This window comes from Caballeronia telluris, from assembly GCF_001544495.1.
Classification (GTDB): Bacteria; Pseudomonadota; Gammaproteobacteria; order Burkholderiales; family Burkholderiaceae; genus Caballeronia; species Caballeronia telluris.
The window spans coordinates 57,120-112,688 of the sequence record NZ_FCNZ02000010.1; the positions used below are offsets into that span (position 1 = coordinate 57,120).

Sequence of the window (55,569 nt, forward strand, 5' to 3'; positions counted from 1 at the left end):
CGTGAAGTGGAAGCGAGTCCGCAGAAGGGCCCCGGTAACTCGTACACTGCGAGTACCGTGCTCTAACCTTCACCGAGGACTTCCGACATGACCGAATCGAGACTGGCCGCGCAACTCCTGCACGCCCGCGAGCAGCACGCGCTGATCGACGAGATCGCCGCCCGCGACATCCCCGAGGATGCCGGCGCCGCCTACGCGATCCAGCATGAGGTCCTGCGGCTCAAGGGAGCGCGCATCGGCGCGTGGAAGATCGGCGCGCGCACGCCGTCGGCGCCGCCCGCGGGCGCGCCTATCGACGAATCGCTCGTCTACGCGTCGCCGGCGCGGCTCGAGATCGCGTCGTTCTTTCGGGTGCTGATCGAGCTGGAGATCGCGTTTCGCTTCGAGCGCGCGCTGCCGCCGCGCCCCGAACCGTACGCGCGGGAAGAGGTGCTCGGCGCGCTCGGCGGGATGACGGTGGCGCTGGAGATCGTCGACAGCCGCTTTGCGCAGTGGCCGAATCTCGCGCCGCTCGCGCAACTCGCCGATGCACAGAACAACGGTGCGCTCGTCGTCGGCGGGATCGAGCCCTACAACGTGATCGCGCCCGGTTTCGACTTCCTCGCGCCGCGCCTCGACCTGACGCTCGACGGCGTCTCGATCGTGCCGGCGGGCGTCGGCAACCCGGCGGGCGATCCGCGCGAACTGCTCGTCTGGTTCGCTAATCATTGCTCGCAGCGCGGGCTGACCGTCGAGCCGTTCTGGACCGTCACGACCGGGACTTATACCGGCGCTTACCGCGTCGAAGTGCCGGGCGTGGTGCGTGGCTCAATCGACCGCATCGGCGAGATCGAACTGACGCTCGTGTGAATGGGCAACGTGGATCGACTGTTGGACTTACGCAGCAGTCAAACGACGGCGGCGCGGTTAAATCCACAAGCCTGTAAAGGGTATCGAATTGCGCCGCACTGCGCGCATGTATTGCCGGACGCGAATGAATAACGGTAAGCGAAAGTTACAAGCCAATCGACACCCGCGATTCATGCAACAGAATGGAAATCCCCGCGCGAAACTGCATCGGAACGGGGCAGGCAAACGTATGGGAACGAACGATGCGAAGCACAACGCAGGGCACGCTCGGCGCGCAATAGCGCATCGAGTGAACCGATCGTGGCTGTGGATAACTGTGCTGTTACGAGGTGAAGCGAACAGGCGGACAAGGCTTGCAGTAACACGATAGGGACATCGGGACTGAGGATTGTAGGTGAACGAAAATAATCCACCAAGCTAGGAATTCTTCGAAGCAAATCACCCACGCAAGTGCGTGAAAAAAAATTCGAAAGGGTTTAGGATGAATTCAAGCGATGTCGTTTCGATTACGCGCGTGGCGCACGGCAACGTTTTCTGACTTCGGCGAGGAGGTAGCATGGATATCTACAGCAGTTTCGCGACCCGCTTCGAAAAAACACGAGAGGAGGAATTCTCGCTCGAAGAGTACCTCGCGCTCTGCAAAGAAGATCCTGCCACGTATGCAACAGCGGGCGAACGCATGTTGACGGCCATCGGTGACCCCGAGCAGGTCGACACACGACTCGATCCGCGTTTATCGCGTGTGTTTGCGAACAAGGTCATCAAGGTGTATCCGGCATTCCGCGAGTTCTACGGGATGGAGGAAGTGATCGAACACGTCGTGTCGTATTTCCGGCACGCTGCGCAAGGTCTTGAAGAGAAGAAGCAGATCCTGTATCTGCTCGGTCCCGTGGGCGGCGGCAAGTCGTCGATCGCCGAACGGCTGAAGCAACTGATGGAGCGCGTGCCGTTCTATTCGATCAAGGGTTCGCCCGTGAACGAATCGCCGCTCGGTCTCTTCGACTACGACGAAGACGGCCCCGTGCTCGAAGAACAGTACGGCATTCCCCGCCGGTATCTGAAGAGCATCCTGAGCCCGTGGGCGGTCAAGCGCCTTCACGAGTACAACGGCGACATCCGCAAGTTCCGCGTCGTGCGCCGCTACCCGTCCATCCTTCGTCAGATCGGCATCGCGAAGACGGAGCCGGGCGACGAGAACAACCAGGACATCTCCTCGCTCGTCGGCAAGGTCGATATTCGCAAGCTCGAAACCTACTCGCAGGACGACGCCGACGCGTACAGCTACTCCGGCGGCCTGTGTCTCGCGAACCAGGGCCTGCTCGAATTCGTCGAAATGTTCAAGGCGCCGATCAAGGTCTTGCACCCGCTCCTCACCGCCACCCAGGAAGGCAACTTCAAGGGCACGGAAGGTTTCGGCGCGATCCCCTTCGACGGCGTGATCCTCGCCCACTCGAACGAGTCGGAGTGGAAGGCGTTCCGCAACAACAAGAACAACGAGGCACTGCTCGACCGGATCTTCGTCGTGAAGGTGCCGTACTGCCTGCGTTACGGCGAAGAGGTGAAGATCTACGAGAAGCTCTTGCGCAACTCGTCGCTGGCCGAAGCGGTATGCGCGCCCGGCACGCTCAAGATGATGGCGCAGATGGCCGTCCTCACGCGCCTGCACGAACCGGAGAACTCCAGTCTCTTCTCGAAGATGCAGGTCTACGACGGCGAGAACCTGAAGGACACCGACCCGAAGGCGAAGTCGTATCAGGAGTATCGCGACTTCGCGGGTGTCGACGAAGGCATGACCGGCGTCTCGACGCGCTTCGCGTTCAAGATCCTTTCGCGCGTGTTCAACTTCGATTCGACCGAGGTCGCGGCCAATCCGGTGCACCTCATGTACGTGCTCGAACAACAGATCGAACGCGAGCAGTTCCCGCCGGAGACGGAGCAGAAGTACCTGTCGTTCATCAAGGACGTGCTGGCTTCGCGCTACGCCGAATTTATCGGCAAGGAAATCCAGACCGCTTATCTGGAGTCGTATTCGGAATATGGACAAAACATCTTCGATCGCTATGTGACCTACGCCGACTTCTGGATTCAGGATCAGGAGTTCCGCGATCACGATACCGGCGAGAGCTTCGACCGCGCGGCGCTCAATGCCGAGCTGGAGAAGATCGAGAAGCCAGCGGGCATCAGCAACCCGAAGGACTTCCGCAACGAGATCGTGAATTTCGTGTTGCGCGCGCGGGCGGCGAACGGCGGGAAGAATCCGGCGTGGATCAGCTACGAGAAATTGCGCGTGGTGATCGAGAAGAAAATGTTCTCGAATACGGAAGAACTTTTGCCTGTGATTTCGTTCAACGCCAAAGGGTCGGCCGAAGAACAGCGCAAGCACGAGGACTTCGTCAACCGGATGGTCGCGAAGGGTTACACGCCGAAGCAGGTTCGGCTGCTCTGCGACTGGTATCTGCGCGTGCGCAAGTCGTCGTGACCGAGGTGCGGGCATGAGCATGACACAATCGTGAAACCCTACGTATCAGGTCCGCGCCAAACCGCTTCGATTCGAAGCGGCCCGGCGCGGGCGCCTTGCGAGGCGTGACCGAGGGCAGCCGCCCCGGCCATTGCCCGGGCGGAAGTCCGCGCAGCGCCTCGCTTTCCTCGCTTGATAACGCGGGAGACTGGATGTGCTGCACCAAATCATCGACCGCAGGTTAGCCGGTAAGAACAAGAGCATCGCCAACCGCGAACGCTTTCTGCGCCGCGTGAAGAACTACATTCGCCGCGCGGTCTCCGACGCGGTGCGCGACCGCAGCATCAAGGACATTCAAAACACCCAGAGCATCACGATTCCGAAGAAGGACATCGCCGAACCGTCGTTCCGGCATGGCCCTGGCGGCAAGCGTGAACTCGTCCACCCGGGCAACGCCGACTACATTCGCGGCGACAAGATCCAGCGCCCGCAGGGCGGCGGCAGCGGCGGCGGCAAGACCGCCAGCAACGAAGGCGACGGCCAGGACGACTTCGTGTTCGAACTGTCGCGCGAAGAATTCATGCAGTATTTCTTCGACGATCTCGAACTGCCCCGGCTCGTCAAAACCCAGTTGCTCGCCGTGCCGACGTGGAAGAACGTGCGCGCGGGCTGGGCGGCCGAAGGCACGCCGAACAATATCGACGTCGTGCGCTCGCTGCGGAGCGCGCTCGGCCGGCGCATCGCGCTCGGTTCGCCGTTGTCGAGCCAGTTGCGCGAGATGGAACGCCAGCTGGAGACGCTCAAGGAAGAAAAGGGCGATCCCGAAGACATTGCGCGGCTCGAAGCCGACATCGTCATCATGAAGGGGCGCATCACGCGCATTCCTTTCATCGATCCGTTCGACCTGCGCTACGTGAACCGCGTGAAGCAGCCGACGCCTTCGAGCAAGGCCGTGATGTTCTGCCTGATGGACGTCTCCGGTTCGATGGACGAGCAAAGAAAGGACTTGTCGAAGCGCTTTTTCATCCTGCTGTATCTGTTCCTGAACCGGAACTACGAGAAGATCGAGGTGGTGTTCATCCGCCACCACACGCGCGCCGAGGAAGTCGACGAAGACACGTTCTTCCATTCGACGGAAAGCGGCGGCACGGTCGTATCGAGCGCGCTGGAACTCATGAAGAAGATCATGGACGAGCGCTATTCGCCGACTGAATGGAATATTTACGGCGCACAGGCCTCGGACGGCGACAACTGGACCGACGATTCGCCCAAGTGCCGCAAGCTTCTGTCGGAAGACATCCTGCCGAAAGTGCGGTATTTTGCCTATATTCAAGTAGCGCCCGAAGAACAGAACCTGTGGCTGGAATACGCGCAACTGGCGTTGAGCGCGCCCGAGCTTGCGATGAAAAAGGTCGAATCGGCAGCGGACATCTATCCGGTCTTCCGCGAACTGTTCGAGAAACAACAGGCGGCTGCATGACGACAAGGCATCTGCATAACGAAGCGCGCGGTTATCACCTGGACGGCAAGAGCGACCACGGACCCGACGAACGCACGGAAAACGGGTTGTCGAAGCTGGAAGCGGAGCAACGGAGCGCGCCCCACGCGGGGCGGAAGGAAGGCAGCATGAATGTTGCGGAAAAGAGGCCGTTGCCGTGCCCGTCCGACTGGACCTTCGAACTGATCGAGGAGTACGACACCGAAATCGCGCGCGTCGCCGAACGGTACAAGCTGGATGTCTATCCCATCCAGCTCGAACTGATCAGTGCCGAGCAGATGATGGATGCGTACGCGTCGGTCGGCATGCCGGTGAACTACCGGCACTGGTCGTTCGGGAAACACTTTCTATCGACCGAGAAAAGCTATCGGCGCGGGCAGATGGGCCTCGCGTACGAAATCGTCATCAATTCGAACCCCTGCATCGCGTATCTCATGGAAGAGAACACGATGACGATGCAGGCGCTCGTGATCGCGCACGCCGCCTACGGCCACAATTCGTTCTTCAAGGGCAACTACCTGTTCCGGCTGTGGACGGACGCGCACGCCATCATCGACTACCTCGTCTATGCGAAGAATTACATCGCGGAATGCGAGGAGCGTTTCGGGCTGGACCGCGTCGAGGAACTACTCGATTCGTGCCATGCGCTAATGAATTACGGCGTGGACCGCTACAAGCGGCCGCAAAAACTGTCGCTCGCGAAGGAAGCGGCGATGCGTCGCGAACGCGAAGCGTATCTGCAATCGCAGGTCAACGAACTCTGGCGCACGCTGCCGAACAAAAAGGAGCACACCGCCGAGGAAACCGAAAGCCGTTATCCGCCCGAGCCGCAGGAGAACCTGCTGTATTTCGCGGAAAAGAATGCGCCGCTTCTGGAGCCTTGGGAGCGCGAAGTGATCCGCATCGTGCGCAAGGTCGGACAGTATTTTTATCCGCAACGCCAGACGCAGGTCATGAACGAAGGCTGGGCGACGTTCTGGCACTACACGCTGCTCAACACGCTCTATAACGAAGGCCGTCTCGAAGACGGCTTCATGATGGAGTTCCTGCATTCGCACAGCAACGTCGTGTATCAGCCGCCCGTGACGAAGCCGTATTACAGCGGCATCAATCCGTACGCGCTCGGCTTTTCGATGATGAGCGACATTCGCCGTATCTGCGAAAATCCCACCGACGAAGACCGCGAGTGGTTCCCCGAACTGGCCGGCAGCGACTGGCTGGAGTCGCTGCATTACGCCATGCGCAACTTCAAGGACGAGAGCTTCATCGCGCAGTATTTGTCGCCGCATCTGATCCGCGAGATGCGGCTCTTCTCCATTCTCGACGACGACATGCGCGAGGCGCTCGAAGTCTCGGCGATCCACGATGAAAGCGGCTATCGCTACGTGCGGCAGGCGCTGTCGCGGCAATACGACATGCATCACCGCGAGCCGAATATCCAGGTGTATTCGGTGAATACGCGCGGCGACCGGAGTCTCACGCTGCGTCATTTCATGACGGACAACCGCCATCTCTCGAACGACAGCGACGAAGTGCTGAAGCACATGGCGCGGCTGTGGCAGTTCGACGTTTATCTGGAAAGCGTCGACGAGAACGGGACGGTCAGGAAGCGCTTCGAGTGCAAATACGTGCCGACGCACGACGGGCGGTAAGCGTCACGTCGTTCAGACACAAACCGGCTCTTTCGAGCCGGTTTTTTTGTGCCGTTCCGCCTCACTCGCCACGTCCGGTTTCCTCGCTCTGCGAAAAGAGATCCCAGCTCGCCATGAACAGCGCGGCGATCAGCGGCCCGATCACGAAGCCGTTGATGCCGAAGAGCGCCATCCCGCCGAGCGTCGAGATCAGCACGACCCAGTCGGGCATGCGCGTGTCCTTGCCGACGAGGATCGGCCGCAATACGTTGTCGACGAGACCGATCACCACCACGCAGAACGCCACCAGGATCACGCCGCGCCAGATATCGCCCGTCATGAAGAAATAGGCGGCGGCGGGCACCCACACCAGCGCCGCGCCGACCGCGGGCAAGAGCGACAGGAACGCCATCAGGACGCCCCAGACAAGCGCACCCTGAATGCCCAGAATCCAGAAAATGAGCCCGCCGAGCAGGCCCTGAACCGCCGCCACGGCGATGTTGCCCTTCACGGTCGCGCGCACGACCGTCGTGAACTTCGCGATCAGGTGCTGCTTGTGCGGCTCGTCGAGCGGCAGCGCGCGGCGGATGCGCCGGCCGATCTCGCCGCCGTCGCGCAGCAGGAAGAACACGAGATAGAGCATCACGCCGAAGCTGATGACGAACTGGAAGGTGTTCTGGCCGATACTCAGCGCCTGCGCCGCCACGAACTGGCTGATCTGCGCGGCGCCTTCGGTCAGGCGGCGCTGGATGCCGGGAATGTCGTCGAGACCGAAGCGCCCGAGCAGATGCTGCACCGACATCGGCAGCGCATGGAAAGCGTCCCGGAAATAGACCGTGAAATTCGGCTGATCCGTCTTGATGCGCGTGTACGCGAGGCTGATTTCCTGCACCAGCGTACCCGCGACCACCGTGAGCGGCAGGATCACGATCAGGATCGTCAGCACGAGCGTCGTCAGGGCCGCGAGATTGCGCCGTTTGCCGAAGCGGATGGTGAGCCAGCGCTGCATCGGCTGGAACAGGATCGCGAGTATCGTGCCCCAGAAGACCGCGCCGAAAAAAGGCAGCAGGATCCAGCCGAGGGCGACGGTCACAACCAGAAGCAGGATATGGAAGAAGTGCTGATGGACCGGATTCTGGTTCATGTGTAGTCGAAGAGTCGGGGCGAGGCGGCGTGGCGGTGTGTTGCGGCGCCGCAATAAGCGGGCCGGACTCATGCTAGCACGCGTTTTTCAACGGCTTGCCGCGCGGCTTCGTGTCTTGGTTCGAACGTGAAACGCCCGTGCGGTTCAAGCAGGCGACCCGGCGCGATCAGGGACACTCGAGGAAACCCGGCCCCAGTCGACTAAAATCCGACACTTCCGCGCGACGAGTTCGTGTTTCAAACGCTCCCGCTCGTCCAGAACCGCTATCCCACCGAACACACGACATGAATCCAGGAGTTGCCTACGCTTTCGCGGCTTTCGCCGTATGGGGCCTGTTTCCGATCTACTTCAAGACGCTGCATTCGATCGGCGCCGTGGAAATGCTCGCGCACCGGATGGCCTGGTCGATGATCTTCCTGCTCGTCGTGCTGACCGTGCGTCACCAGTGGCGCTGGCTCGGTCCCGTCATGCGCGACCGTCGCCAGCTCGCGCGCTTCGCGGCGAGCGCGGTGCTGCTGTCGACAAACTGGGGCATTTATATCTGGGCGGTCAACGAGGGCCGTATCGTCGAGGCGAGTCTCGGCTACTTCATCAATCCGCTCATCAACGTGCTGTTCGGGATGGCATTCCTGCACGAACGGCTGCGGCCGTTGCAGTGGGTCGCGGTCGCCATCGCCGGTGGGGGCGTCGCCTGGCTCACGTGGGTGAACGGCGCGCCGCCGTGGGTCAGCCTCGCGCTCGCGCTGACCTTCGGCGGCTACGGACTGTTGCGCAAGACCGCGCGTCTCGGGGCGCTCGAAGGCCTGACGGTCGAAACCATGCTGCTGTGTCCGGTCGCCGCGTTGTATCTCGCGTTCGTCGGCACGCACGGCACGAGCGGGTTCGGCCAGGCGTCGTGGGGCGTGAAGCTGCTGCTCGCCGCGGCGGGCCCGATCACCGCGATTCCGCTTCTGCTCTTCGCAGCCGGCGCACGGCGCATCCCGCTTTCCATGCTCGGACTGATTCAGTACGTGACGCCGACGCTGCAATTGCTGATCGGCGTGGTGATCTACGGCGAGCCGTTCGGCCACGACCGGCTGCTCGGCTACGGCGCGATCTGGGCGGCGCTCGCCGTCTATTCGCTGGAAGGAATCCTGAACGCGCGCATGACGGCGCCGCCGCGCGCGCCGGCCACGGCGAGGAAAGAGCGATGAAAGTGCTGCTGTTCGGTGCGACCGGGATGGTCGGGCAGGGCGTCCTGCGCGAATGCCTGCGCGATCCGGATGTCGAACGGGTCGTGACGCTCGGCCGCTCGGCGACGGGCGTCGAAGACGCGAAACTGCGCGAGATCGTGCATCGCGACATGTTCGATTACGCGTCCATCGAAAGCGAACTCGCCGGTTTCGATGCGTGTTTTTTCTGCCTCGGCGTCTCGTCGTTCAGGATGAGCGAAGCGGAGTACACGCGCCTGACCTACGACCTGACGATGGCCGCCGCGCGAACGCTCGCGCGTCTCGATCCGCAGATGACCTTCGTCTACGTGACGGGCGCCGGCACCGACAGCACCGAACAGGGCCGCAGCATGTGGGCGCGCGTGAAGGGCCGCACGGAAAACGCGCTGCTGAGGCTGCCGTTCAAGGCGGCGTATATGTTCCGCCCCGGCGCGATCGTGCCGATGCACGGCGTGCGTTCGAAGACCGCGCTGTACCAGTCGGCCTACTCGATCACTCGCCCGGTGCTGCCGCTGTTGCAGCGGCTGTTCCCGAACGCGATCGTCACGACCGAGCAGGTCGGCCGCGCGATGCTCGCGGTGGCGAAGCGCGGCGCGCCGTCGCCAATTCTCGAAAGCCGCGACATCGCGCGTTACTAAACAGAAACGCAGCCGAAACGCTTCAGCGCGTCGCGTCGCCGAAACGATATTCGACCGTCGCCTCGTCGAGTTTCGCTTTCAGCGCGGGATCGAGCGCGAGGTCGATCGCGGCGAGGGTGTCAGTGAGCTGCTCCGGCCGGCTCGCGCCGATGATCGCGGAGGTGACCGCCGGATTCGCCAGCACCCACGCCAGCGACGTCTTCGCAAGCGATTCGCCCGACTCCCCAGCGATGCCCTTCAGCTTTTCGATCGTCTGGAACTCGCGCTCGTGCCAGTAGCGCTGCGTGTACATTTCGCCTGCCTTGCCGACGGTCGCCGTGAAGCGGCCTTCGCTCGGCGCCGCGTCGTGGCGATGCTTGCCGGTCAGGAGTCCGCCCGCGAGCGGGTTGTACGGGATCACGGCGAGATTCTCGTCGGCGGCGAGCGGCAGCAGTTCGCGTTCGATCTGGCGAAACAGCAGGTTGTAGCGCGGCTGCACCGACACGAAACGCGCAAGCAGCAGCGTATCCGAGCGCCCCAGCGCGAGCGCGAGCCGGTACGCCAGAAAATTCGACACGCCGATATAGCGCGCCTTGCCGTGCCGCACGATGGTGTCGAGCGCTTCGAGGGTTTCGTCGAGCGGCGTTTCGCGGTCGTCGGAATGCAGCTGGTACAGGTCGACGTAGTCGGTATTCAGGCGCTTGAGCGACGCGTCGATGGCGTCGAGCAAGTGCTTGCGCGACGCGCCCTGGTCCCACGGCGCCGGTCCCATCTTGCCGACCGCCTTGGTCGCGAGAATGTAGTGCTCGCGCTTGCCCGCAAGCCACCGGCCGACGATTTCCTCCGTGCGTCCCACGACCGCCTCGGTGCCGCCGAGCGGGTATACATCGGCGGTATCGATGAAATTGACGCCGGCCTCGGCGGCACGGTCCATGATGCTGCGCGAAACGTCTTCTTCCGTCTGCAAGCCGAACGTCATCGTGCCGAGACACAGACGCGAAACAGTAAGGCCGGTGCTGCCGAATTTTCGATATTGCACGGTGGACTCCGAGTGTGGGTCAGTGAAGGTAAGCCGAGTCCGCTAGCTTAGCCTTGACGCCCCGAACCTGCTGAAGCGCCAGCGCTACCGGACGGCCGCCGCGCTCTGCGCCGGCCGCGGCGACGCATCGAGCCGGCGGAACACGAGCGCCGACGCGAGCGTGATGAGTCCCACGCAAACGAAACTCAACTTGAAGCCGAGCGCCGCCGAGCCGAACCGGCCGTCGAACACCTGCACGAGGCCGCCGCCGATCGACACGCCCAGCCCGATCGCCAGCATCTGCACCATCGAGAAGAGGCTGTTGCCGCTGCCCGCGTCGCGGATCGAAAGGCCCTTCAACGTGACGCTGTTCATCGCCGCGAACTGCATCGAGTTGCAGGCGCCGAACACGGCGAGAATCGCAATCTCCAGAACGAGCGGCGTGCCCGGCGAAAACGCGGCGAAGCCGACAATCGACGCGCCCACCAAAATCGTGTTCACGAGCAGGAAGGTGTCGTAGCCGTAGCGCTTGACGAGCGGCGCGATCCACCCCTTCGCGACCGTGCCGGCGAACGCGGCGGGCAGCATCATCAGGCCGGAATGCAGCGGGCTGTAGCCGAGTTCCAGCTGCATCAGGAGCGGCAGCAGGAACGGCACCGCGCTCGACCCGATCCGGCAGACGAGGTTGCCGATCAGTCCGACGCTGAAGTTCGGCTCGCGAAAGAGCGCAAGCTGGAAGAGCGGGTTGCGGCGCCGCCGCGCGTGCGGAATATAGGCGAGCGCGGCGAGCGCCGAGATGACGAAGAGACCGGCCGCGACCGCGGCGCGATGTTCCTCGACCGGGCTGTCGAGCGCGACCGAAAACGCGACCATGCAAAGCGAGAGCAGCCCGCCGCCGACGAAGTCGAACGGCGGCGAATCGGCGATGGCGTCGTCCGGCAGATAGCGATGCACCGCCGCGAGCCCGAGCGCGCCGATCGGCACGTTGATGAGAAAGATCCAGTGCCACGAAATCGATTCGACGAACCAGCCGCCGAGCGTCGGGCCGAGAATCGGGCCGACCTGGCCGGCAATCGAAATCACCGCGAGCGCCGACACGTACGCTTCGCCGGTCACGCTGCGCAGCACGGCGAGGCGTCCGATCGGCAGCAGCATCGAGCCGCCGATGCCTTGCAGCACGCGCGCGACGACCAGTTGATTCAGCGAATGCGCGCTCGCGCAGCAGAGCGAACCGACGACGAACACCAGGATCGCGACGAAATACACGCGCCGCGTGCCGAACCGGTCGGCGAGCCAGCCGGACGCGGGCGTGAGGAGCGCCATCGTCAGCGTGTAGGCGACGACGATCGACTGCATCGCGAGCGGCTGGGCGCCGAGACTGCGGGCGATGGAGGGCAGGGCGGTGTTGACGATCGTGGTGTCGAGCGCCTGCATGAAAAAACCAACGGCGACGATCCAGAGAAGGGCCGTGTGGGAAGACTGTCTGGTCATGGATGGATGCGGGAAAGGCGTGGGGCGGAGCCGTCATGACATAGTAGTGAACCCGCGCGCCATCGGGAACCCCGTTGGCCGCATTGACTGTCATCGACAATTCCGATCACAATCGACTCATGCTCAATCCTGTCTGGCTGAACACCTTCGCGACGGTGGCCGCGTCGCACAGCTTCACCGACGCCGGCCGTCAGCTCGGGCTCACGCAATCGAGCGTCAGCGAACACATCCGGCGTCTGGAGGAAAGCGTCGGGCGGCGGCTGATGACGCGCGACACCCATTCGCTCGCGCTAACCGCCGACGGCGAAGCGATGCTCGTGCACGCGCGCGTGATCCTCGAAGCGATGTCGCACGCCGAATCGCAGTTTCGTTCGCCGCGCCTGCGCGGGCGCGTGCGCCTCGGCTCGTCGGACGACCTGGCGCTCGGGCCGCTGCCGAGCGTGCTGGCGGCCTTTCGCAGCACGCATCCTGACGTCGAACTCGAAATCACGATCGGGATGACGGGCCAGCTCTATCAATTGCTCGACGCCGGCGCGATCGACCTGGCGGTCGGCAAGCGGCGTCTCGGCGACGCGCGCGGCACGCGGCTCTTCAGCGGACGGCTGGAATGGCTCGCGAAGCCCGGCACCGAGGTCGATCTGGATTCGCCGCTGCCGCTGATTCTCGTCGCGGAGCCGAGCGTGACGCGCGCCGTGGTCCTCGATGCGCTCGCGATGGCGGGCGCCCGCTGGCAAATGGTCTGCACGAGCAGCAGCCATGCGGGCTGCATCGCGGCGGCGCGCGGCGGCCTCGGGCTCACGGTGCGCTCGCATTTTCTGGCGGGGCGCGGGCTTGCGCCGCCGGTCAATCGCGCGGCCTTGCCCGAATTGCCCGAAGTCGAATTCATCGCGCTCGGGGCGAAACATCTGAGCCGGCCCGCCGAAACGCTGCTGCAACTCTTGCAGGACAGCGACCTGCGCGGCGAGTGGGACGGCGAATAAGCACGTCGGTGCGTCGTATATCGTTAGCAGAATTGCGTCGTTTGCGCGGCGCAGCGTCGAATTTATGCTTTCCCGCAACGAAACCCGATGTGGAGAAAGCCCATGACGACGATTCCAGCCGCGAGCGACGCGCAACTGCTCGAACGCTTCTCCGGCGTGTTCGAGCGCATCGCGGCGGGCGCGGTCGAGCGCGAGCAAAAGCGCGAACTGGCGCGCGACGCGGTGCAATGGCTGAAGGCGTCCGGTTTCACGGCGCTGCGAGTGCCGCGCGAATACGGCGGAGGCGGCGCGACGCTGCCGCAGTTTTTCCGCCTGCTGACGCGGCTCGGCGAAGCCGATTCGAACTTGCCGCAGATCCTGCGGCTGAACTTCGGCTTCATCGAAATGCGCCTGGAAAGCGACGACGAAGCCGCGCGCGAGCGCTGGCTGTCGCGGATCGCGGCGGGCGAAACGGTCGGCGCGGCGATCTCGGAGCGCACCGGCTCGACGCACAACACGGTCACGATTACGCCCGACGGCGCGAGCGGCCGGTGGCTGCTGAACGGCGAGAAGTACTACAGCACCGGCGCGCTCTACGCGGACTGGATCAACGTGACGGCGCACGACGGCCGCGACGACGTGCATCTGCTCGTGCGCGGCGATGCGCCGGGCGTCGCGCGTCTCGACGACTGGGACGGTTTCGGCCAGCGCCTGACGGCGAGCGGCACGACGCGCTTTGACAACGTGCGCGTCGAGGACGACCAGATTCTTCATCGTTTCAAGGCGTCCGAGCCGCGCCGCAACACGATCGTGACGGCGTTCTATCAGACCGTGCACCTCGCGACGCTCGCGGGTATCGCGAGGGCGGTGCTGCGCGACGGCGTCGCTTTCGTGCAGGGCCGCACGCGGACCTTCGGCGTGCCGGGACGCTCCAGTCCGCGCGACAATCCGCTCGTGCATCGCGTGGTCGGGCGGCTCGCGAGCCTCGCGTTCGCGGCGGAAAGCGTGGTCGACGCGGTGTCGGCGGCTTTGGAGAACGTGCAGCGTGCGCGCGCCGAAGGCCGCGCCACCGCCGACGATTACATCGCGCTCGACATCCAGGTCTACAAGGCGCAGCAGATCGTGATCGAACAGGTGCTGGAGGCGTCGACGCTGCTGTTCGAGGTCGGCGGGGCGAGCGCGACGAGCGAAGCGCGGCGTCTCGACCGGCATTGGCGCAACGCGCGCGTGATCGCTTCGCACAATCCGGCGATCCAGCGCGAGGCGGCGGTCGGCGATTTCCATCTCAACGGCACCGCGCCCAACGAGCGCTTCAGCCTCGCGCATGCGAAGGACGAACCGCCGAGCGTGCGCGATGACGCCGGCGAGCGCATCGCGCTGGCGGAAAGCGGGCGATAGAGAATACGCCTCGACAAAAAGACGCCGGGTTTCGACCCGGCGTTTGTCTTTTTCGGCGCAGGCTGCGCGCGTCTCAAGTCATCGTCCGAAACCCTCGCCATTCCAGATCGTTCCTGTTTGTTCCTGTTTCTTTCCCGATTGCACCGACTGAATCACTTCTTTATATTGAGCGGCATTCGAACCCGCGCAGCGGGCTTTCGGCTTACCCCGCCCTTACGCTTTGCCCCATGAACGCCGTCGATAAGAACAACGCCGAAGCTCCGCGTCGCACGCCCGAATTGCGCGCTCGCCAGTGAATTCGCGCGCCGGGTCCCTCGCGCGCCGGTGCAGGCGATTGCCACGGCGCGTCGCAAGCGCCGCCGCGCTCGCGCTCGCGGCAAGCACAGGCGCGCACGCCGCATCCTATCTCGCGAAGCATTGCGCCGATCTGGAAGGCAAGGAGATGCCGGCGTCGGTGATCGCCCTGCCGACGCGCGGTGCGACCATCTGGTCCGCGTCGGTCGTGAAGGCCGCCGCGCCGGGCAACCGTAACGGCGAATACTGCCGGATCGTCGGCAGCATCAAGGCGGTGCAGGACAACACGCCCGACATCCGCTTCGAAGTGAACCTGCCGAGCCGCTGGAACGGCCGCGCGTTGCAGATGGGCGGCGGCGGCTACAGCGGCGTGCTCGTGAGCGGCACTGAACCGATGCCGTTCGCGCCCGACTCGACGCCGCTCGCCAAAGGCTACGCGACCTTCGGCTCCGATTCGGGCCACGTCGGCAATTCGGGCCGCGCCGACTTCGCCGCCAACGACGAAGCGATCCTCAACTTCGGCTTCGGGCACCTGAAGAAAACCCACGACGTCGCGCTCGCGCTCATCCAGCTCGGCTACGGCCGCAGCCCGGAGAAGACCTACTTCGCGGGCGGCTCGACGGGCGGGCGCGAGGGCTTAACCGTCGCCGAGCGCTATCCGAACGACTACGACGGCGTGATCGCCAACGCGCCGGCCATCAACTTTTCGGGCGTGCGCCTGATGGGCGTGAAGGTCGGGCAGGCGTCGTATGGCAAGCCCGGCGGCTTCGTCGGGCTCGCGCAGCAGCGGCGCGTGATCGAAACCGTCCTGCAGGAATGCGACAAGCTCGACAACGCCGCGGACGGCATCGTGAGCAATGTGGAAGCGTGCCGCAAGCTGGAGCCGAAGATCATCGCGGAATTGCGGTGCGCGAACGGCCAGCGGCCGTCATTGCGCGACAGCTGCCTGTCCGATGCGCAACTCGCCACGCTCGCCACGTTGCGCGACGGGCTGAACCTGCCGTACCTGCTCGCGTTCGGCGTCGATACCTATCCGGGCTACAACGTCTATCAGGGCGTCGATTTCTCGGGTGTGCTCGGCCTCGGCGATTCGCCGGTGCTCGTGAGCCCGCCGAGCTTCGCCGTCAACGGCTATCTCTTCGCGCAGGGCGACGCGTACATCAAGCACTTCGTCACGCGCGACCTGAGCTATAACAGCATCGGCTTCGACATCGCGAATCCGGGGCGCTACCGGCAGCGGCTGATGGCGCTTTCGGCGACCGTCGGCGCGATGAACACAGATCTCACCGGGTTCATCGCGCGCGGCGGCAAGCTGATCGCGATGCACGGTCTCGCCGACGAAGTCATCAGCCCGAACCAGACGATCACGTTCTACCGGCTGCTCGTCGACCGCTTCACGCAGGACGGCGTCGATGCGTTCATGCGCCTCTATATGGTGCCGGGCTTTCAGCACGGCAACGGCGTGTTCATCCCGGCATGGGACGAACTCGGCGCGCTCGACCGCTGGGTCACGGACGGCATCGCCCCCGAAACGCTCGTCGGCACCGACATCGCGCCGGCGACCAACGGTCGCTCCCGGCCGATGTGTCGTTATCCTGCGTATCCGCGCTACATCGGCAAGGGCAGCGTCGACAACGCGGCGAACTTCCGCTGCGTTTATGCCGACGTGCGTCCGTGAAGTGAGTCCCTGATGTGTGCCCCTGAAGCGAGCCTCTGAGTCAGAACGCACTGGCGTTGCTGCTACGAGCGATGCGCGGCCAGATCCGCGCGAGCCAGCGGCCGGCTTGCGTCAGGCCGGTGCGCCGGTAAGTCGTGAGCGACGCCTCGATCGGCCGCTCCGGATCCGACGACACCCACACCCGCTCGCCGCGCGCGAGCAGCGCGACATCGCCCGGCAAGAGCCAATAGCCGTAGAGATCGCCTTCGCGCGTGAGCCAGAGCGCCGCTTCGTCGACGCGCAATTCGGCATCGCGCGGGAGCCGCCATGACAGCGTCTGGCGCGGCTGTACCTCGAAATACTCGACGACCCGCGCCTTCGAACCACGCCTTGCGTGGGTGACTTGGCTGAGAACTTCGTTCATTGCTCTTCTCCACTAGTGAGCCGAAGAAGACGGAGCCGCACGCGCAAAACAAAAGGCCCCGTCTTTCGGCGGGGCCTTCGGAAAACGAATCGGTTTGCTCGAGTCTTGCTAGCGCACGCGTTCCCCCGATGACCCGCCAGTGGCGATCATTGGGATATTAATCGGGACGATGGAGAGAAGGCGGCTTGCGTGCATGCGACAGAGTATGCGGGCGCACCGCTTTCGCTGTCAATAACGAGATGACGCAACGAAGCGGGTCGCTCGTCCGCATTCAATCGCAGCGCTAATTGAGGCAGCGGATAAAAAAATGCCCGGGCTGAAGAGCCCGGGCATTTCGTGAAGCCGTCGTGTTGCGTTCGGCCTGACGCGCGCTCAGCTTCCGACGTAGCCGGCTGGCTTGGTCGCGTTGTTCTTCGCGATGCTGGCGTTGCCGGACACCACGTACTGCGGCATCTCGGTGAGCGTCAGCGTGACGGTGCCGTTCGTGTAGGTCGCGTTCGAGACATTGCCCATCGCGTCGATCAACTGGACCGTGCCGCTCGTGCCCGGCGCATCGACGCTCAACTGGTACGCCTTGCTGTAGGTCGCGCTGAAGCCGACGCTCGCGTCCCACACGGCGTTGTTGTGCGTCCAGAGCGCGGTGATCACCTTGCCGCCGCCCAGTTGCTGGAACGAGTAAGCGTACACGCCCGACGGCGTGCCCTTGACGGGGCCGAGCGTCGTCGTGCCGTCGAGGACGCGGGTCATCGCGGCGACGGTCATCGCGGCGGGCTTCGGGCTGATGTTCTGCGTGCCGAACGCGGCCTCCGGATTATCGAGGTCGAAGAACGTGCCGTAGCCGACTTCACCCGGGAAGTCCGGACCGAAGAACACGTAGGTCTGGTCCGCGCCTTCGCCGAGCATGATGAGGTGCGTGCGCGCCACGACCGCGCTCTGCGCGAAGAGGATGTTCGAGCTCGGATAGTTCGGGCCGTAGCTCGAACCGAGGTCATAGCTGATGCCCGTCTCGGTCACGAAGAGCTTCATGCCCGGCTTGTACTGCGCGTTCATTTCCTCGCGCAGCGCACGGATTTCGTTCGGCAGCGAGTTCGCGGCATCGGCGGAATTCGCGTCGGTGTGGTGACGCTCCGGCGGATGCGAAGGCGACGTCCCCGCGTCGTAGTAGCCGTGCGTCGCCACACCGTCGATGTAGTTCGCGAAGCCGAGCGGCGCGAGGCGCTTCAGGCGCTCGGTCGTGAGCGACGGGAACGGCTCGGCCGGGCCCATCACGACGGCCTTCGGGTCCTTCGAATGCAGGCCCTGATACACGGCCTTGTAGAGCGCGACGAAGTTCGCGTCCGTGTCCTTCCACAGGATGTACGGCTCCCACGTCACCTGATAGTAGTTCGCCGACTGCTGCGGGAAATAGCGCGCGCGGATCGCTTCGGTCTCGGCGCCGACGCGGCCCATGTAGTTCGCGTAGTAGTTCAGGTCGGCGGGCGCGTAGCCGTAGTCCGGCGACAGGCCGTGGCCGCTCGCCCAGGCCGGAATGCCGTCGAGGCGCACGAGGCGCATCACCTTGCCCGACGTGAAGGTCGGATCGAGGTTGTTCATCGCCGAGGTGAACGAGTTGCGGCCGCTCGGCTCCATCACGGCCATCTGGCGGTCGTCGATGTTCCAGGTGATGCCGAGCGCGGCGAGCATCGCGGCGTTGCCGTTGAAGCCCTGCATGCCGAAGCGATGCTGGTCCTGGTTCGCGTAGGTCACGGCGGGCAGCGTGCTGGCGAGGTTCGGCAGCACGCCGAAGCTCGCGAAGCCGTTCGGGCGCGTGCCCGCGGTCTCGACCTGGCCGCCCGCCTTTTGCAGCGTGCCCGTCAGCGCGAAGAAGCCCGCGAGCGTGGACGTGCAGGTGAGGGTGGTCGTCGTCGCGGCGGCCGGCACGGCGAAGCTGCCGCTCGCGACCACCTTGCTGTACGTGTTGTAGATCGCCCATTTGAAGGTGTCGGCCGCGCCCGGACGCGTCGTGTACGTGACCTTGAACGGACTGCCGGCGGGATAGAGCCGCGTGGCATCGGCGCTCGGGCTGTCGGCGGTGATTTTCGCGCCACCGGACTGCGCAGGCGACGCCGACGGCGACACGCACGAGATCGTCGGGTTCACGGCGGCGTTGGCGGTCGCCTTCACGTCGGCGGCATTATTTGCGCCGGCACTGTTCTGCGCGTTCGCGGTTGCGGCGACATTCGCGCTGTCGGAATCGCCGCCACATCCGGCGAGTGCACCCGCCAAAGCGATGGCGAGCGAAGAAAGAACGAAAGGATTATTTTTCATCGGTGATCGAAACGAACGTGAACCGGCGCGCGACGAACGTAGCGCCCGGCGACGCACAGCGTCGGGATTCAGTGCAGGCGCGGAATCGCGTTCGTGAAGAACGTCGACGGCCGGCATGGCGAGGACCGTTGGCGCGGCGATCAGGCTGCAAGACAGCCTGGAAGCCAGTGCGCGAACGATGGCGGTGCCGCCCGTGGGACGGCTGGGGTCCGGTTCAGCGTCGCCTCGCGACTTCGCGAAGACGTATTTCTGACCGATGCAGTCGGACGATGCGGTAAAAAACATCCGGCTTGGGCGGAATAGTACTAATAAACGCCCGTAACAGTGCGTAAAAGGCCGTAACTAGTCGTAACGTATGATAAATAATTTAATCGTCTGAATAAACGCAGAGGCCCGGTAGTATTGCCTGCACGCGCGCGCCGGGGTACCTTGGGACCCGGCAAATTTTTTCTGGAGGTTGTTCGTGGCTTACACGCTTTTGATCGTCGAACCGCGCGAACAACGCGGTCAGCGCACGGAAGAAGAGGGCCGGGCCGTCTATGGACGCATGCTCGAATTCGCCGGGAAACTGCAGGCGCGCGGCGTCCTGCGTGCAGCTGAGTCGCTCGCGTCGGACAAGGACGGTGTGCGCCTGCAGAAGCGCGACGGCGAGTCGAGACTCGTCGACGGCCCGTTCGCGGAGGCAAAGGAGATGATCGGCGGATTTTTCCTGCTCGACGTCGACACGCGCGACGAAGCGGTAGCGATTGCCGCCGAATGCCCGGCTGCGGAGTGGTGCACCGTCGAAGTCCGCAAAGTCGGGCCGTGCTTCACCTGAGACGGGCGGAGGTTCGAGCCGGTAATTTTGATGCGGCGTGTCGATTCGAACTGGCCTCGAACGTTGTGAGGACATGAGGCCGCGAGAGTCGCCGCGGCATGAAGCCCGAAGGCGACGCAACGCGCGTCGAGTGGTCGATGCACGACCCGGCGCCGTTCGTCACGAAACTGATGCAGGCTCCCTCGATCATGGATCGCATGGTCGGAAAGATTTCGAAGACGGCCTGAACAACTTGAAAACGCTCGCCGAAGCGCACTGAAGCGCTTACCAACCGGAGACTGACCGCCATGCATAAGCAGATTTTCGTGAACCTGCCCGTCAAGGACCTCAAGCGTTCGATGACCTTCTTCAAGGCGCTCGGCCTGAGCTTCGATCCGCAGTTCACCAACGACAAGGGCGCGTGCCTCGTCATCGGCGAGAACATTTTCGCGATGCTGCTCGTCGAGGATTTCTTCCAGGGCTTCACGTCGAAGGCGATCGTCGATGCCGAGCAGAGCACCGAAGTGCTCGTGTGCCTGTCGTGCGAGAGCCGTGCCGAAGTGGACGACCTCGTCGCCAAGGCCGTCGCGGCGGGCGGGCGCGCGCCGCGGCCGCCGCTGGATCACGGCTTCATGTACGGACACGGCTTCGAGGATCTCGACGGCCACATCTGGGAACTGGTGCACATGGCGCCGGAAGCCGCCTGAACGTGGCGAAGCCAGCGGCGGGGAGCCAGACCGACAGCGCGAGCGCGACGCATCGCGCGATCGAAGCGGTCTGGCGGATCGAATCGGCGAAGGTGATCGCGGGCGTTGCGCGCATCGTGCGCGACGTCGCGCTTGCCGAGGAATTCGCGCAGGATGCGCTCGTCGCCGCACTCGAGCGCTGGAGCGAAACGGGCGTGCCCGACAACCCGGGAGCGTGGCTCATGACGACAGCGAAGAACCGCGCGTTCGACCGCCTGCGACAGGAGGCGCTGCACGCCCGCAAGCACGAGGAGCTGGGCCGCGAACTCGATGCGCTCGAGATGCACGTCGTGCCCGATTTCGTCGATGCGCTCGATGCCGCGCGCGAGGACGACATCGGCGACGACCTGTTGCGGCTCGTCTTTACCGCCTGCCACCCGGTGCTGTCGCTCGACGCGCGCGTCGCGCTCACGCTGCGCCTGATCGGCGGGCTGACGACGGATGAGATCGCGCGGGCGTTTCTCGTCGCCGAGCCGACGATCGCGCAGCGCATCGTGCGCGCGAAGCGCACGCTGTCGGCGGCCCGCGTGCCGTTCGAGGTGCCGAAGGCGGATGCGCGCGCGGCGCGGCTGTCGTCGGTGCTGGAGGTGATCTACCTGATTTTCAACGAAGGCTATTCGGCGACCGCCGGCGACGATCTGCTGCGTCCTGCGCTCTGCGAAGACGCGCTCAGGCTCGGACGCATCCTCGCGGGACTCGCGCCAGACGAGAGCGAAGTGCACGGCCTCGTCGCGCTGATGGAGATCCAGGCGTCGCGGATGCGCTCGCGGGTCGACGGAGAAGGGCGTCCGGTGCTCTTGCCCGACCAGGATCGCAGCCGCTGGGACCCGCTTCTGATCCGGCGCGGGCTCGCGGCGCTCAGGCGCTCGGAAGCGCTCGGCGGGGCGCGCGGCGTCTACGCGCTGCAGGCCGCGCTCGCCGCGTGCCACGCGCGCGCACCGAGCGCCGACGCCACCGACTGGCCGATGATCGTCGCGCTCTACGACGCGCTTCAGCAAGTGGCGCCTTCGCCCGTGGTCGAGTTGAACCGCGCGGTGGCGATCGGCATGGCGTTTGGGCCGCAGGCGGCGCTCGACATCGCCGATACGCTCGCGGCACAGCCGACGCTCGCGCACTATCACTGGCTGCCGAGCGTGCGCGCCGATCTGCTTGCGAAACTCGGACGCCGCGACGAAGCGCGCGCCGAGTTCGAACGTGCTGCCGCGATGACGCGTAACGCACGGGAGCGTGAGTTTTTGCTGGCGCGGGCGCGAGAGATGGGTTGAAGCGCGTCGAAGGGTTCGCTGGCGGACGCTGACGCAGAACACGGCTTACGCGTGATTGTGCGAGCGGATTTGGGTGAAGGGACTGGATCTGGGATGGACGGCGCCGGATGGCGAAGACCGATTCAGCGCGAGCATCGCGGCGCTTCCTTTTCCCGTTTACGAAAGATGATTTTACATAATCTTAATTATCGCACTTTCTTGTGTAGTGGCTTTATAGAAATGTCGTGTTCCGGCCATTTAGAAATGTCCGCTTTCGATCGCCTAAGCGCCCCCGCGACCCATACCCGCGCATTGCTCGATCATATCGAGCAGCGCGCGCTTCGCGGCGCTATCCGCGCGCGTGAACGCGAGCCCGATGCCTGCCCGATGACTATCGAGCGCGAGCGGCCGAGCCACGACCTTGGGCGGCAACGCCGCAGCCGCTTCAGCCGGAATCACGCCGATGCCGAGGCCCGCCGCGACCAGCGCGAGCATCGTGCTGAATTCCCCCAGTTCCTGGGCGATTTCCAGATCGGCGCCCTGACGCTTCAGCGCGACCAGCATCTCGTCGTGAAAGCCGGGAGCGTAACGCCGCGCCAGAACGAAAGCCGGATGACCATTGAGGTCCGGCGGCCGAATCAGCGCAAGCGCCGCAAGCGCATGATCGTCCGGCAAGGCGACGACGAACGGCTCCTCCAGCACGACGCGCGTCTCCAGACCGGCGCCCGTCACCGGCAACCGTATCAGTCCGAAGTCGAGCTTGTTGTCGTGCAGCGCGGCGATCTGGTCCGGCGTCGGCATGTCTTTCAGTTCGAGCGTGATGAGCGGATAGCGCGCGTGCATGCTCCGAATGAGCGTCGGCAAGAGTTTCGGCAGCACCGACGACACGAACGCAATGCGCAGCGTGCCGATCTCCCCGCGCGCCGATAGTCGTGCCGTCTGTTCGGCGCGCATCGCCTGATGCAGCGTGGCGCGCGCCTCGGGCAGAAAAAGCCGCCCGGTCTCGGTGAGCGCGACCTTGTGGCGGTCGCGTTCGAGGAGCCGCGCGTCGAGTTCCTCTTCGAGCGCCTTGAGCTGCATGCTCAGCGCCGGCTGGACGATGCACAGCCGTTGCGCGGCCCGTCCGAAATGCAGTTCCTCCGCGAGCGCCACGAACGCGCGCAGATGCTTCAGTTCCATGACGTGTCTCCGGTTGCAGGGCGTCCGTCGTCTGTCATCACGAATCATGATAACAGTGTCATGAAAGACTATTGGCGCGATCGCAGCGCTTCGGGTGAACTGCATACATGCGCAGACAAACCGGAGACGCATCGAATGCGGCCCAGAACATGAACGAGACATTGCAGCTTTTCAACCTCAGCGGACGACGCGCCCTGATCACCGGTTCCGGACGCGGCATCGGACTCGCGCTGGCGCGCGGCCTCGCGGACGCGGGCGCGGCGGTCGTCATCAACGATCGCAATCAGCAGAAGGCGTCCACGATCGCAGCGAGCCTTCGCGACGAAGGCTTCGACGCCGACAGCGCCATCTTCGATGTGACCGACCGCGTGCAGGTGTCCGAAGCGATCAATGCGTTCGAGGAACGCATTGGCGCCATCGACATCCTCGTGAACAACGCCGGCATCCAGCGCCGTGCGCCGCTCGAAACCTTCAGCGCCGCCGACTGGAACGATCTGCTGCGCGTCAACCTGGACGGCGCGTTTCACGTCTCCCAGGCCGTCGCGCGGCACATGCTCGCGCGCGGGCACGGCAAGATCATCAACCTCTGCTCGGTACAGGGCGAACTGGCGCGGCCGGGCATCGCGCCCTACGCGGCGACGAAAGGCGCCATCCGCATGCTGACCAAGGGCATGTGCGCAGAATGGGCGAGCCGCGGCATTCAGGCCAATGCGCTCGCCCCGGGCTACTTCGCCACCGATCTCAACCGCGCGCTCGTCGACGACCCCGCTTTCTCCGACTGGCTGTGCAAGCGCACGCCCGCGGGCCGCTGGGGCCGCGTCGAAGAACTGTGCGGCGCGGCGGTGTTCCTCGCGTCGCGGGCGTCGGACTTCGTGAACGGACAGACGCTTTTCGTCGATGGCGGGCTGACCAGCGTCGTTTGATTTGCCCGCATGCGCGGCACCACAACAAGACATCAAGGAGACATGGAATGCACTCACCCATTGCGTCGCGGACCCGCTGCGCGCAGGCGCTCGCCGGCTTGACTATCGCCTTCACGGCTTGCGCCTCGCCTGCCGCCGACTGGATCGTCTCGGGCAACGACGGCAAGTATCAGCGCGTCGAAGGCCGCGATACCTTCCCCGACAATCCCGGGCCCGACACGCTGACCGTCCTCGACGCCAGCCGCTTCCCGCCACGAGTCAAAGTGCAGGTGGAGGTCGAAAACGGCATCCAGGGTCCGCCCCAGGCGGTCGCGATCACGCCCGATGCGGCCGTCGCGCTGGTCGGCGCGCCGACGCGCTATGACCGCGCGGCCAAGAAGCTGCTGATGGATTCGTTCGTGCAGGTGGTCGACTTGCGGGCGTCGCCGCCCGCCGTCAGCCGGCTCGATATCGGCAGTCATCCGCAGGGCATCGCGATCGACCGCGCCGGGCGCCTCGCGCTCGTCGCGTGCATCGACGGCAGCGTGGCGGTGCTCGGCATCGAAGGAAACCGCGTGACGCTCGCGGACACGCTCAAGATCGCGCAGAAGCGTCTTTCCGGCGTGAGTTTCACGCACGACGGCCGGCACGCACTGGTCGCCTTGCGCGACGAACAAGGCGTCGCCATGCTGAACATCGCCGACGGCCGCGTGACCGACAGCGGCGTGCGCCTGTCGAGCGGTGTCGCGCCCTACACCATCGACGTGTCCAGCGACGGCAAATGGGCCGTCGTGAGCGACGTCGGACTGGCCGGGCTGCCCTCCTACGCCGGCAAGCTCGCGGGCGACGCCGACACCGTCACGCTGATCGACGTGTCGCACGAGCCGTTTCGCGCAGTCCAGCACATCACGGTGCCGTCGCTGCCCGAGGGCGTGGCGATCTCACCCGACGGCAAGTGGATCGGCGTCCAGTCGATGGACGGCTCCAACCTGAGCCCCGACAACCCCGGCCGCCATTCGCGCGGCAAGGTCCTGCTCTTCGCGATTCGCGACGGGCAAGCCGTGAAAGTCTCGGAAGCGCCTGGCGGAGAAGCCGCCCAGGGCATCGTGTTCACCGCCGACAGCAAGCATCTGGTCGTGCAGTTCAACGTCGAGAAGCAGCTCGCGTTTTTCGCGGTGAACGGCGGCCAGTTGCGCGATACCGGCGAGCGGATCGCGCTGACGGGCGGCCCGTCGTCGCTTCGCACGATGCCGCGCTGAGGCATCCGTCATTCAGCTTTATTCAGAAAGAGGACAGAAGCCATGTCAACGCAACGCACGGCACGCAAGCACGTCGTGGTCTTCCGCAAGATTCCGGACGACCTGCTCGAACGCATCCGCGAATGGCACGACGTAACCCTCGCCGACCCGCGACGCGCGGACGAATTGCCGCGCTTCCGGGACGCGCTCCCCGACGCCGATGGCCTGATCGGTTCGAGCTTCAGACTGGGCGAACAGGAACTCGACCGGGCAGCGCGCCTGCGGGTGATTTCGAGCATTTCGGTCGGCGTCGACAACTACGATCTCGCCTGCCTGAAGCGGCGCGGCATCACGCTGTGCCACACGCCGGGCGTCCTGACCGAGACGACCGCCGACACCGTGTTCGCGCTGATCATCGCGGCGTCGAGGCGTCTCGTCGAACTGTCGAACCATGTGCGCGAAGGCGGCTGGACGCGCAATATCGGCGAAGACCGGTTCGGCTGGGACGTGCACGGCAAGACGCTCGGCGTGCTGGGTTTCGGCCGGATCGGGCAGGCGGTGGCGCGGCGCGCGGCGCTCGGGTTCGACATGCCGGTGATTTTTCACGATCCGTTCGACGTGCAGGTGCCGCCGTCGCTCGCGCAACACGCGGTGCGCGCGTCCTTCGACGACGTGCTCGGTCGCGCGGACATCGTGGCCCTCACCCTGCCCCTCTCCGACGAAACACGCGGCCTGATGGACGCGCGGGCGTTCTCCGCGATGAAACCCGGCGCGATCTTCGTCAACGGCTCGCGCGGCGCGATCGTGCGCGAGGACGCGCTCCTTGCTGCACTCGACAGCGGTCACTTGCGCGCGGCGGGCCTCGATGTCTTCGCGGTCGAACCGCTCCCGCAGGATTCGCCGCTGCGCATGCATCCGAAGGTGACGCCCTTTCCGCACATCGGGTCGGCGACGCACGAGACGCGGCGCGCGATGGCCGAACTCGCCACCGAAAACCTGTTGCGCGTGCTCGACGGCGAACCGGCCGTCGCGGCTTACGACCTGTCGAAGGGATAGAGCGACCATGCCTCATTCGATTCCAGCCCTTTGCGGCTCCCTGGCCGGCCAGCCGTTCACCTTCAACGTGAAGGTGCACAACGCGGCGTACCGCGCCCTCGGCGTGGACTACACGTTCGTCAGCTTCGGCATCGACGATGCCGCCGGCGCAATCGGCGCGATGCGCACGCTCGGCATTCGCGGGCTGAACGTGACGATGCCGCACAAGCAGGCCGTCGTCCCGCACCTCGACGCGCTCGACGAAACCGCGCGCGAAATCGGCGCCGTGAACACGATCGACAATCGCGACGGCCGCCTGACCGGCTACAACACCGACTGCACGGGCGCCGTGCGCGCGCTCGAAGAAGTGACGCCGCTCGACGGCCGGCGCGTCGCGCTGCTCGGCGCTGGCGGCGCGGCGCGCGCCATCGCCTGGGGCGCGCGCCGCGCCGGCGCCCGGGTGACGCTGTTCAACCGCACCGCGTCGCGCGCACAGGAACTGGCCCGCGACTTCGGGCTCGCGTTCGGCGGCGACCTGAGCGACTTCGACCCTGCCGCATTCGATGGCGTCGTCAACGCGACGGCGGCCGGGTTCCGCGCGCCGGACGTCAACCCGTTGCGCGTCGGGCAGCTTGCGCCGCATCTGTTCGTCATGGACGCGGCGTTCATTCCCGTGCGCACGAAGCTGATCCGCGAAGCCGCTGAGGCCGGATGCCGCGTGGTCGACGGAACGCGGATGTTGCTGCATCAATTCTGCGGGCAGATCGAACTGTATACGGGCACGCCCGCCCCGCTCGACGTGATGAGCGCGGCCTTGCTCGACGAGATCGAACGAGTCGGCTAGCCCCGGCGGCCCGTCTCGACGAAGGAAAGCGCGGCCAGAACGGTCCGGCGCCTCGCGACAAGACGAGGACGGATTCAGCGCGTTGTCGATCCGGTCAGAAGCGGCGCTCGCGCGCCGCATTGCAGAGCGGACCGCCCGGATCACAGGTGATCGGGCACGGCATCCACATTGGAGGAGACATCATGAAACACCAGCACACCATCGCGGCCACCCCGGGCGACGCCTGCACCGACGCCGGCGCCCGCAAGCAGGAGGTCACGACCGCCGATCTGTATCGCGCGGCGTGGGCCGCGTCGCTTGGCAGCGCGCTCGAATACTACGACTTCGCGCTGTACAACCTCGCGTCGGCGCTGATCTTCGGGCCGCTGTTCTTCCCGTCGAGCGATCCGAGCATCGGCCTGATTGCGAGCTTCGGCGCGTATTTTCTGGGCTTCGCGATCCGGCCCGTGGGCGGCATCATCTTCGGGACGCTCGGCGACCGCTATGGCCGCAAGTTCGTGCTGATGGCGACGATCCTGCTGATGGGCGTCGCCAGCACGCTCATCGGCCTGTTGCCCACCTACGCGAGTGCCGGCATCTGGGCTCCGATCCTGCTCGTCGGCTGCCGTCTGCTGCAGGGGCTCGGCGCCGGCGCGGAACAGGCCGGCGCCGCGGTGCTGATGGCCGAATACGCGCCCGCGAAGCGGCGCGGCTATTTCGCGGCGCTGCCGTTCATGGGCGTGCTGCTCGGCACGGTGATGGCCGCCGCGATCTACTTCGCGCTCGTGCGCGTCGAGGACATCTCGCAAAGCTGGCTCTGGCGCGTCCCGTTCCTGCTGAGCGTCGTCATCATCGCGGTGGCGGTCTGGATCCGGCTGAAGCTCAAGGAATCGCCGTCGTTCGCGAAGCTCGAAGCGCGCCAGCAAGTCAACGACAGTCCGCTGAAACACCTCCTCAAGCATTCGAAGCCGACGCTCCTGAAGGTCATCGGCATGCGGATGGCGGAGAACGGCGGTTCGTCGATCTATCAGTCGCTTGCCATCAGCTACATCGCGACCGCGACCGGTCTCAAGGGATCGATCGGTCCGATCGCGCTGCTGTTGGCCGGCGCGTCGGGCGCGGTGATCATCCCGTTGACCGGCATGCTGAGCGACCGCTTCGGACGGATTCCCGTCTATCGCGCGTTCGCCGTGTATCAGTTGCTGCTCGCCTATCCGACCTGGTGGGTGCTGAGTCTCGGCAACGCGACGGCGAGCGTCGCGATGCTGTGTGTCGCCCTCGCCGGTGTGTGGGGCATGTTCGCGACACAAGGCGCGCTGCTGCCCGAACTCTTCGGCGCGCAGCACCGGTACGCGGGCGTCGCGGTGGGGCGCGAGGTGTCGGCGGTCATCGCGGGCGGGGTGGCGCCGCTCATCGGCGCATCGATCATCGCCTGGGCGACCACGCACTGGGGCGGCAGCCAGGGCACCATCCTTGCGTGGATTCCGCTCGCCACTTACGTCGCGATTCTGAGCGCGATCGGCGTGGTGACGACGTGGTACACGCCTGAGACGCGCGGCCGCGATCTCGACGACTTGCGAGACGCCGCCGAAGTTCCGATGGCCCCGGCCGATCATCCCGTGGTCCGGCAGTCTTTATAGCGAGCGACGGCTCGGGACGGTTTTCCCCGCACGGCTGCTTCGACACGTTCGAAGCAGCCGTTTTCTTTTGGCGTGTCCGATGCCTTTCGTCAGTCCAATTCCCCCGTCTGATCACCGCGTAATCCCCGATTTCCTGCTGATCACACCTCATGGTCTACTCATCACACCAGTAAAGACAAAAAACGATTCCACATCCATCCCACGAAGTCGGAGGAGGCGAAATGCAAAGTGCAGCAGATCTCCAGGCGGTCGAAAAATCGGCCATACGCAAGGTGTCGCTACGTCTCGTGCCCTTCGTGGCACTGATGTTCTTCATCAACTTCCTCGACCGGACCGCGATCTCCTTCGCCGGCCCCAACGGGATGACCAAGGATCTCGGTCTCACCGCCGCGCAGTTCGGGCTCGCGGCCGGCGTGTTCTTCATCGGCTACATCCTGCTCGAAATCCCGAGCAATCTCGCGCTCCACAAGTTCGGCGCCCGCCGCTGGCTCGCGCGGATCATGGTGACGTGGGGCATCGTCGCCCTGCTCTTCACCTGGGTCAGCAGCATTCCGGGTCTCTATACGCTGCGCTTCCTGCTGGGCGTCGCGGAAGCCGGCTTCTTTCCCGGCGCGATCCTGTTCCTCAGCATGTGGGTGCCGGCGCGCCATCGCAGCCACATCCTCGCGCTGTTCTATCTCGCGCAGCCGCTCACCATCGTGATCGGCGCGCCGGTCGCGGCGCTCCTCATCGAAGCGCATGGCGCCTTCGGCCTCGCGGGCTGGCGGATCATGTTCTTCGGCGTCGCGGTGCCGGCGATCATCGTCGGGTTCATCGCGTGGTTCTATCTCGCCGATCGCCCGTCGCAGGCGAAATGGCTCACGCCCGCCGAGCAGAACTGGCTCACCGCCGAACTCGAAGCCGAGGAACGGGCGAAAACCGTCGCCGCCGCGCCGCACACGCTGCGTCCCGGCGCCGCGATGACGAGCGGCCGCGTGTGGGTGTTCGCGCTGATGTACTTCGGCCTGATCTACGGCCTCTACGCGCTGGCGTTCTTCCTGCCGACGATCATCGGCGGCTTCGAAGGCCGGTTCGGCACGCACTTCAACGTGTTCCAGAAAGGCCTGATCACCGCGATTCCGTATTTGCCGGCCGCCCTCGCCCTGTTCCTTTGGAGCCGCAACGCAACGAAACGCGGCGTGCGGGCCTGGCACATCGGCATTCCGGCGCTGATCGGCGCGGCGAGCATTCCACTTGCGCTCTACATGAAATCGCCGACCGCGAGCATCGCCGTCATCACGGTCACGGCCTGCGCGATCTTCTCCGCGCTGCCGAACTTCTGGGCGCTGCCCGCGCGCTTTTTGTCCGGCGCGGCAGCCGCAGCCGGAATCGCGCTCATCAACACGGTCGGCAATCTCGCCGGATTCGTCGCGCCGTACATCACGGGCGCCGTGAAGGACGCGACCGGTTCCTACCAGGCGCCGATGTTCATCGTCGGGGCGTTCATGCTGATGTCCGCGGGACTCGCGTTCGCGATCGGCTCGACCTCGCGTCGCCCGGCCGCCGAAGCGTCCGTCTCGGTCGGCCTGAACGCACATTCGCACACGAAATAAGCGCTTCGACGTACTCACTCTCTGGAGACAAACGAAATGACCGAAAAGATCGCGCTCTTTGGCGCGGGCGGAAAGATGGGCTACCGCCTGACGAGCAACCTGCTGAAATCGGATTACCGCGTCGCGCACGTCGAGCCGGGCGAAGGCGGCAGAAAACGGCTGAAGGACGACCTGGGCGTCGAATGCGTGTCGGCGGACGCGGCCATCGACGGCGCCGATGTCGTGATCCTCGCCGTGCCCGACACGCTGATCGGCAAGCTGAGTCACGAGATCGCACCGAAGCTGCGTGCCGGCACGATGGTGATGACGCTCGATGCCGCAGCGCCCTTCGCCGGCCATCTGCCGGCTCGCCCCGACCTGACCTACTTCGTCGCGCATCCGTGCCATCCGCTGATCTTCAACGACGAATCGACGACCGAGGGGCGCCGCGACTTCTTCGGCGGCGCCCACGCGAAGCAGTCGATCACGAGCGCGCTGATGCAGGGCCCGGAGGAAGCGTTCGATCTGGGCGAGGCGGTCGCGAAAGTGATCTACGCGCCGATCCTGCGCTCGTACCGGCTGACGGTCGACCAGATGGCGCTGCTGGAGCCGGGTCTCTCCGAGACGATCTGCGCGACCCTGCTCTACGTGATGCGCGAAGCGATGGAGGAAACCGTGAAGCGCGGCGTGCCGAAGGAAGCGGCGCGCGATTTCCTGCTCGGTCACATGAACATCCTGGGCGCGGTGATCTTCAACGAAATCCCGGGCGCGTTCTCCGACGCCTGCAACAAGGCGATCGAGTTCGGCAAGCCGCGCCTCATGCGCGACGACTGGAAGAACGTCTTCGAGCGCGAGGAAATCGCCGAAAGCATCCGCCGCATCACCTGAAACCGCACTCGTCGAGGAAACTCATCGTGACCGAACGCATCCACGCCACGTACTGGCTCGAAACCGGCGTCGATCCGCAGCTCGCCGCCGATGTCATCGCGGGCGAGCAGTCGAGCGGCACCTTCGTCGCGCTGCGCACCGAGACGCCCGAGCTGAAGGCGCGCTCGGGTGCGCGCGTCGAGCGTCTCGACGTGCTCGACCGCGCCGACACGCCGAGCCTGCCGGGCGGCATCGAATCGAAGGTGTACACGCGCTGCGCGCTCGAACTCTCGTGGCCGATCGAAAACCTGGGGCCGTCGCTGCCGAACCTGATGTCGACCATCGCCGGCAACCTGTTCGAGCTGCGTCAGGTGTCCGGCTTGCGGCTCACCGGCCTGCGACTTCCGCCGTCGTTCGCCCGCGCGTATCCGGGGCCGGCGTTCGGCATCGACGGCACGCGCCGGCTCGCGGGCGTCGAGCGCGGTCCATTGATCGGCACGATCATCAAGCCGAGCGTCGGCTTGTCGCCGGACGAAACCGCACAGCAGGTGAAGGAACTGGTGGCGGGCGGCATCGACTTCATCAAGGATGACGAACTGCAGGGCGACGGCTCGCATTGTCCGTTCGACGAGCGCGTGCGCGCGGTGATGCGCGTCGTGAACGAACACGCGGATCGCACCGGCAAGAAGGCGATGGTCGCCTTCAACATCACCGGCGATCTCGACCAGATGAAGCGCCGCCACGATCTCGTGCTCGCCGAAGGCGGCACCTGCGTGATGGCGGTGCTCAATTCGATCGGGCTCGTCGGCATGCACGCGTTGCGGCGTCACAGCCAGTTGCCGATTCACGCGCATCGCGCAGGCTGGGGTTATCTGTCGCGCAGTCCGGAACTCGGCTGGGATTACGCGCCGTGGCAGATGATCTGGCGTCTCGCGGGCGCGGATCACCTGCACGTGAACGGCTTGCGCAACAAGTTCAGCGAACCCGACGACAGCGTGATCGCCGCCGCGCGCGCCGTGCTCGCACCCGTGATGCCCGAGGCGCCGATGCCCGCGATGCCGGTGTTCAGTTCCGGCCAGACGGGTCTCCAGGCTGCCGACACCTTCGCCGCGATCGGCTGCGCGGACCTGATCCATACCGCAGGCGGCGGGATCTTCGGCCATCCGGGCAGCGTCGCGGCGGGCGTCGAGGCGCTGCGCGAGTCGTGGGTCGCGACGATCGAAGGCGTGCCGCTGGAACGGCACGCGCAGCGCCATCCGGCGCTCGCCGCCGCGCTGGGGTTCTGGCGATGAGTGCGCATCCGGAGGACTGGCCCGACGGCCTCCTGCTCGCCTACTACGGCGACGATTTCACCGGCTCGACCGACGCGATGGAGGCGATGACGGCCGCGGGCGTCCCCACCCTGCTCTGTCTCGACACGCCCTCGCCCGAACTGCTCGCGCGCTTTCCGGGCGTGCGCTGCGTCGGACTGGCGGGATCGTCGCGCGGACGCAGCCCGCCATGGATGGACGACGCGCTGCCGCCCGCCTTCGACGCGCTGGCCGCGCTCGGTGCGCCGATCCTGCAATACAAGGTCTGCTCGACCTTCGATTCGTCGCCGGCGATCGGCTCGATCGGGCGCGCCATCGACCTGGGCGTACAGCACATGCCGGGCAACTGGTCGCCGATGATCGTCGGTGCGCCGCGCCTGAAGCGCTACCAGGCGTTCGGTCATCTCTTCGCGGCCGTCGACGGCGCGGGCTACCGGCTCGACCGTCATCCGACGATGTCGCGCCATCCCGTCACGCCGATGAACGAAGCCGACCTGCGCGTGCATCTGCGGCGGCAGACCGAGCGTCGCATCGAACTGATCGACATGGTGCGGGTGCGCGCGCCCGACGCCGCCGCTTCCTGTCGCGCGCTTCAGGGCGACGACACGCCGGTCGTGATGATCGACGTCCTCGACGAGGAAACGCTCGCGGCGGCCGGGCGGCTCGTCTGGGAGAACCGTGGCGCGGGCGTGTTCAGCGCGTCGTCGTCGGGATTGCAGTACGCGCTCGCCGCGCACTGGCGCGCGTGCGGCCTCTTGCCCGCCACGCCCGCCCTGCCCGCCGCCGAACCCGTGTCCGCGATCGCCGCCGTGAGCGGCAGTTGCTCGCCCGTCACGGCCGGCCAGATCCGGTGGGCGCGCGCAAACGGGTTTTGCGTCGAGCGGCTCGATCTGCGGCGCGCGCTCGACCCGCGTGCCGGCGACGCCGAAATCGCGCGCACGATCGACATCGCCGAACGGGCGCTGCGGCAAGGACACAGCGCGCTCGTCTTCAGCGCCGAAGGCCCCGACGATCCCGCCGTGCTCGACTTCGATTCGATCGCGCGCGACGCCGGGCTCTCGCGTCAGGATGCCGCGCGACGCGTCGGCGGCGCGCTGGCGGAGGTGATGCGGCGTCTGCTCGATCGCGTGGCGGTGCGGCGCGTCGTGGTGGCCGGCGGCGACAGTTCCGGCGAAGTCGCGAGCGCGCTTGGGATTTCGGCATTGAGCGTCGCCGGCGGGCTCGCGCCGGGCGCGCCGCTGTGCCGCGCGTGGTCGAACGAGCCGCGCCGCGACGGTCTCGAAATCGTGCTCAAGGGCGGCCAGATCGGCGATGCGTCGTTTTTCGGCGCGGTTCGCGCAGGCCGGCTGCCGGACTGACCGCGCACGTCGCTTTCCGTGCCTGCGTGGTAATCTCATCAGACCACTAAGTCAAACGCACGGAAGGATCAATGGCTGAAATCGTTCAGCGTCGCAAGCTCTATCAGGAAGTACTCGACCGGTTGATGGAGCGCATCCGCACCGGCGAAATCGCGCCCGGCGCGCAGCTTCCGTCCGAGCGCGAGCTGATGGAAATCTATGGCGTCGGGCGGCCCGCGATCCGCGAGGCGCTGCAGACGCTCGAACGCTCGGGCATCGTCGAGATCGTGCATGGCGAGCGCGCGCGCGTCGTCGTGCCGACAGCGGAACGGCTGATCGCGCAGATCGCGGGCGGCGCGATGCATCTTTTGCGCACCCAGCCCGACATGCTGGAACATCTGAAGCACGCGCGCATGTTTCTCGAAACCGGCACCGCGCGCATGGCGGCCGAACGCGCCACCGAGGAAGACGTCGCCCGGCTGCAACTGAAAGTGGCGCAGCAGCGCGCGTCGATGGTCAATCTGGAAGAATTCATCGAGCACGACATGGCGTTTCATCGCGAGATCGCGCAGATCAGCGGCAATCCGATTTTTCCTTCGATCGTCGAGTCGCTGTTCAGATGGGCGGGCGAATACTACCGGCCGATGGTCCGCGCGCCGGGCGCCGAGGAACTAACGCTCGCGGAGCACCAGCGGATCGTCGACGCGATCGGCGCGCGCGACGGCGACGCCGCAGCGGAAGCGATGCGCGCGCATCTGAGCCGCGCAAACGAGCTGTACCGGACGTTGATCCGCACTTAAGCGGCCAAAAGCGGCAAGGAGCATCGGCGATGCGTGCGAGAAGCGGGAACCTGCGGCGACGCGATTTTCTGCGCCGCTTTGGCGCGGCCTCGGCGGCGCTCTGGTGGTCGATGGAGACGGCGCGCGCAGAAGAACCGACGCCCGCCTGCGCCGACGATCACCACACCACGCCCCGGCAAACCGCCGGACCCTTCTTCCTGCCGAACTCGCCGGAGCGAACGAGCCTCGTCGAAGCGGGCATCGAAGGAACGCGGATCGTGCTGACGGGACGCGTCGTCTCGGTGCGATGCCAGCCGGTCGCGGGCGCGCTGCTCGACTTCTGGCACGCGGACGACGCCGGCCAATACGACATCGACGGATTTCGCCTGCGCGGCCACCAGTTCGCCGACAGCGACGGCCGATACCGTCTCGAAACCATCGTGCCGGGCCGCTATCCCGGGCGCACGCGGCACTTTCACGTAGCGGTGCAGGCGCCGCATCGGCCGGTGCTCGTCACGCAGCTTTATTTTCCCCGCGAGCCGCAGAACGCGCGCGACGGGCTGTTCGACCGGCGCCTTTTGATGTCGATCGAGGAAAGCGGCAAGCCGCAGACAGCGCGCTTCGACTTCGTCGTCGCCACTTGAAGCGCTGTGCTTCAGACGATTGTCGCGCCGCGATCCGCGAGCAGGTGCCGGAGAATGCCGCGATGGCAGCGTCGCTCGTCGTCGCAGTAGCAGCCGACTGAAAAGTTGGACGTCTTCGACAGCGCGGCAAGCAGGTCGAGCACCTTGCTCGCGTCGCCGGCGTTCATTTCCGCGCGGAACTTGCGCTCGAACTCGGACCATTGCGCGTCGTCGGCGGCGTTTCTGCCCTGCGTCATCAGCTCCGCGCTCGGCGAGAGGATCGGCAGCCAGACGTCGTAATAGTCGCGCGAGGCGAATTCGGCCTTCGGCACGCCGCGCGGCGGCCGGCGCACCGTGCCGATGCGCAATCCTTCGTCTTCCACGCGCGCGCTGCCAAGCTGAATGATGCGGATACTCATGCGTCTTCCCCATGCCTCTTCGATGACGATGCCGTCGCACGGAATCTTACCCGCGCATCGCACGCGTCAAGAGGCACATTGCATGGAGCGCTGCGCGATCAATCCCCGCTGCCGCGCTCCATGCCGTGCGCGAAGCCGATCCCCGCGCGCCGTGCGCCGCGTGCGCGGGCGCGCGACACGATGGCATCGACGGTATGGTGCGCCGACGCCCGGCGATTCTTCTTCGCGACACGCCCGAGCACGCGCGCGCTGTCGGGATGAAACGCCCAGTACAGGGCAGCGATCCAGCCGATCACGGTCCAGCCGAACAGCAGGTTGAACAGCGCGAGCAACAGCACCGAGCGGCGTTTGGTGCGGTCGGCGAGAATCGCGGGCAGCAGATAGATCCCGGTCACGGCGATCGCCGCGACTACTTCAAGCAATACCTTCAGCATGTGTGCTCCCATCGGCCGTCGTGGCCCTGGCGACCCCATGTCGCATCGATTCGTGCGGCGGGGGTGATCGGAACATGCTAGGCACGGCGTCCGGATGGATCAATGTCGTTTGCAACAAAAGACTGTTTGCGCGGCGATTGCGCGTCGGCCGCCGGGCAGGTCATTCGGTTTGCGCGCCTTGTGCGTTCTCGCGCCCGCCCGACGCGCGCCAGCGCGCCGGCGTCACCCCGATGTGGCGCTTGAACACGCGCTGGAACGCGGCGTCGGACTGATAGCCAACCGATTCGCCGATCTGCGCGACGGGCGACGCCGTCTCCAGCAACGCGCGCCCCGCCATCGTCATGCGCACTTCGGTCAGCACGTCGGTCGCCGAGCGGCCGATCGCCTCCTGGAACTGGCGCACGAACGTCGCCCGCGACATGTTGCAGAGCGCGGCGAACTGGTCGAGCGTCCACGCTTCGCCGGGCCGCTCGAACATCGCCATCAGCGCCGCCGACAGGCGCGGCCGCGCCGCGAGCGCCAGCAGCCCCGCGGGCGGCTGCGAGCCCTCGCTCGCGAAGCGCAGCGTCAGCGCGAAGAGCGCCCCCGACAGGTGGCTCACGAGCGACGCGCTGCCCGGACCTTCGTCGGCGGCTTCCTCCCGCATCAGTTCGATCAGGCGGCGCAGGCGGGAGCCGCTTGGGAGCGCTTCGGCGGACGGTTGCGCCGCTTCGGCGCCCGCCGCGCTGCGCACGACAAGCCTTCCCGGCAGATGATCGCGCAGCAGCCGCTCGGGCATGGCGCCGAGCAGGAACCGGCCGCACAGGATGTCGGCGGCATCGTCCTCTTCGCTCGCCCGCGAGCCGTTGCCGGCGACGGTAAAGCCGTTGCCCGGATGCTCGTCGACGGGCCGCGGCGGCTTGCCGCTGCCATCGTGGATACGGTGCGCGGACCCGCCCGGAAACACGACGATATCGCCCGCGATCAATTGTTGCGGCGCGCCGTTTCCGTCCTCGACGATTGCGCTGCCCGACAGCAGCACGTGATAGGGAATCTCCCGCACGCCGGCGGCTGCGTGTTCGATCGCCCAAGGGGCGCCGAAGTGGCATCTGACATCCAGACGCCCGCTGACGGGCATCAGCGAAAGAAGCCGGCTTAGCAGATCCATGTGTTTTCGGCCGTCGATAGGTAGGAGGAAAGGACGACTGCTTTTAATCTGCGGTTTGCGGCATGAAGGATGCTGAAAGCAACGCACCGGATAACCGGACCTACGGAGACAACCATGAAACCCCTTCAAACAATGATAGCTGCCCTTGCCCTGATCGCGAGCACGAGCGCCTTTGCCCAGAACGATGCCAAGACGCCGCAAAGCGCGAATCAGGGCGCCGGCATGGGCAACGCGGGCAAGAGCGATCCCGCCGCGAATGCGCCGAGCGGCGCCTCCGGCACGCTGATGCAGCAGCGCGAAAAGGGCATGGCGCCCGACAGCGCGTCCGGCGGCAAATCGACCGGGAAGATGAAGCAGTAGCGCTTCGTCGAAAACATTCGTCGCGGCGCTTCACGCGGACGCCGGGAACCGCACGCCCGCGCACGGGTGACTGTGCGCAATCCGCTTCATCATAGTGAAGGACGCGCCGTCCTGCCCGGACGCGCAACGAGGAAGCCCGACGATGATCACCCGATCGCTGCTGCTCGCCGGCTGCACCGCCTTGCTCGCCGCCTGCGCGCAGGGCGGGCCCGTCGAATTGTCGATGGGCGGCAATCCGTCGCCGTCCGCGAATGCGAGCGCCGACGCCGACTTCTCCTCGATGGACCGCGCGATGGACACCTGCAAGCAGTCCGCGAAACGCGCCGGCGCCGGACCCTGCACGCAGGTGCGCGCCTACGAGGCCTGCATGAAGACACAGGGCTATATCACCGTGCTCGGCCCAGAAAATCCGCCGGGCTGCGGCCAGCCGGCGTGGGAAGAGGACGTGCGCAAGTGGCTGAAATGAGCCCGTGCTCGCGGCCCGCGCGCTATACGCGCTTCTTGCTGCGCATCGCGAGCGTGTAGATCGCGGCGCCCGCCACCGCGCCGATCAGCCAGCCGAAGTTGTTCGCCGGCAAGAGCTTGAGCAGTTGCGTGCTGATCTCCCAGCCGACCGAGATGAATCCCGACACCAAAAGCGCGACGAGCCCCACCCGGTTCCAGCCGCCGTCGTAGTAAAAGCGCCCGTTCGGCGACATCGTGTAAAGGTCGGCGGTCTGCACGACCTGCTTCTTGACGAGGTAGAAGTCGGCCATCATGACGCCGTACATCGGCGCGAGCACGGCGCCGAACACGGAGACGAAGATCGTGATCGCCTTCGGGCTGTCGACGAAGATCCACGGGCAGACCAGCACCGCGAGTACCGAGGCGATCAGTCCGCCCTTCTTGAAGTCGACGTGCTTCGGGAACAGGTTCGCGATGTCGTACGCCGGCGACACGAAGTTGGCGACGATGTTGATGCCCATCGTCGCGATGATGAAGGTCACGCTGCCGATCGCCACCGCGATTTTGTTGTCAATGCGCGAGACGATCTCGACCGGGTCCATGATCATCGTGCCGAAGACTTTGGCGCTGCCCGACGTCACGATCACCGTGATGATCGCGAACGCGATGAAGTTGACCGGCAGCCCGAGGAAGTTGCCGATCTTCATCTGCCGCTCGCTTTTCGCGAACCGCGAGAAATCGCCGAAATTGAGCAACAGCGCGGCGAAATAGCTGATGACGAGCAGGATCGCGTTGCCCATGCCGAGGAATTGCGCCGTGCCGGAAAGCTTCTCGCCGCCGAGCGTGAGGTTCAGGCTGTCGAGGCCCGCGCGCGACAGGATCCATCCCATCAGCACGAACATGACCACGTAGACGGCCGGTCCGCAGAAGTCGATGAACTTGCGGATGATTTCCATCCCGCGCTGGAAGATGACGAGCTGCAAGAGCCACATGAAAAGAAAGCTGACCCAGCCGAGCAGATCGAGGCGCAGGAAACTCGTGTCGCGCAGCGCGATCGCCGAGGGGACGAAGAGCAGCAGGAGCGTCGCGACCGCCTTCGATGCGAAATAGGTCTGCACGCCATACCACACGATGCCGACGACGCCGCGAATCAGCGCCGCGAGGTTCGCGCCCATCACGCCCATGCTGACGCGCGCCATCACGGGAAAGGGGATGCCGTGCGTGAGGCTCGGCTTGCCGACCCAGTTCATCAACACGTAGACGACGAGAATCCCCACCGTGAGCGCGATCAGCACCTGCCAGCCGGAGATGCCGAGCAGGAAGAGGCTCGCGGCGAACGTATAGCCGCCGACGCTGTGCACGTCCGACATCCACATCGCGAAGATGCTGTAGCCGGTCCAGGTGCGTTTCGCGCGCGGCACGGGCGCGAGGTCGCGATTCCAGAGGCGCTCGTTGGCGTCGGTGATGGGCGCATCGCTGTCGAACGCGGATGCGTGGGCGACGGGGGTATCGGCCATGGATGTCTCCTCGGGTCCGGCGGCGCCGGGCGGCGCGCGTCGTTCCGCTGACGAAAGGAATAGCTCGACGGCAACAGCCGGCTTGCGTGCATCACATCGACTGCGGGTTCCACTGCATGGGTTCGACTGAACGGCCAACCTTCGCTTCGAGATTACTCGATGCGGCGGGCCGCGTCCGCCTGTTTTTTTGACGTCGCGCGATGCGCCGGCACCGCCGCAAATGCCCAGACTCACTTAACCCTGACCTCTGTTCGCCCCACTCTGAACTCGCGGTGCAGGCCATGCGGGGTCGGTCGAGGGGCCCGGCGTATAGGTGTCCGGCTCAGTCCGGCCAAAGCGATCATACTTAGTCGCGGACAATTCGATGCTTCTTTTGCAACTTTCCCATGGCAGGATGAAATTTAGATCGTCCAACAAAGAGCGTGCGTGCTGTGCCGCGCGGAGCCGCTCCGGCGTGCCCGAAAGGACCCACATGATGCTACGTAATAGGCGCAACCAACCTGCCGCCGCGGAAACGCATGGTGCCGAGCGCGGACTTGACCGCTTCGAGGGATTCAGCGACGCGGTTTTCGCAATCGCGCTGACCCTGCTGATCGTCGAGATCAAGGTCCCCGGATCTCCCGAGGGCACGCATGGCTACAGCGACCTGGCAAGCGCCATGGCGGAGCAGTGGCGCGAATATCTCGCGCTCGTTCTCTGCTATGTCGTGATCGGGGCCTACTGGCTGCAACACCATTATTCGGGTCGCATTTATGCTAAGAGTGACCACTGGTTCGGCGTGATCAACCTCCTGTTCCTGCTGGCGATCGTCGTCATTCCTTATCCAATCCGCGTCTGGTGCTTCCACCTCGGCACGGCCTTCGAGCCCGTCGCGTCAGTGACCCTGGTTGCCGGTCTTGCCCTGACCGCCTGCACCTGGATGGCGAAGTGGTTCTATGCAATGCCAGGCCGCCGGCTGATGGACGAACGGCTCGCGCCCGATTTCCTCCAGCAGATGACGCGCCGCTACGGCGTTGCGACGCTGGTCCAGATCGCTGCAGTTCCCGTCGTGATCGCGGCGTGGCGCATCGGAGTGGCGATTGCACTGCTGTGCGTCGCCTTCTTTCTGCTGCCACAGCCCACGCCGCGCTACAAGCCCAGAGAGGAGCCGAGCGAGGCTGAGAAATTGAACAAGTAGCTATTGCGCGAGGTTAGCCCAGAAACCGTAGGCGAAGACGAGGAGAATGACCGGTGAACAGCACGTCAGGATTATCTTGGTCTTCATCTACTTCTCCACCAGTGGCCCCAACCGAGCTGAGAACCTCGCACATCGTGGAGCGATCCGGCAGATGCCAATGTGGATGGCGCTTATATACACGACGAGAGCACCCGGCCGCGCAATTTCTGACGTCGGAAGTGGCGGCCAAGAATTCAGAGTTAAGTGAACGAGGATCGGCATACTTCAGAGTTACGTGAATCAGCGGTTCGAAGCTAAATGAGCACTGTCGCCTAACATGCCGCCCCCACCGCGGCTACGATTCAAACTCCGATGAATCTCGACAGGAACGCCCTAGCCTAAAGTTCGTCTCGCCGGCTGCCGATAAGCCGGACATGAAAAAGAAACGTCTCTCCTCTCGCGACATGCACGACGCCTTCGCCGCCGCCGGCGAGACGCTCGCGCTGATCTGCCGGCTGCGCGGCATCAACGCTTCGGACCTGGCGCCCGAAGAGGTCGACGCGTTCTGGAACATGGCGCTCGATGTCGCCGCCCGCAAGGAGCCGCTCCCCGACGAAGCGCGCCGCAGCTAATCTCCCGCCCGTCGCATCGGCCTTCTTCGCCGCGCCGCTGGCGCGAAAATTGCGGCATCCGACCGTGGCGCGGTATGCCCGCGCCCGTACTGTCCGATTCCCCGATTGCCCGACCGCGCGTGATTTGCAGCCTCGCGTCGCGGCGCCGATGACGGCCGTCCGCCGGTCTTCGGCACGGCGGAGCGCCCATGTCGAAGTTCATCTGGAAATGCCTCGGTCCTCAAGTGCGCAACGTTGCGCACCATCCCGGCGCGTTCGTGCTGCGCACGCTGAAGGCGTTTCGCGCCAACCAGGGCATGCTGCTGGCGGGCGCGGTCGCGTACTACGCGCTTCTGTCCATCGTTCCGCTTCTGATCCTCATCGTGATCGCGCTGTCCAATCTCGTCGGACAGCAGACGCTCCTCGACAACCTCGCGCGCCTGCTCGAATGGCTCGTCCCCGGTCAGGCCCGCGCGGTCGTGCATGAATTGTCGAATTTCCTCGCGCATCGCGCGGTGATCGGCTGGCTGCTGCTCCTCACGATGATCTTCTTCAGCTCGCTCGCGTTCACCGTGCTGGAAAACGCGATGTCGGTGATCTTCGTGCACCGGGTCGCGATCCGCCGCCGGCACTTCCTGCTCTCCGCGCTCCTGCCGTACTGCTACATCCTGTGCCTTGGCATGGGCATGCTGATCGTCACGTTCGTGTCGAACGGCCTGCAGGCGATGGGCGCGAGCAGCGTCGACCTGTTCGGCGCCGATGTGTCGCTCAGGGGCGTCTCGCGCGTGCTGCTCTATCTGCTCGGCCTCGCGGGCGAGATTTTCGTGCTGACCTCAATCTATCTCGTGATGCCGGTCGGACGCCCGTCGCTGCGGCACGCGCTGATCGGCGGCGTCACGGCGGCGCTGCTCTGGGAAATCACGCGGCACGTGCTCGTCTGGTATTTCGCGACGCTCTCGCAGGTGAGCGTCGTCTACGGCTCACTGACGACGGCGATCGTCGTGCTCTTCAGTCTCGAAGCACTTGCGACGCTGCTGCTGTTCGGCGCGCAGGTCATCTCCGAATTCGAGCGCTTCGGCACGCCTGCCGACGAGGCCTCGCCGGAGCCGTTTCACACCGGCTGAATCCGGCGGGGGAGCGCGGACACCCGGGACCGAAAACTGCTCAACAAGTGCGCTGGCCGATCGCGTCCGGAAACGCATTGACCGCACCGCACACATCCGACTGGCCTGGCCCCGTGACCTTTGACCGTGAGTTCCCCCGCGCGAGAAGTCGCGAGCGGCCGGCGAGAATTGCATGGTTCCCGCTTCTTTCTCGTAAAATCAGTTGAATCAGGCGTCGCGCCGGCCGGTTCCGTCAGACGAACCGCCGGTTTTCCCTATTTCCTTGCGGCGCATGCGGATAACGCCGCAAAGCTCGCATCGCGCGCAATCGTTTCCTTTATGCGCGCCGGGGAAACGCCCGGTCGCGGCCGCGATTTTTTTGCGCTTCGCGCCGCGTTGCATCGAAGGGAACGCCCTTCGTCTGACGAACCGTTTTCGGAGACGCTGCCATGGCAACACATGACATGCCGCCGACATCCGGGCGCCCATTGCCGGATGCCGACGTCGACTATTCGGACGACGATCTGCCAGAGCGCGCACCGCCGCGCTTCGGGCGACTCGCGCTGTGGGTCGTTTCGGCGAGCGCGCTGGCGGTCGGCGTCGCGGGGACGGTGGCTTATCGCGTCTGGTTCAGCCACGATCAGCGCGCCTACGTCGAAGCGATGGCGAACGCCCGCGACACCCTCGGCATGACCCAGGCGGCCCGGGCGCAGCAGACGCTCTCGTACGGCGCCGTCGATACGTCGATACCGCCCGTGCGGCAGGTCGCCGTGGCAAGCGCCGATGCCGAGCTCGATGCCGCGACGAACGTCATGCCGCCCGACGACCCCGTTCAGTCGCCTACCCCGACCGTCGTTCCCGCCGCGCCGGGCCGTCTCGCGGCCGCGGGCGCCGACGCCGCGCCCGCCGCCTCCGCGCGCGAAGCCGCTCCGAACCGGGCGAACCGCGCATCGAATCAGGCGGTTGCGCAGAATCGCCGCCATCCGACGCAGCGCGCCAAGCAGCCGCCGAGTCTCTTCGCCCGCATGGGTTCGTTTTTTCACCGCGTGAACTATCGACAGAATGTCAACGGAAGCCAGCGAGACGACTATTCCCGTCCGTGATTCGCGCCGCGCGCGGCCGGCGTTCATCCTGCGCTTTCGGCGGCCGGGACCGGCGCTGATCGCGGGTGCGTCGCTCGGCTGTCTGCTGATCGGCCTCTTGTTCGTCGCCGTGCAGGTTCGGGCGATCTTTTCGGGCCAGTTGCAGCAGGAATACATCGGGCTCGTGCTGGAAGCGGTCGATCGCGCGGAAGGCGCCCGCGATGCGGCGGCGGCGCTCGCCAACGCGCCTCCCGTCAGCGCCGAAAGCCAGACCGCCGATCCCGACGCCTACGTCCGCGCGCGCCACGAACTGTCCGCGCGGCTCGCCACGCTCGACGCGCTGGTGAGCGCAAGCCCGGCCCCGGCGCCGCCGTTTTCGAAGACGGCGCTCGCCCCCGATGCCCCGTTCGATGCCGCGAGCCAGTCGCTCGATACGGCCGCGTCATATTGGCGAGCGCAGCGCCAGGAAGTCAGCGACGCGATGCGCAACCGCATTTCGCGGGTCGCGGACACGCTGATCCTGCTCTCGGCCATCGTCTTCGGCGTGCTGGTCACGGCGCTCGGCATGTATGCGAAGCACAACCGGCTGCTCGCCGGCAAATCGCACGAATTCGAACACGCCGCGCTGCACGACGCCATGACCGGCCTGCCGAACCGACGCCGGCTCTTTGCCGCGCTGGAAGCCACCGCGAAGAGCGCGGGCCGCATCGCCGTGCTGTACATCGATCTGGACGGCTTCAAGCGCGTGAACGATACGCAAGGCCACCGCATCGGCGACGAATTCCTGATCGCGGTGTCGAGGCGCTTTCGGCAGTCGGTGCGCACGGGCGATGTCGTCGCGCGCATCGGCGGCGACGAGTTCGCGGTGCTCGTCGCGCGCTTCGAATCCGATTCCGAACTGGCCGCGATCGCGCAGCGCCTGATCGCCTGCGTCGCGCAGACGGACCAGCAGATGGCGCTCGGGCTCGTGCGCGCGAGCATCGGCATCGCCACATTCCCCGACCGCGTCGACGACTACTGGCGCCTCGTCGCCGCCGCCGACGAAACCATGTACGACGTCAAGCGCAACGGCAAGAACGGGTTTGCGTTCGCGTCGGCTTCGTCGTAAGCGCCTCAGTGCGCCTGAGTGCGCGTCAGGCCGCCGCCTGTTGCGCGCCCTCCACTTCCCCGCCGAGCGCGTCGGCGAGATCGGCGAACAGGCGCGCCAGTTCCGCCGTCATCAGCGTGAAGTCGGATTCGAAGCGCTCGTCGTCGTTCTGCGCGGTCGGATCGGACGCTTCCTTGATCACGTCGAGCGGGCTCACGCGCTTAAGCGTAAGCGACGGCGTCAGCACGAACGACACGCGGTCGTTCCACGTCATCGCGAGCCGCATGCACTGCTTGCCGCCTTCGATGTGGCGCCGCATGTCATCGACATCGAGCGCATGGCCGACGTAGCGCACGGTCGCGTTGCCTTCGCCCGTCGCGCGCAGTTCCGTGTCCTGGTCGAGCGTGAAGCCGCCGGGCGCCTCGCCCGACAGAAGCCATTCGGTCATCGCGGAAACGGGCGAGCGCGCGACGCGCAGCGTGTCGAGCGGCAGGCGGTCGATCGACTTCACGAGCAGGCTGCGCACTTCGTCCGCGAGCGTCGGCGACGCGGCGTCGATCGCGAGCCAGCCGTTCACCGTATCGATCCAGACGCGCGTGTCGCGTCGAATGCTGAAGGCGCGCGGCAGGAGTTCGTCGGTGACCTGCTCCTTGAGTTCGCGCATCTGCTTGCGGCCGGGTTTGAAGCCCTGCTGCTCTTCGAGTTCGGCGGCGCGCGCCTTCGTCACCTGATTGACGACCGACGCCGGCAGCAGCTTCTTTTCCGCGCGATAGACGAGCAGCATCTGGCGATGGGTCGAATAGACGAGCGCGCCGTCATCGCGCGGGGACGCCCAGCCGTGCGCCTGCATCTCGACGGTATTGCCCGGCGCGAAGGCATGCGCCGCGAGCCACGTTTCCAGTTGATCGGGAGTGACGGCCCAGCGGACCGGAAGACGGTGAAGCTGAAGGTTCTTGAACCACATGGGAGCGCCCTGCAAAAAGCAAAGCGGGCCATTCTAACCGAGCATGGCATCGACGCGCGTTTCAGTTGGCCGTAGCGCGCCGCGCCGGCACGATGTGCCAGCCGAGATTGACGCCCGCGGCGGCCAGCAGGATCAGCGCGGCGCCCGCGACCTGAACCCACGCGAGGCGCTGGCCGAACGCGAGCCGGCCCGCGCGCACTCGGCTACACGCTGCAGGCGATCGTGCGCGTGAAGCCGTTGCCGGGCCAGTTGCATCTCGTGGAGGAAGCGATCCGGCGCATTCCGGAATTCGTCGAATGCGACAAGGTCACGGGCGACGACTGCTTCATCTGCCGCCTCTTCCTGCACTCGATCGAACAACTCGACGCGATTCTCTCGAAGGTCACTGAGCGCGCCGAGACGAGCACGGTGATCGTCAAGTCGACGCCCGTCGCGCGCAGGCTGCCGCCGCTTGCCTGAGCGATGCGCCCGGCGCCGGATAAAGGGCACGAGTGAGCCGTGCGCGGCGCAACGGGGCTACACTGGGTGGCGAAACACCAGGAGGAACACCATGCCCGACATCGACGCCAACCGCACTTTCCGCGGGCTTCCCCTGACCGCCGAACAGGACGCCGAAGTCCGCCACTACATCAAGAAGAAGAAGCAGCACGGCGAGCCGTGGGACACGCCCGAACTGAGCGCCATGCTGCGCGACATGCTGGAGCCGCCCGCCGAGGACGACCCGATCGACGGCGAGACCGACGACGAAACGCGCGCGGTGTCGGAACGCGCGTCGGCCTTCATCGACGAAGCGATGGACCCGATCGAAGCGAAAGAGGAATGGAACGCGGCGATGGAAGCCGAGGCCATGAAAGGATCGAAACGCTGAAAGACGGCACGCGATTCCGCCGTCGGGGCCGCATTGCGCGGCCCCGTTACCCGCGAATCAGTGCCTGTGCCGCATCCAGTCGCGAAGCGGATGGGTGTCGAGCCAGCGTGCGGCATGCGGCTCTCCCTTGTGCTCGGCCCGATGACGGGCCACCAGCACGACGGCGATACAAAGCACCACTACGATTCCCACTATCAAGCTGATCATCGACTCAGTCATGGCAGCCTCCTCCGAGGTCGGGGCCATGCTTACATTGTAGGTGAGCCACCGATTATCACCAGGCTTCACCATTCGACCGCTCGACCGCTCGATAGCTGCGGCTCGATTCCCGTGAGTGAATCGCTTATGTCATACCGGACGATGCCGCTTTCGCTGCACTGCGGCATCGGGCAGGCGGTCCGCAGGTGTGCCGAAGGTGTCCTATAGTGCAAGCACCACTTGGCTAAACCTCGCATGGGAGACGCACGATGGCGACATGGAGACCGGACCCGAGCTTCTACCCGTCACCGAGACTGGCGGCCAAGGCGCCCCCCGAGACGCTCGCCTACGTCGCAACCTTCGATCCCACGCGGCAACAGCCCGACGCCATCGCGGTGGTCGATGTCGATCCGCAATCGGCCACCTATACGCAGATCGTCGGCGAACTGGCGATGCCCAACACCGGCGACGAACTGCATCACTTCGGCTGGAACGCGTGCTCCTCGTGCCTGTGTCCGAATGCGCCGCATCCGCACGTCGAGCGGCGTTATCTGGTGGTGCCGGGGCTGCGTTCGTCGCGCATTCATATCGTCGATACGAAGCCCGATCCGAGGAACCCGACGATCGTCAGGACGATCGAGCCCGACGAGATCGCCGAGAAGACCGGCTATACGCGTCCGCACACGGTCCACTGCGGCCCGGGCGGCATCTACGTGACCGCGCTCGGCAATGCGGAAGGCCGTGCACCCGGCGGCATCATGCTGCTCGACCAGCAGAGCTTCGATCCGCTCGGACGCTGGGAAGTCGAGCGCGGCCCGCAGCAACTCGCCTACGACGGCTGGTGGCATCTCGGCTACGACACGCTCGTCACGAGCGAATGGGGCACGCCCGACACGTTCGAGAACGGGCTCGTCCCCGAGATCCTGCTCGGCGCGAAGTACGGCAGGAAACTGCACTTCTGGGACTTCACGCGCCGCAAACACCTGCAGGAGATCGACTTCGGCGACGAGTACCAGCTCGTCTTCGAACTGCGCCCCGCGCACGATCCGACCAAGGCCTACGGATTCGTCAATTGCGTGATCAGCCTGAAGGACCTGTCGTCGTCGATCTGGACGTGGTATCGCGACAAGGACAAGTGGGCGGTGAAGAAGATCATCGACATCCCCGCCGAACCCGCCGACGCCTCCGTGCTGCCGCCGATGCTCAAGGGATTCGGCGCGGTGCCGCCGCTCGTCTCGGACATCGACCTGTCGATGGACGACCGCTTTCTCTACGTCTCGTGCTGGGGCACCGGCGACATGCTGCAATACGACGTCTCCGATCCGTTCGCGCCGAAGCTGACGGGCAAGATTCGCATCGGCGGGATCGTGGCGCGCGAGACGCATCCGGGCGCTGCGAACGGCGCGCTCAACGGCGGCCCGCAGATGGTGGAAGTGAGCCGCGACGGGCGCCGCGTCTACTTTACGAACTCGCTGTACGGCGCGATCGACGACCAGTTCTATCCTGAAGGCATCGAAGGCTGGATGGTCAAGCTCGACGCCGATCCCTCGGGCGGTCTCGCCGCGGACAAGGATTTCTTCATCGACTGGCCCAAGGGCCGCCGGCCGCACCAAATCCGCCTGCAAGGCGGCGACTGCTCGTCCGATTCGTATTGCTACCCGTAAGCGCCGCCTTCATGGAGACGCAATCGGCCACGCTCTGGCTGTCCGCCGCGGGGCTCGGCGCTTTTCACGGCATCAACCCCGCGATGGGCTGGCTCTTCGCCGTCGCGCTCGGCCTTTACGCGCATAGCCGTCGCGTCGTGCTGATCTCGCTCGTGCCGATCGCGATCGGCCACGCGGCGTCGGTCGCGCTCGTGCTGGCCGGCGCGCTCACGCTCGGCTCGCTCGTCGATCACATCTATCTGAATCGCGCGTGCGGCGTGCTGCTGATCGGCTGGGGCGTGTGGTGCGCGGTGCGCGGGCATCGCGGCAAACCTGTCGTCGGGATGCGAACCGGGCTCGCCGGACTCGCGCTGTGGTCGTTCCTGATGTCGAGCGCGCATGGCGCGGGATTCATGCTGATACCCGCGCTGTTGCCGCTGTGCGCGGCCGCGGGATCGACGGGAACGGGTTCGTTCGCGCATGCGCTGCCGCTCGGCGCGCTTGCCCTCGCGATCCATACGCTCGCGATGCTCGCCGTCATCGCGGCGATTTCCATGTTCGTCTACGAGCGCGCGGGCGGCCTCGGCTTTCTGCGCACCGGCTGGATCAACGCGGACTTCGTGTGGAGCGCCGCGCTCGTGCTGTGCGGCGTCGTGCTCTTCGTCGTGTAGGTCCGGCCGGCGGCACATCAGAAGTTATGCCGGATGCCGAGCGTCACCGACAACTGGCGGTCGTTGTTCGAATTCGGCAGATTTGGAATCTGCGCGTAGTTCGCCGCCGCACCCGTTGCCGGATCGACGCCGATGCCGGCCCCCGTCGCCTTCTGCATGATCGCGATGCCATAGAGCGCGGTGCGCTTCGATAGCGCGTAGTTCGCGCCGAGGTTCACCTGATGAAAGCGCGTCGACAAACCGCCGTCCGGCTTCGCGACGTTGTAGATGTACGCTGCGCCCAGTTGCAGGAACGGCGACAGCGCATACGTCAGGTTGATCTCGCCGATGTCGAACGCGATGTTCCGGCCGATCGGCTCGGCGGCGCTCGCGAAGTAGCGGCTGTGATCGAGCAGGCTGTGCGTGTACGCGAGCGCGATCGTCGCGGGCCCGATCGCGTAAGACGCCGCCGCGCCCCAGGCTTTCAGCGCGTCGGCGTTCTGCAACTGGCAATAGAGCGCCGACGCGTTGCTGCACGCGAAGTCGCCGATGTAGCCTGCACTGCCGCCGAGTGCCGCATCGAGCGGATTCTGCAGGTTCAGATAGCCCGCGCTGACCGACACCGGCCCCATCGCGTAAGTCGCCGCGAACGAATAGCCGCGATTCTGCGCGAAATCGCCCGCGACACCGCCGAGGCTGAACGTGCCGCCGAGGGTGAAGCCGTGCCAGTCCGGGCTCACGTACTTGATCGCGTTGTTGAAGTTGAACGCTTCGTTGAGGTTGTCGACGTCGCCGATGTGCGAGCCGTAGAGCGTCGCCCAGTTGTTGCTCGACACGTAGGGCCCGAGAAAATCGGAGTACGAGTCGTACTGGCGGCCGAACGACAGCGTGCCGTAGCCGTCCTTCGCGAGTCCGACCCAGGCCTGCCGATTAAAGAGCGAACCGCTCTGCACGAAATTGCCGGAGCCCATGTAGAAGCTGTTCTCCAGCATGAAGGTGGCCTTCAGTCCGTCGCCGAGGTCTTCCACGCCTTGCAGGCCGTAGCGCGACGGCACGAGATTGCCGCCCGTCATCTGCCAGCCGTGACCCGCGCCGATGCTGCCGTCGGGGCGCGTGAACTGCTGGCTGCTCGTGTAGGTGATGCCGGCATCGACGGTGCCGTAGAGCGTCACCGAACTCTGCGCCGATGCATACGTGGAGGCGCTAAGGAGCGCGGCGGCCAGCAAGCGTTTCTTCATGGGTCCGATCTCACGCATGGTTGATGAGCACCGATTTCGTTTCGGTGTACATATCGAGCGGGGCGCGGCCGAGTTCGCGTCCGAAGCCCGACTGCTTGAAGCCGCCGAAGGGCATCGCGTTGTCGAGCAGCGAGTGGCAATTGACCCACACCGTGCCCGCCTTGATGCGCGGGATCAGCTTGTGCACGGCCGACAGATCGTTCGACCAGATGCTCGCGCCTAGGCCATAGGGCGTATCGTTGGCCTGCGCGATGACCGCGTCCGTGTCCTGGAAGCGCATCGCGACCAGCACCGGCCCGAAGATTTCCTCGCGCACGACGCGCATCGAATGATCGGTATCGACAAGCACGGTCGGCTCGACGAAAAAGCCCGCGCCCTCCCCCCGCCTGCCGCCCGCGATCGCGCGCGCGCCCTCGGTGTGGCCTGCGTCGATGTAGCCGAGCACGCGGTCGAGCTGGCGCGCCGAGACGAGCGGCCCGATCTGCGTCGCCGGATCGAGGCCCGGGCCGATCTTCATCGACTTCGCGATCGCGGCCACGCGTTCCATCACGCGATCGAACACCTTGTCGTGCACATAGACGCGCGAGCCCGCGGTGCAGACTTGTCCCGAGTTGAAGAAGATCGCATTGGCGACGCCTTCGGCCGCCTTCTCGATATCGACGTCGGGCAGCACGATCACCGGCGACTTGCCGCCGAGTTCGAGCGACATGCGCGTCATGTTGTCGAGCGCGGCGTGGCCGATGGCACGGCCGGTCGGCGTCGAGCCGGTGAAGGCGATCTTGTCGAGGCCCGGGTGGCTGGCGAGCGCGGCGCCGGCGGTCCTGCCATAGCCCGTGACGATGTTGACGACGCCTGCCGGGAAGCCCGCTTCGGTCAGCAGTTCGCCGAGGCGCAGCGCGGACAGCGGCGTGTCTTCGGCGGGTTTGAGCACGACGGTGCAGCCGGCGGCAAGCGCGGGCGCGAGCTTCCATGCGGCCATCAACAGCGGGAAATTCCACGGAATGATCGCGCCGACCACGCCGACCGCTTCCTTCCTCGTGTAGGCGAAGAACGCATTCGACGGGCTGTACGGAATCGATGCATCGACCGTGCTGCCTTCGATCTTCGTCGCCCAGCCGGCCATGTAGCGAAAGCAATGCGCTGCCATCGACACGTCGAGTGCTTCGGCTACCGCCACCGGCTTGCCGTTGTCGAGCGCTTCGAGTTCGGCCAATTCGCGGGCGTTGGCTTCGATGGCGTCGGCGGCGCGCAGCAAGAGACGCTCGCGGTCGCTCGGCTTCATGCGTGACCAGGCGGAATCGTCGAAGGCGCGGCGCGCGGCCTGCACTGCACGGTTGACGTCCGATTCATGCGCGGCCGGGACGCGGCACAGTACGCTGCCATCGGCGGGATTGGTCACGTCGATCGTTTCGCCGCTGGTGCTTGCGTGCCAGGTGCCGTCGATCAACATGCGCTTTTCGGCCGCGATGAATGCGCGGGTTTTGTCGAGTATCGCGTACGTTTTTTGGTCAGTCATGTTTGTCTCCTTTGAGGTGGTCTTTTCTTTGAACACCGTTTGATGTTTCTGTGAAACTTGCTTTCGCGTCGGTCTATTAGCTCTGCCCCTGTCCGGGGCGGGACTTACTTTCTTTGCTGCTGCAAAGAAAGTAAGCAAAGAAAGCAGCTTTTCTGGCAGCAGTCCCAGCACGGCAACGCACCGGCAGTACCGAGTGGACATACCGCCTAAGTGGCGCCCTCGAATATCTTCAAGGGCGTGGTGCGATTAACCATTGCGTCCTCGCACAGCCAACTTCTTGGTAACGCAGTCATCCATCCGTCCGCGCTTCGCGGACGACAGGCATAAACGAAAACCACCGGTCCACAATCTCAACCTCAACCGCGAACATCGACCACGCGACTGATGCACCGCACGTCTGAGCGAAGCGAAGACGGAGGGATGACTGCTGTACCGTTTTGTTCGCTGCGCAATGACACAGTAGTTAATCGCACCAAAGCCCTTTGTCCTTTGAGGGCGACACTTTGGCGGTATGTCCACTCAGTACTTCAAAGGCGTTGACGTGCTGTGACTGCTGACTAAAAAGCTGCTTTCTTTGCTTACTTTCTTTGCAGCAGCAAAGAAAGTAAGTCCCGCCCCGGACAGGGGCAGTGCTAATAGACCGACGTGAAAACAAGTTCCCCGCGAGCCCAGACCGATCTAAACACTTGCTAATAGTGCTCGGGCACCGTGGTGATGCCATTCGCCTGAAGCTTCTTCACGAGCCCCATGCGCGCCTTAGCGACATCAGTGAGCGCGGGCCGCCGATGCGTCGAAATTTCCTCGGCCGTATAAGGCCTGAAACCCACGGGCCGCGACGACGCGTTCATCGTCGCAAGCACCCAGTTAAGAACATTGGCGAGTTCCGCATCGCTTAGCGCCGAGTTCGAAGCGCCCGGCACGCGCATCACGAACTCCCGCCCCTCCGGCATCGCGACGAAATGCCCGAGCGACTCGCGCAGCGCGGGCACCTTGCCGGGAATGCCGGAACCGTCGGTCGTATGGCACCCCATGCAGTTGAGCACCCAGCCCTGCCTCGCCTGGACGGCGTCGTATGCCTCGGCGCTCGCTGCCGCTGCGTGCAGGGCCATCGCCGTGAGTAGAACGACGCCGGCCAGCTTCATAGCCCGAGACTCTTCACGACGCTTTCGCGCTGCGCATGCACCGCCGAGCCGTCGACGGGACTCGCCCGCAGCGCCTTGATCTGCTCGGCATCGAAAGGCTTCGCGCTGCCGTGCTGCGCATTCAGGTCGAACACGACATAGTTGAGCACCTCGGCAATCTCGGCATCGGACATCGAAGCGAACGACGGCATCTTGAAGTTGTAGCTCTTGTCCTTGACCTTGATCGGCCCGAACATGCCATAAAGCACCGTATGGCCGAGATGCCTGCGGCCTTCGTCGGTGCCCGCGTACTTACCCGGATACTCGACGAGCGGCGGCGCAAGCCCGTCCATCCCCTTGCCGCCCGCCTGATGACAGACGACGCACTTGCCGTCGAAGGTCGTCTTGCCGCCTGCATACTGCACGGCCTGCGCCTCGGCGAACGAAGCGCCGCACGCGAGCGCGGCCGCGATGAGCGTAGTGGTGACTTTCATTGCTTCGCCGCCCCCAGCAGCACCGACACGGAACAGTGATAGTTCGCGTTGCCGTTCGCCATGCACCAGTTGATGTCGTTGTTGAGCGAGAGCTTGTAGAGCGGCTTCTCGCGTTCGTTGCGATTACAGAAGCAGCGTCCGCACGAAGTCTTGCCGCAGCAGTCGTTGTACGACACGATGTAGTCGGAGCCGTCGTGCGGATTGCGACAGGTGCCGATCCACGTGATTGGCGATGCCGTCGTGCCCGGCGGGCAACTGCTCGACGTGCCGCCGCAGCAACTGCACAGCCAGCCGTCGATCGCGCAATATTTCCAGTAATCGCAACTCGTCGGGTCGTCGGTCTTCGATGCACCCGGCTTCTTCGGCTCGGCCGCGTAAGCCGTGCGGTCGACGGGCAACAGCGGTACGACCGCCGATCCGACCAGCACCTTCCCGAGCTTCGCCATGGCGCTGCGCCGCGAGGAACGCTGCGCGACGCCGCGCGCCGAGTGTTCGAAAAAAGAGTCCAGCCATTTCATAGACGCTGTCCTTGGTTCACGTGTGGGATCGTTAAAGCGCGCGCGTCTTACGCGTGCTGGGCGTGTTCGTGATCGTGCTCATGAGCGTGTCCTTGAGCCGCATGCTCGCTGCCGTGCACGAACTCCTGAAGCGATGCGACGCCGCGTTCCTTCGCCTCGAAAAGACTCTCCAGATGCTCGCGCGTATTGACGAGCCCTTTCGCGCGCACCTTGCCTTGGTCGTCGAGCAGCACGGCGTAAGGCAGCTTGCCGATCTGGTAGGCAAGGCCCAGTTCCTGAGACAGCACGTAAGGCAATTGCGGAAGACCCGTCTTGCGATAGAACGCTGCGTGCTCGGTCACGTCGCCGTCGCTTGCGAGGACGACATCGGTCGCGCCTTCACGCGCCTGGATCGAAGGCAAGAGCGGCAGCAGCTTCTTGCAGACGGGGCAAGTCGGCGAGAGGAAGAAGAGAAGCGTGCTGCGGCGCGCCGGCGAGATGCCGCCCACCTTCACCGCGCGCCCGGCGAGATCCAGCAGTTCGAACGAAGGCGCGATGGCACCGACGGCCGGACCCTTGTCGATCATCAGGGCGCCCGCGGGCATCATGCGTTCGTAGAGGATGCCGACCTGGCGCACGAGCGCGAGGCAGATCGCGCCGAGCGCGAGCAAGGCAGCCCAGGAGAGCGCGGTCGAAATGATCAGAGCGGTTTGCATCATGAGTTCCTTAAGTGTTCGAGCTTGGGAAGATTGGCGAGCAGCACGTCGAGCGTGAGCATCGCGGCGACGGCGAAGAGCGTTCCGGCACCGACCGTCACGTAGTCGAACCAGACGATCGCGCGCGGGCCCTCTGTGACGAGTGCCGCCGCTGCCGCGATACCGAGCAGCGCGACACGCGCCACGTGCCACCAACCGATGCGCTTCTCCGACGTGCGCGAGGCCGAAGCGAAGCCTGCGCAGCCGCAGTCGATATGGATATTGCCGCGCAGGATGTTGATGGCGAGCGCACTGCCGAACGCGGCGAACAACGCGATCAACAGCGCGGCAGAAGCGTTGCGCGTCGCGGGGAACAGCAGGCCGGTTGCGCCGAGCGCTTCGAGCACCGGCACCGCGTAGGCCATCGGCATGACGACGAACGATGGCAGCAGGCGATAAGCCGCAAGCGACGCGCCGAACTTCGCCGGCTCGCGCAGCTTCGCGGCCGCGCCGATCAAAACGACGATCGCGACCGCCGCGACGCACACCATGAGAACGACTGGATCGAGCATGGCGGCCACCTCAAGGATTGACGAGCGGCGTCGACGTCGAGCCGAGTTGCTTTTCGACGTGCTTCAGCTTGCCGGTCTGCGCGTCCATCACGACGAGATCGGAGGTCGGCGTGAGGCCGTAGAAAAGCGGCTTGTCGTCGATGCTGACCTGGATCGAGAGGAACGGATCGATCTTCTGCTTCGCCAGCTCCCAGCGCGCGATGCGCTTTTTCGTCGACGTGTCGAAGACCCATACTTCGGTCGCCGGGTCCTTGTGCGAACCGTCTGCGCCCTTGTGCATCGCGACGTAGAGGCGATGCGTGCCGGCATGCAACGCGATCTGCTGAAGACCGCCCGGACGCCAGCCCGCCTTCTTCTCCTGCGCGCTGACGAGCGGCCACGGCATGCCGAACGCAGGCGCGTCGCCCGAGAAGTCCGCGGTGCGCACGCTGCCTTCGTAGGTGAGGAACCAGTACTGGTTGCCCTCGCGCGCGGCGTTGATGAACGCCGGATCGCGATCGACGTCGATGAACGCGTCGGAGAGCTTGCGGCTCGCTTCCTTGCCGTTCGCATCGAGCGTGATGGTCAATGCCTTGCCGCTCTCGCACATCGCCGAGAAGCGGTTGTTGCCGCTGGGATACGCGAGCACGCAGCCGTCCGTGTCGACTTCGCCGAGCACCTTTTTCGCGGCGGTGTCGATCACGGTGACCGAGGTCGACGGCGTCACG

Annotated in this window: 55 protein-coding genes and 2 pseudogenes (1 of these 57 cut by a window edge); 35 read left to right on the forward strand and 22 right to left on the reverse strand. The window is 65.3% G+C overall.

Annotation, left to right across the window (positions count from 1 at the left end; all coding sequences use genetic code 11):
• The first annotated feature begins 87 nt into the window (after window positions 1–87).
• From AWB66_RS14685 to AWB66_RS14700, 4 genes are all read left to right on the forward strand, one after another.
• Complete coding sequence (locus AWB66_RS14685; protein WP_087631007.1) at window positions 88–849, forward strand: 2-keto-4-pentenoate hydratase; 762 nt, start codon at window positions 88–90, stop codon at window positions 847–849.
• Between the two features lie 556 nt (window positions 850–1,405).
• Window positions 1,406–3,328 carry a PrkA family serine protein kinase gene (locus AWB66_RS14690; RefSeq protein WP_087631008.1) on the forward strand — a complete coding sequence of 641 codons (1,923 nt, stop codon included), beginning with the start codon at window positions 1,406–1,408 and terminating at the stop codon, window positions 3,326–3,328.
• 193 nt (window positions 3,329–3,521) lie between these two features.
• On the forward strand, window positions 3,522–4,787 hold the full coding sequence (locus AWB66_RS14695; RefSeq protein WP_087631009.1) for a YeaH/YhbH family protein: 1,266 nt from the start codon (window positions 3,522–3,524) through the stop codon (window positions 4,785–4,787).
• Between the two features lie 146 nt (window positions 4,788–4,933).
• The gene (locus tag AWB66_RS14700) at window positions 4,934–6,457 is read left to right on the forward strand and encodes a SpoVR family protein (protein WP_407642285.1); all 1,524 of its coding nucleotides are present in this window, start codon (window positions 4,934–4,936) and stop codon (window positions 6,455–6,457) included.
• Between the two features lie 61 nt (window positions 6,458–6,518).
• Here the strand turns inward: AWB66_RS14700 and AWB66_RS14705 are convergent, their stop codons facing one another.
• Window positions 6,519–7,580, reverse strand: coding sequence for an AI-2E family transporter (locus tag AWB66_RS14705; RefSeq protein ID WP_087631011.1), 1,062 nt, complete (start codon window positions 7,578–7,580; stop codon window positions 6,519–6,521).
• A gap of 284 nt (window positions 7,581–7,864) precedes the next feature.
• Between AWB66_RS14705 and rarD the strand changes: the two genes are divergently transcribed.
• Both rarD and AWB66_RS14715 read left to right on the forward strand, forming a co-directional pair.
• The gene (rarD, locus tag AWB66_RS14710; protein WP_087631012.1) at window positions 7,865–8,773 is read left to right on the forward strand and encodes an EamA family transporter RarD; all 909 of its coding nucleotides are present in this window, start codon (window positions 7,865–7,867) and stop codon (window positions 8,771–8,773) included.
• Window positions 8,770–9,429: an NAD-dependent epimerase/dehydratase family protein gene (locus AWB66_RS14715; protein ID WP_087631013.1), complete on the forward strand. Its 660-nt coding sequence runs from the start codon at window positions 8,770–8,772 to the stop codon at window positions 9,427–9,429. The genes rarD and AWB66_RS14715 overlap by 4 nt, the downstream gene beginning before the upstream one ends.
• Before the next feature lie 22 nt (window positions 9,430–9,451).
• Here AWB66_RS14715 and AWB66_RS14720 read toward each other — a convergent pair whose 3' ends face one another.
• On the reverse strand, window positions 9,452–10,447 hold the full coding sequence (locus AWB66_RS14720; RefSeq protein WP_087631014.1) for an aldo/keto reductase: 996 nt from the start codon (window positions 10,445–10,447) through the stop codon (window positions 9,452–9,454).
• 84 nt (window positions 10,448–10,531) lie between these two features.
• Complete coding sequence (locus AWB66_RS14725) at window positions 10,532–11,917, reverse strand: DHA2 family efflux MFS transporter permease subunit (RefSeq protein ID WP_087631015.1); 1,386 nt, start codon at window positions 11,915–11,917, stop codon at window positions 10,532–10,534.
• Between the two features lie 119 nt (window positions 11,918–12,036).
• Between AWB66_RS14725 and AWB66_RS14730 the strand changes: the two genes are divergently transcribed.
• The 3 genes from AWB66_RS14730 to AWB66_RS14740 all read left to right on the forward strand — a co-directional run bounded on the left by AWB66_RS14730 (window position 12,037) and on the right by AWB66_RS14740 (window position 16,246).
• Window positions 12,037–12,897 (forward strand): LysR family transcriptional regulator, encoded by an 861-nt coding sequence (locus tag AWB66_RS14730; RefSeq protein ID WP_062640866.1) that lies wholly within the window; start codon window positions 12,037–12,039, stop codon window positions 12,895–12,897.
• Window positions 12,898–12,999: 102 nt separating this feature from the next.
• Complete coding sequence (locus AWB66_RS14735) at window positions 13,000–14,274, forward strand: acyl-CoA dehydrogenase family protein (RefSeq protein WP_235021118.1); 1,275 nt, start codon at window positions 13,000–13,002, stop codon at window positions 14,272–14,274.
• A 334-nt stretch (window positions 14,275–14,608) separates the two neighbouring features.
• Window positions 14,609–16,246 carry a tannase/feruloyl esterase family alpha/beta hydrolase gene (locus AWB66_RS14740; RefSeq protein ID WP_087631017.1) on the forward strand — a complete coding sequence of 546 codons (1,638 nt, stop codon included), beginning with the start codon at window positions 14,609–14,611 and terminating at the stop codon, window positions 16,244–16,246.
• Between the two features lie 40 nt (window positions 16,247–16,286).
• On the opposite strand, the gene AWB66_RS14745 is transcribed toward AWB66_RS14740, so the two are convergent.
• Window positions 16,287–16,649, reverse strand: coding sequence for a DUF2917 domain-containing protein (locus tag AWB66_RS14745; RefSeq protein WP_087631018.1), 363 nt, complete (start codon window positions 16,647–16,649; stop codon window positions 16,287–16,289).
• A 372-nt stretch (window positions 16,650–17,021) separates the two neighbouring features.
• Entirely contained in the window at window positions 17,022–18,956 is a 1,935-nt protein-coding gene (locus tag AWB66_RS14750; RefSeq protein ID WP_087631158.1) for a hypothetical protein, read from the reverse strand.
• 463 nt (window positions 18,957–19,419) lie between these two features.
• Between AWB66_RS14750 and AWB66_RS14755 the strand changes: the two genes are divergently transcribed.
• From AWB66_RS14755 to AWB66_RS14765, 4 genes are all read left to right on the forward strand, one after another.
• Window positions 19,420–19,773 carry a YciI family protein gene (locus tag AWB66_RS14755; protein WP_087631159.1) on the forward strand — a complete coding sequence of 118 codons (354 nt, stop codon included), beginning with the start codon at window positions 19,420–19,422 and terminating at the stop codon, window positions 19,771–19,773.
• Window positions 19,774–19,871: 98 nt separating this feature from the next.
• Window positions 19,872–20,000 carry an SRPBCC family protein gene (locus AWB66_RS34905; protein WP_268811151.1) on the forward strand — a complete coding sequence of 43 codons (129 nt, stop codon included), beginning with the start codon at window positions 19,872–19,874 and terminating at the stop codon, window positions 19,998–20,000.
• A 60-nt stretch (window positions 20,001–20,060) separates the two neighbouring features.
• Window positions 20,061–20,459, forward strand: a complete 399-nt coding sequence (locus AWB66_RS14760; RefSeq protein ID WP_087631019.1) for a VOC family protein — start codon at window positions 20,061–20,063, stop codon at window positions 20,457–20,459.
• Between the two features lie 2 nt (window positions 20,460–20,461).
• A complete protein-coding gene (locus AWB66_RS14765) occupies window positions 20,462–21,763 on the forward strand; it encodes an RNA polymerase sigma factor (protein ID WP_087631020.1) in 1,302 nt (433 codons plus the stop codon).
• A 261-nt stretch (window positions 21,764–22,024) separates the two neighbouring features.
• Here the strand turns inward: AWB66_RS14765 and AWB66_RS14770 are convergent, their stop codons facing one another.
• Window positions 22,025–22,921 (reverse strand): LysR family transcriptional regulator, encoded by an 897-nt coding sequence (locus AWB66_RS14770; protein ID WP_087631021.1) that lies wholly within the window; start codon window positions 22,919–22,921, stop codon window positions 22,025–22,027.
• Window positions 22,922–23,070: 149 nt separating this feature from the next.
• On the opposite strand from AWB66_RS14770, the gene AWB66_RS14775 reads away from it, so the two are divergent.
• The 11 genes from AWB66_RS14775 to AWB66_RS14825 all read left to right on the forward strand — a co-directional run bounded on the left by AWB66_RS14775 (window position 23,071) and on the right by AWB66_RS14825 (window position 35,067).
• Window positions 23,071–23,844, forward strand: coding sequence for a glucose 1-dehydrogenase (locus AWB66_RS14775; RefSeq protein ID WP_087631022.1), 774 nt, complete (start codon window positions 23,071–23,073; stop codon window positions 23,842–23,844).
• A 47-nt stretch (window positions 23,845–23,891) separates the two neighbouring features.
• The gene (locus AWB66_RS14780; RefSeq protein WP_087631023.1) at window positions 23,892–25,082 is read left to right on the forward strand and encodes a YncE family protein; all 1,191 of its coding nucleotides are present in this window, start codon (window positions 23,892–23,894) and stop codon (window positions 25,080–25,082) included.
• 42 nt (window positions 25,083–25,124) lie between these two features.
• Entirely contained in the window at window positions 25,125–26,117 is a 993-nt protein-coding gene (locus tag AWB66_RS14785; protein ID WP_087631024.1) for a 2-hydroxyacid dehydrogenase, read from the forward strand.
• A gap of 7 nt (window positions 26,118–26,124) precedes the next feature.
• On the forward strand, window positions 26,125–26,940 hold the full coding sequence (locus AWB66_RS14790; protein WP_087631025.1) for a shikimate dehydrogenase family protein: 816 nt from the start codon (window positions 26,125–26,127) through the stop codon (window positions 26,938–26,940).
• Window positions 26,941–27,122: 182 nt separating this feature from the next.
• Window positions 27,123–28,559, forward strand: a complete 1,437-nt coding sequence (locus AWB66_RS14795; RefSeq protein WP_087631026.1) for an MFS transporter — start codon at window positions 27,123–27,125, stop codon at window positions 28,557–28,559.
• A 221-nt stretch (window positions 28,560–28,780) separates the two neighbouring features.
• A complete protein-coding gene (locus AWB66_RS14800) occupies window positions 28,781–30,151 on the forward strand; it encodes an MFS transporter (protein WP_087631027.1) in 1,371 nt (456 codons plus the stop codon).
• Window positions 30,152–30,187: 36 nt separating this feature from the next.
• Window positions 30,188–31,018, forward strand: coding sequence for a phosphogluconate dehydrogenase C-terminal domain-containing protein (locus AWB66_RS14805; RefSeq protein WP_087631028.1), 831 nt, complete (start codon window positions 30,188–30,190; stop codon window positions 31,016–31,018).
• A 26-nt stretch (window positions 31,019–31,044) separates the two neighbouring features.
• On the forward strand, window positions 31,045–32,289 hold the full coding sequence (locus AWB66_RS14810; RefSeq protein WP_087631029.1) for a ribulose-bisphosphate carboxylase large subunit family protein: 1,245 nt from the start codon (window positions 31,045–31,047) through the stop codon (window positions 32,287–32,289).
• Window positions 32,286–33,665 (forward strand): 3-oxo-isoapionate kinase OiaK, encoded by a 1,380-nt coding sequence (gene oiaK / locus AWB66_RS14815; RefSeq protein ID WP_087631030.1) that lies wholly within the window; start codon window positions 32,286–32,288, stop codon window positions 33,663–33,665. The genes AWB66_RS14810 and oiaK overlap by 4 nt, the downstream gene beginning before the upstream one ends.
• Window positions 33,666–33,736: 71 nt before the next feature.
• Complete coding sequence (locus AWB66_RS14820) at window positions 33,737–34,444, forward strand: transcriptional regulator NanR (RefSeq protein WP_087631031.1); 708 nt, start codon at window positions 33,737–33,739, stop codon at window positions 34,442–34,444.
• A 29-nt stretch (window positions 34,445–34,473) separates the two neighbouring features.
• Window positions 34,474–35,067, forward strand: a complete 594-nt coding sequence (locus AWB66_RS14825; protein WP_087631032.1) for a dioxygenase family protein — start codon at window positions 34,474–34,476, stop codon at window positions 35,065–35,067.
• A gap of 11 nt (window positions 35,068–35,078) precedes the next feature.
• Here the strand turns inward: AWB66_RS14825 and AWB66_RS14830 are convergent, their stop codons facing one another.
• The 3 genes from AWB66_RS14830 to AWB66_RS14840 form a co-directional block, all read right to left on the reverse strand.
• Complete coding sequence (locus AWB66_RS14830; protein ID WP_087631033.1) at window positions 35,079–35,465, reverse strand: DUF488 domain-containing protein; 387 nt, start codon at window positions 35,463–35,465, stop codon at window positions 35,079–35,081.
• Window positions 35,466–35,563: 98 nt separating this feature from the next.
• The gene (locus AWB66_RS14835; protein WP_087631034.1) at window positions 35,564–35,899 is read right to left on the reverse strand and encodes a superinfection immunity protein; all 336 of its coding nucleotides are present in this window, start codon (window positions 35,897–35,899) and stop codon (window positions 35,564–35,566) included.
• Between the two features lie 160 nt (window positions 35,900–36,059).
• Window positions 36,060–37,046, reverse strand: coding sequence for an AraC family transcriptional regulator (locus AWB66_RS14840; RefSeq protein WP_087631035.1), 987 nt, complete (start codon window positions 37,044–37,046; stop codon window positions 36,060–36,062).
• 114 nt (window positions 37,047–37,160) lie between these two features.
• Between AWB66_RS14840 and AWB66_RS14845 the strand changes: the two genes are divergently transcribed.
• Window positions 37,161–37,406 (forward strand): hypothetical protein, encoded by a 246-nt coding sequence (locus AWB66_RS14845; protein WP_125469731.1) that lies wholly within the window; start codon window positions 37,161–37,163, stop codon window positions 37,404–37,406.
• Between the two features lie 142 nt (window positions 37,407–37,548).
• Window positions 37,549–37,872 (forward strand): hypothetical protein, encoded by a 324-nt coding sequence (locus AWB66_RS14850; RefSeq protein WP_087631037.1) that lies wholly within the window; start codon window positions 37,549–37,551, stop codon window positions 37,870–37,872.
• Between the two features lie 22 nt (window positions 37,873–37,894).
• On the opposite strand, the gene AWB66_RS14855 is transcribed toward AWB66_RS14850, so the two are convergent.
• Window positions 37,895–39,367, reverse strand: coding sequence for an NCS1 family nucleobase:cation symporter-1 (locus AWB66_RS14855; protein WP_087631038.1), 1,473 nt, complete (start codon window positions 39,365–39,367; stop codon window positions 37,895–37,897).
• Window positions 39,368–39,839: 472 nt separating this feature from the next.
• On the opposite strand from AWB66_RS14855, the gene AWB66_RS14860 reads away from it, so the two are divergent.
• The 3 genes from AWB66_RS14860 to AWB66_RS14865 all read left to right on the forward strand — a co-directional run bounded on the left by AWB66_RS14860 (window position 39,840) and on the right by AWB66_RS14865 (window position 42,258).
• Window positions 39,840–40,544 carry a TMEM175 family protein gene (locus AWB66_RS14860; RefSeq protein WP_087631039.1) on the forward strand — a complete coding sequence of 235 codons (705 nt, stop codon included), beginning with the start codon at window positions 39,840–39,842 and terminating at the stop codon, window positions 40,542–40,544.
• A 413-nt stretch (window positions 40,545–40,957) separates the two neighbouring features.
• Window positions 40,958–41,155, forward strand: a complete 198-nt coding sequence (locus tag AWB66_RS32950) for a hypothetical protein (protein ID WP_125469732.1) — start codon at window positions 40,958–40,960, stop codon at window positions 41,153–41,155.
• Between the two features lie 188 nt (window positions 41,156–41,343).
• Entirely contained in the window at window positions 41,344–42,258 is a 915-nt protein-coding gene (locus AWB66_RS14865; protein WP_087631040.1) for a YihY/virulence factor BrkB family protein, read from the forward strand.
• A gap of 207 nt (window positions 42,259–42,465) precedes the next feature.
• Here the strand turns inward: AWB66_RS14865 and AWB66_RS33680 are convergent, their stop codons facing one another.
• Window positions 42,466–42,639 carry a hypothetical protein gene (locus AWB66_RS33680; RefSeq protein ID WP_159462908.1) on the reverse strand — a complete coding sequence of 58 codons (174 nt, stop codon included), beginning with the start codon at window positions 42,637–42,639 and terminating at the stop codon, window positions 42,466–42,468.
• Window positions 42,640–42,686: 47 nt separating this feature from the next.
• On the opposite strand from AWB66_RS33680, the gene AWB66_RS14870 reads away from it, so the two are divergent.
• Together AWB66_RS14870 and AWB66_RS14875 are read left to right on the forward strand one after the other, a co-directional pair.
• On the forward strand, window positions 42,687–43,340 hold the full coding sequence (locus AWB66_RS14870) for a hypothetical protein (RefSeq protein ID WP_235021119.1): 654 nt from the start codon (window positions 42,687–42,689) through the stop codon (window positions 43,338–43,340).
• The gene (locus AWB66_RS14875; RefSeq protein ID WP_087631041.1) at window positions 43,300–44,427 is read left to right on the forward strand and encodes a GGDEF domain-containing protein; all 1,128 of its coding nucleotides are present in this window, start codon (window positions 43,300–43,302) and stop codon (window positions 44,425–44,427) included. The genes AWB66_RS14870 and AWB66_RS14875 overlap by 41 nt, the downstream gene beginning before the upstream one ends.
• Before the next feature lie 25 nt (window positions 44,428–44,452).
• Here AWB66_RS14875 and AWB66_RS14880 read toward each other — a convergent pair whose 3' ends face one another.
• A complete protein-coding gene (locus AWB66_RS14880) occupies window positions 44,453–45,370 on the reverse strand; it encodes a recombination-associated protein RdgC (protein WP_087631042.1) in 918 nt (305 codons plus the stop codon).
• A 61-nt stretch (window positions 45,371–45,431) separates the two neighbouring features.
• Window positions 45,432–45,557, reverse strand: a pseudogene (locus AWB66_RS32955) (EamA family transporter); the annotation flags it as partial.
• Window positions 45,558–45,559: 2 nt separating this feature from the next.
• Here AWB66_RS32955 and AWB66_RS14885 point away from each other — a divergent pair.
• Together AWB66_RS14885 and AWB66_RS14890 are read left to right on the forward strand one after the other, a co-directional pair.
• A pseudogene (locus tag AWB66_RS14885) lies at window positions 45,560–45,829 on the forward strand (Lrp/AsnC family transcriptional regulator); the annotation flags it as partial.
• A 91-nt stretch (window positions 45,830–45,920) separates the two neighbouring features.
• On the forward strand, window positions 45,921–46,238 hold the full coding sequence (locus tag AWB66_RS14890; RefSeq protein WP_087631043.1) for a hypothetical protein: 318 nt from the start codon (window positions 45,921–45,923) through the stop codon (window positions 46,236–46,238).
• 57 nt (window positions 46,239–46,295) lie between these two features.
• On the opposite strand, the gene AWB66_RS34045 is transcribed toward AWB66_RS14890, so the two are convergent.
• Window positions 46,296–46,457, reverse strand: coding sequence for a hypothetical protein (locus AWB66_RS34045; protein ID WP_200818994.1), 162 nt, complete (start codon window positions 46,455–46,457; stop codon window positions 46,296–46,298).
• 248 nt (window positions 46,458–46,705) lie between these two features.
• Between AWB66_RS34045 and AWB66_RS14900 the strand changes: the two genes are divergently transcribed.
• Window positions 46,706–48,100, forward strand: coding sequence for a selenium-binding family protein (locus AWB66_RS14900; protein WP_087631045.1), 1,395 nt, complete (start codon window positions 46,706–46,708; stop codon window positions 48,098–48,100).
• 11 nt (window positions 48,101–48,111) lie between these two features.
• Entirely contained in the window at window positions 48,112–48,750 is a 639-nt protein-coding gene (locus AWB66_RS14905) for a hypothetical protein (RefSeq protein ID WP_087631046.1), read from the forward strand.
• 17 nt (window positions 48,751–48,767) lie between these two features.
• Here the strand turns inward: AWB66_RS14905 and AWB66_RS14910 are convergent, their stop codons facing one another.
• The 8 genes from AWB66_RS14910 to AWB66_RS14945 form a co-directional block, all read right to left on the reverse strand.
• Window positions 48,768–49,967 (reverse strand): porin, encoded by a 1,200-nt coding sequence (locus tag AWB66_RS14910; protein ID WP_087631161.1) that lies wholly within the window; start codon window positions 49,965–49,967, stop codon window positions 48,768–48,770.
• A gap of 10 nt (window positions 49,968–49,977) precedes the next feature.
• Window positions 49,978–51,483, reverse strand: coding sequence for an aldehyde dehydrogenase family protein (locus tag AWB66_RS14915; RefSeq protein WP_087631047.1), 1,506 nt, complete (start codon window positions 51,481–51,483; stop codon window positions 49,978–49,980).
• 689 nt (window positions 51,484–52,172) lie between these two features.
• The gene (locus AWB66_RS14920; RefSeq protein ID WP_087631048.1) at window positions 52,173–52,625 is read right to left on the reverse strand and encodes a cytochrome C; all 453 of its coding nucleotides are present in this window, start codon (window positions 52,623–52,625) and stop codon (window positions 52,173–52,175) included.
• Window positions 52,622–53,098 (reverse strand): c-type cytochrome, encoded by a 477-nt coding sequence (locus AWB66_RS14925; RefSeq protein WP_087631049.1) that lies wholly within the window; start codon window positions 53,096–53,098, stop codon window positions 52,622–52,624. Before AWB66_RS14925 ends, AWB66_RS14920 begins: the two co-directional genes overlap by 4 nt.
• Window positions 53,095–53,616 (reverse strand): methylamine dehydrogenase light chain, encoded by a 522-nt coding sequence (locus tag AWB66_RS14930; RefSeq protein ID WP_087631050.1) that lies wholly within the window; start codon window positions 53,614–53,616, stop codon window positions 53,095–53,097. Before AWB66_RS14930 ends, AWB66_RS14925 begins: the two co-directional genes overlap by 4 nt.
• A 47-nt stretch (window positions 53,617–53,663) precedes the next feature.
• Window positions 53,664–54,314, reverse strand: coding sequence for a methylamine dehydrogenase accessory protein MauD (gene mauD, locus AWB66_RS14935; RefSeq protein ID WP_087631051.1), 651 nt, complete (start codon window positions 54,312–54,314; stop codon window positions 53,664–53,666).
• Window positions 54,311–54,862, reverse strand: a complete 552-nt coding sequence (locus AWB66_RS14940; RefSeq protein ID WP_087631052.1) for a MauE/DoxX family redox-associated membrane protein — start codon at window positions 54,860–54,862, stop codon at window positions 54,311–54,313. The genes mauD and AWB66_RS14940 overlap by 4 nt, the downstream gene beginning before the upstream one ends.
• A gap of 10 nt (window positions 54,863–54,872) precedes the next feature.
• Window positions 54,873–55,569, reverse strand: the 3' portion of a protein-coding gene (locus AWB66_RS14945) for an amine dehydrogenase large subunit (protein ID WP_087631053.1). 458 nt of this gene lie beyond the right edge of the window; 697 of the gene's 1,155 nt are visible here — the last part of the coding sequence; the start codon falls outside the window, past its right edge — the gene reads right to left on this strand; its stop codon occupies window positions 54,873–54,875.

Bases quoted from the DNA above. Each gene is read 5' to 3' on its own strand.
- AWB66_RS14685 (WP_087631007.1), top strand. From the start codon at position 88: ATGACCGAATCGAGACTGGCCGCGCAACTCCTGCACGCCCGCGAGCAG.
- AWB66_RS14690 (WP_087631008.1), top strand. From the start codon at position 1,406: ATGGATATCTACAGCAGTTTCGCGACCCGCTTCGAAAAAACACGAGAG.
- AWB66_RS14700 (WP_407642285.1), top strand. From the start codon at position 4,934: ATGAATGTTGCGGAAAAGAGGCCGTTGCCGTGCCCGTCCGACTGGACC.
- AWB66_RS14705 (WP_087631011.1), bottom strand. From the start codon at position 7,580: ATGAACCAGAATCCGGTCCATCAGCACTTCTTCCATATCCTGCTTCTG.
- rarD (WP_087631012.1), top strand. From the start codon at position 7,865: ATGAATCCAGGAGTTGCCTACGCTTTCGCGGCTTTCGCCGTATGGGGC.
- AWB66_RS14715 (WP_087631013.1), top strand. From the start codon at position 8,770: ATGAAAGTGCTGCTGTTCGGTGCGACCGGGATGGTCGGGCAGGGCGTC.
- AWB66_RS14725 (WP_087631015.1), bottom strand. From the start codon at position 11,917: ATGACCAGACAGTCTTCCCACACGGCCCTTCTCTGGATCGTCGCCGTT.
- AWB66_RS14730 (WP_062640866.1), top strand. From the start codon at position 12,037: ATGCTCAATCCTGTCTGGCTGAACACCTTCGCGACGGTGGCCGCGTCG.
- AWB66_RS14735 (WP_235021118.1), top strand. From the start codon at position 13,000: ATGACGACGATTCCAGCCGCGAGCGACGCGCAACTGCTCGAACGCTTC.
- AWB66_RS14745 (WP_087631018.1), bottom strand. From the start codon at position 16,649: ATGAACGAAGTTCTCAGCCAAGTCACCCACGCAAGGCGTGGTTCGAAG.
- AWB66_RS14750 (WP_087631158.1), bottom strand. From the start codon at position 18,956: ATGAAAAATAATCCTTTCGTTCTTTCTTCGCTCGCCATCGCTTTGGCG.
- AWB66_RS34905 (WP_268811151.1), top strand. From the start codon at position 19,872: ATGAAGCCCGAAGGCGACGCAACGCGCGTCGAGTGGTCGATGCACGAC.
- AWB66_RS14760 (WP_087631019.1), top strand. From the start codon at position 20,061: ATGCATAAGCAGATTTTCGTGAACCTGCCCGTCAAGGACCTCAAGCGT.
- AWB66_RS14770 (WP_087631021.1), bottom strand. From the start codon at position 22,921: ATGGAACTGAAGCATCTGCGCGCGTTCGTGGCGCTCGCGGAGGAACTG.
- AWB66_RS14775 (WP_087631022.1), top strand. From the start codon at position 23,071: ATGAACGAGACATTGCAGCTTTTCAACCTCAGCGGACGACGCGCCCTG.
- AWB66_RS14780 (WP_087631023.1), top strand. From the start codon at position 23,892: ATGCACTCACCCATTGCGTCGCGGACCCGCTGCGCGCAGGCGCTCGCC.
- AWB66_RS14785 (WP_087631024.1), top strand. From the start codon at position 25,125: ATGTCAACGCAACGCACGGCACGCAAGCACGTCGTGGTCTTCCGCAAG.
- AWB66_RS14790 (WP_087631025.1), top strand. From the start codon at position 26,125: ATGCCTCATTCGATTCCAGCCCTTTGCGGCTCCCTGGCCGGCCAGCCG.
- AWB66_RS14795 (WP_087631026.1), top strand. From the start codon at position 27,123: ATGAAACACCAGCACACCATCGCGGCCACCCCGGGCGACGCCTGCACC.
- AWB66_RS14800 (WP_087631027.1), top strand. From the start codon at position 28,781: ATGCAAAGTGCAGCAGATCTCCAGGCGGTCGAAAAATCGGCCATACGC.
- AWB66_RS14805 (WP_087631028.1), top strand. From the start codon at position 30,188: ATGACCGAAAAGATCGCGCTCTTTGGCGCGGGCGGAAAGATGGGCTAC.
- oiaK (WP_087631030.1), top strand. From the start codon at position 32,286: ATGAGTGCGCATCCGGAGGACTGGCCCGACGGCCTCCTGCTCGCCTAC.
- AWB66_RS14820 (WP_087631031.1), top strand. From the start codon at position 33,737: ATGGCTGAAATCGTTCAGCGTCGCAAGCTCTATCAGGAAGTACTCGAC.
- AWB66_RS14825 (WP_087631032.1), top strand. From the start codon at position 34,474: ATGCGTGCGAGAAGCGGGAACCTGCGGCGACGCGATTTTCTGCGCCGC.
- AWB66_RS14830 (WP_087631033.1), bottom strand. From the start codon at position 35,465: ATGAGTATCCGCATCATTCAGCTTGGCAGCGCGCGCGTGGAAGACGAA.
- AWB66_RS14835 (WP_087631034.1), bottom strand. From the start codon at position 35,899: ATGCTGAAGGTATTGCTTGAAGTAGTCGCGGCGATCGCCGTGACCGGG.
- AWB66_RS14840 (WP_087631035.1), bottom strand. From the start codon at position 37,046: ATGGATCTGCTAAGCCGGCTTCTTTCGCTGATGCCCGTCAGCGGGCGT.
- AWB66_RS14845 (WP_125469731.1), top strand. From the start codon at position 37,161: ATGAAACCCCTTCAAACAATGATAGCTGCCCTTGCCCTGATCGCGAGC.
- AWB66_RS14850 (WP_087631037.1), top strand. From the start codon at position 37,549: ATGATCACCCGATCGCTGCTGCTCGCCGGCTGCACCGCCTTGCTCGCC.
- AWB66_RS14855 (WP_087631038.1), bottom strand. From the start codon at position 39,367: ATGGCCGATACCCCCGTCGCCCACGCATCCGCGTTCGACAGCGATGCG.
- AWB66_RS14860 (WP_087631039.1), top strand. From the start codon at position 39,840: ATGATGCTACGTAATAGGCGCAACCAACCTGCCGCCGCGGAAACGCAT.
- AWB66_RS32950 (WP_125469732.1), top strand. From the start codon at position 40,958: ATGAAAAAGAAACGTCTCTCCTCTCGCGACATGCACGACGCCTTCGCC.
- AWB66_RS14865 (WP_087631040.1), top strand. From the start codon at position 41,344: ATGTCGAAGTTCATCTGGAAATGCCTCGGTCCTCAAGTGCGCAACGTT.
- AWB66_RS33680 (WP_159462908.1), bottom strand. From the start codon at position 42,639: ATGCAACGCGGCGCGAAGCGCAAAAAAATCGCGGCCGCGACCGGGCGT.
- AWB66_RS14870 (WP_235021119.1), top strand. From the start codon at position 42,687: ATGGCAACACATGACATGCCGCCGACATCCGGGCGCCCATTGCCGGAT.
- AWB66_RS14875 (WP_087631041.1), top strand. From the start codon at position 43,300: ATGTCAACGGAAGCCAGCGAGACGACTATTCCCGTCCGTGATTCGCGC.
- AWB66_RS14880 (WP_087631042.1), bottom strand. From the start codon at position 45,370: ATGTGGTTCAAGAACCTTCAGCTTCACCGTCTTCCGGTCCGCTGGGCC.
- AWB66_RS14890 (WP_087631043.1), top strand. From the start codon at position 45,921: ATGCCCGACATCGACGCCAACCGCACTTTCCGCGGGCTTCCCCTGACC.
- AWB66_RS34045 (WP_200818994.1), bottom strand. From the start codon at position 46,457: ATGACTGAGTCGATGATCAGCTTGATAGTGGGAATCGTAGTGGTGCTT.
- AWB66_RS14900 (WP_087631045.1), top strand. From the start codon at position 46,706: ATGGCGACATGGAGACCGGACCCGAGCTTCTACCCGTCACCGAGACTG.
- AWB66_RS14905 (WP_087631046.1), top strand. From the start codon at position 48,112: ATGGAGACGCAATCGGCCACGCTCTGGCTGTCCGCCGCGGGGCTCGGC.
- AWB66_RS14910 (WP_087631161.1), bottom strand. From the start codon at position 49,967: ATGAAGAAACGCTTGCTGGCCGCCGCGCTCCTTAGCGCCTCCACGTAT.
- AWB66_RS14915 (WP_087631047.1), bottom strand. From the start codon at position 51,483: ATGACTGACCAAAAAACGTACGCGATACTCGACAAAACCCGCGCATTC.
- AWB66_RS14920 (WP_087631048.1), bottom strand. From the start codon at position 52,625: ATGAAGCTGGCCGGCGTCGTTCTACTCACGGCGATGGCCCTGCACGCA.
- AWB66_RS14925 (WP_087631049.1), bottom strand. From the start codon at position 53,098: ATGAAAGTCACCACTACGCTCATCGCGGCCGCGCTCGCGTGCGGCGCT.
- AWB66_RS14930 (WP_087631050.1), bottom strand. From the start codon at position 53,616: ATGAAATGGCTGGACTCTTTTTTCGAACACTCGGCGCGCGGCGTCGCG.
- mauD (WP_087631051.1), bottom strand. From the start codon at position 54,314: ATGATGCAAACCGCTCTGATCATTTCGACCGCGCTCTCCTGGGCTGCC.
- AWB66_RS14940 (WP_087631052.1), bottom strand. From the start codon at position 54,862: ATGCTCGATCCAGTCGTTCTCATGGTGTGCGTCGCGGCGGTCGCGATC.